This is a genomic window from Acidaminobacter sp. QWL-03 (assembly GCF_058683855.1).
The window spans coordinates 1,960,831-2,017,721 of sequence record NZ_CM178752.1; the positions used below are offsets into that span (position 1 = coordinate 1,960,831).

General features: G+C 44.1%; 64 protein-coding genes and 1 pseudogene (2 of these 65 only partly in view). 22 read left to right on the forward strand and 43 right to left on the reverse strand.

Going from position 1 to position 56,891, the window contains the following annotated elements:
* Window positions 1-3,098, reverse strand: partial view of a hypothetical protein gene (locus AC4PHM_RS09070; RefSeq protein WP_492017496.1) — the 5' portion only. Its footprint begins 643 nt before the window's first position; only the first 3,098 of its 3,741 coding nucleotides appear in the window; its start codon is at window positions 3,096-3,098; its stop codon lies beyond the left edge, outside the window.
* 392 nt (window positions 3,099-3,490) lie between these two features.
* Between AC4PHM_RS09070 and AC4PHM_RS09075 the strand changes: the two genes are divergently transcribed.
* From AC4PHM_RS09075 to AC4PHM_RS09085, 3 genes are all read left to right on the forward strand, one after another.
* A complete protein-coding gene (locus tag AC4PHM_RS09075; RefSeq protein WP_492017497.1) occupies window positions 3,491-3,634 on the forward strand; it encodes a hypothetical protein in 144 nt (47 codons plus the stop codon).
* Window positions 3,635-3,820: 186 nt separating this feature from the next.
* Window positions 3,821-3,982 (forward strand): ParA family protein, encoded by a 162-nt coding sequence (locus AC4PHM_RS09080; RefSeq protein WP_492017498.1) that lies wholly within the window; start codon window positions 3,821-3,823, stop codon window positions 3,980-3,982.
* 42 nt (window positions 3,983-4,024) lie between these two features.
* Window positions 4,025-4,189 (forward strand): hypothetical protein, encoded by a 165-nt coding sequence (locus AC4PHM_RS09085; RefSeq protein ID WP_492017499.1) that lies wholly within the window; start codon window positions 4,025-4,027, stop codon window positions 4,187-4,189.
* Here the strand turns inward: AC4PHM_RS09085 and AC4PHM_RS09090 are convergent.
* Together AC4PHM_RS09090 and AC4PHM_RS09095 are read right to left on the reverse strand one after the other, a co-directional pair.
* Window positions 4,181-5,242 (reverse strand): IS3 family transposase, encoded by a 1,062-nt coding sequence (locus AC4PHM_RS09090; protein ID WP_492017500.1) that lies wholly within the window; start codon window positions 5,240-5,242, stop codon window positions 4,181-4,183. The two genes, AC4PHM_RS09085 and AC4PHM_RS09090, sit on opposite strands and share 9 nt — an antisense overlap.
* Window positions 5,239-5,736: a hypothetical protein gene (locus AC4PHM_RS09095; protein WP_492017501.1), complete on the reverse strand. Its 498-nt coding sequence runs from the start codon at window positions 5,734-5,736 to the stop codon at window positions 5,239-5,241. The genes AC4PHM_RS09090 and AC4PHM_RS09095 overlap by 4 nt, the downstream gene beginning before the upstream one ends.
* A 78-nt stretch (window positions 5,737-5,814) precedes the next feature.
* On the opposite strand from AC4PHM_RS09095, the gene AC4PHM_RS09100 reads away from it, so the two are divergent.
* The 4 genes from AC4PHM_RS09100 (at window position 5,815) to AC4PHM_RS09115 (ending at window position 8,782) form a co-directional block, all read left to right on the forward strand.
* Window positions 5,815-6,285: a ParA family protein gene (locus AC4PHM_RS09100; RefSeq protein WP_492020491.1), complete on the forward strand. Its 471-nt coding sequence runs from the start codon at window positions 5,815-5,817 to the stop codon at window positions 6,283-6,285.
* Window positions 6,242-7,177 carry a ParB/RepB/Spo0J family partition protein gene (locus AC4PHM_RS09105; RefSeq protein ID WP_492017502.1) on the forward strand — a complete coding sequence of 312 codons (936 nt, stop codon included), beginning with the start codon at window positions 6,242-6,244 and terminating at the stop codon, window positions 7,175-7,177. Before AC4PHM_RS09100 ends, AC4PHM_RS09105 begins: the two co-directional genes overlap by 44 nt.
* Window positions 7,178-7,239: 62 nt before the next feature.
* Window positions 7,240-8,124, forward strand: coding sequence for a DUF6017 domain-containing protein (locus tag AC4PHM_RS09110; RefSeq protein WP_492017503.1), 885 nt, complete (start codon window positions 7,240-7,242; stop codon window positions 8,122-8,124).
* A gap of 118 nt (window positions 8,125-8,242) precedes the next feature.
* On the forward strand, window positions 8,243-8,782 hold the full coding sequence (locus AC4PHM_RS09115; protein WP_492017504.1) for a hypothetical protein: 540 nt from the start codon (window positions 8,243-8,245) through the stop codon (window positions 8,780-8,782).
* A gap of 246 nt (window positions 8,783-9,028) precedes the next feature.
* Here the strand turns inward: AC4PHM_RS09115 and AC4PHM_RS09120 are convergent, their stop codons facing one another.
* Window positions 9,029-10,057, reverse strand: coding sequence for a virulence RhuM family protein (locus AC4PHM_RS09120; protein ID WP_492017505.1), 1,029 nt, complete (start codon window positions 10,055-10,057; stop codon window positions 9,029-9,031).
* A gap of 413 nt (window positions 10,058-10,470) precedes the next feature.
* On the opposite strand from AC4PHM_RS09120, the gene AC4PHM_RS09125 reads away from it, so the two are divergent.
* The 10 genes and pseudogenes from AC4PHM_RS09125 to AC4PHM_RS09170 all read left to right on the forward strand — a co-directional run bounded on the left by AC4PHM_RS09125 (window position 10,471) and on the right by AC4PHM_RS09170 (window position 19,959).
* Window positions 10,471-11,103 (forward strand): YfjL-like protein, encoded by a 633-nt coding sequence (locus AC4PHM_RS09125; RefSeq protein ID WP_492017506.1) that lies wholly within the window; start codon window positions 10,471-10,473, stop codon window positions 11,101-11,103.
* 17 nt (window positions 11,104-11,120) lie between these two features.
* Window positions 11,121-12,065 carry a hypothetical protein gene (locus AC4PHM_RS09130; protein WP_492017507.1) on the forward strand — a complete coding sequence of 315 codons (945 nt, stop codon included), beginning with the start codon at window positions 11,121-11,123 and terminating at the stop codon, window positions 12,063-12,065.
* Window positions 12,066-12,421: 356 nt separating this feature from the next.
* Window positions 12,422-13,192, forward strand: a complete 771-nt coding sequence (locus AC4PHM_RS09135; RefSeq protein WP_492017508.1) for a type IV toxin-antitoxin system AbiEi family antitoxin domain-containing protein — start codon at window positions 12,422-12,424, stop codon at window positions 13,190-13,192.
* A complete protein-coding gene (locus AC4PHM_RS09140; RefSeq protein WP_492017509.1) occupies window positions 13,185-14,132 on the forward strand; it encodes a nucleotidyl transferase AbiEii/AbiGii toxin family protein in 948 nt (315 codons plus the stop codon). The genes AC4PHM_RS09135 and AC4PHM_RS09140 overlap by 8 nt, the downstream gene beginning before the upstream one ends.
* 85 nt (window positions 14,133-14,217) lie before the next feature.
* Window positions 14,218-14,622 carry a DUF3846 domain-containing protein gene (locus AC4PHM_RS09145; protein ID WP_492017510.1) on the forward strand — a complete coding sequence of 135 codons (405 nt, stop codon included), beginning with the start codon at window positions 14,218-14,220 and terminating at the stop codon, window positions 14,620-14,622.
* Between the two features lie 150 nt (window positions 14,623-14,772).
* Complete coding sequence (locus AC4PHM_RS09150) at window positions 14,773-16,443, forward strand: IS1634 family transposase (protein ID WP_492017511.1); 1,671 nt, start codon at window positions 14,773-14,775, stop codon at window positions 16,441-16,443.
* A gap of 121 nt (window positions 16,444-16,564) precedes the next feature.
* Entirely contained in the window at window positions 16,565-17,044 is a 480-nt protein-coding gene (locus AC4PHM_RS09155) for a PcfB family protein (protein ID WP_492017512.1), read from the forward strand.
* Between the two features lie 164 nt (window positions 17,045-17,208).
* Window positions 17,209-18,816: pseudogene (locus AC4PHM_RS09160) on the forward strand (VirD4-like conjugal transfer protein, CD1115 family); the annotation flags it as partial.
* A 43-nt stretch (window positions 18,817-18,859) separates the two neighbouring features.
* The gene (locus AC4PHM_RS09165) at window positions 18,860-19,075 is read left to right on the forward strand and encodes a Maff2 family mobile element protein (protein ID WP_084234496.1); all 216 of its coding nucleotides are present in this window, start codon (window positions 18,860-18,862) and stop codon (window positions 19,073-19,075) included.
* A gap of 14 nt (window positions 19,076-19,089) precedes the next feature.
* Window positions 19,090-19,959, forward strand: a complete 870-nt coding sequence (locus AC4PHM_RS09170) for a VirB6/TrbL-like conjugal transfer protein, CD1112 family (RefSeq protein ID WP_492017513.1) — start codon at window positions 19,090-19,092, stop codon at window positions 19,957-19,959.
* Window positions 19,960-20,079: 120 nt separating this feature from the next.
* Here AC4PHM_RS09170 and AC4PHM_RS09175 read toward each other — a convergent pair whose 3' ends face one another.
* A complete protein-coding gene (locus AC4PHM_RS09175; protein ID WP_492017514.1) occupies window positions 20,080-20,391 on the reverse strand; it encodes a hypothetical protein in 312 nt (103 codons plus the stop codon).
* 190 nt (window positions 20,392-20,581) lie between these two features.
* Here AC4PHM_RS09175 and AC4PHM_RS09180 point away from each other — a divergent pair, with 190 nt between their 5' ends.
* The 4 genes from AC4PHM_RS09180 to AC4PHM_RS09195 all read left to right on the forward strand — a co-directional run bounded on the left by AC4PHM_RS09180 (window position 20,582) and on the right by AC4PHM_RS09195 (window position 25,048).
* Window positions 20,582-20,992 carry a PrgI family protein gene (locus AC4PHM_RS09180; RefSeq protein WP_492017515.1) on the forward strand — a complete coding sequence of 137 codons (411 nt, stop codon included), beginning with the start codon at window positions 20,582-20,584 and terminating at the stop codon, window positions 20,990-20,992.
* Window positions 20,934-23,030, forward strand: coding sequence for a VirB4-like conjugal transfer ATPase, CD1110 family (locus tag AC4PHM_RS09185; protein WP_492017516.1), 2,097 nt, complete (start codon window positions 20,934-20,936; stop codon window positions 23,028-23,030). Before AC4PHM_RS09180 ends, AC4PHM_RS09185 begins: the two co-directional genes overlap by 59 nt.
* 130 nt (window positions 23,031-23,160) lie before the next feature.
* Window positions 23,161-23,328 (forward strand): hypothetical protein, encoded by a 168-nt coding sequence (locus AC4PHM_RS09190; RefSeq protein WP_492017517.1) that lies wholly within the window; start codon window positions 23,161-23,163, stop codon window positions 23,326-23,328.
* Between the two features lie 52 nt (window positions 23,329-23,380).
* On the forward strand, window positions 23,381-25,048 hold the full coding sequence (locus tag AC4PHM_RS09195; RefSeq protein WP_492017518.1) for a recombinase family protein: 1,668 nt from the start codon (window positions 23,381-23,383) through the stop codon (window positions 25,046-25,048).
* Window positions 25,049-25,192: 144 nt separating this feature from the next.
* On the opposite strand, the gene AC4PHM_RS09200 is transcribed toward AC4PHM_RS09195, so the two are convergent.
* From AC4PHM_RS09200 to AC4PHM_RS09360, 33 genes are all read right to left on the reverse strand, one after another.
* Window positions 25,193-26,071 (reverse strand): AraC family transcriptional regulator, encoded by an 879-nt coding sequence (locus AC4PHM_RS09200; protein ID WP_492017519.1) that lies wholly within the window; start codon window positions 26,069-26,071, stop codon window positions 25,193-25,195.
* Between the two features lie 143 nt (window positions 26,072-26,214).
* Complete coding sequence (locus AC4PHM_RS09205; RefSeq protein WP_492017520.1) at window positions 26,215-26,472, reverse strand: hypothetical protein; 258 nt, start codon at window positions 26,470-26,472, stop codon at window positions 26,215-26,217.
* 62 nt (window positions 26,473-26,534) lie between these two features.
* Complete coding sequence (locus AC4PHM_RS09210) at window positions 26,535-27,029, reverse strand: nucleotidyltransferase domain-containing protein (RefSeq protein WP_492017521.1); 495 nt, start codon at window positions 27,027-27,029, stop codon at window positions 26,535-26,537.
* A 198-nt stretch (window positions 27,030-27,227) separates the two neighbouring features.
* Window positions 27,228-27,866, reverse strand: coding sequence for a Vat family streptogramin A O-acetyltransferase (locus AC4PHM_RS09215; protein WP_492017522.1), 639 nt, complete (start codon window positions 27,864-27,866; stop codon window positions 27,228-27,230).
* A gap of 34 nt (window positions 27,867-27,900) precedes the next feature.
* Window positions 27,901-28,434 (reverse strand): GrpB family protein, encoded by a 534-nt coding sequence (locus tag AC4PHM_RS09220; RefSeq protein WP_492017523.1) that lies wholly within the window; start codon window positions 28,432-28,434, stop codon window positions 27,901-27,903.
* A 111-nt stretch (window positions 28,435-28,545) separates the two neighbouring features.
* Window positions 28,546-30,009, reverse strand: coding sequence for an ABC-F type ribosomal protection protein Msr(D) (msr(D), locus tag AC4PHM_RS09225; RefSeq protein WP_492017524.1), 1,464 nt, complete (start codon window positions 30,007-30,009; stop codon window positions 28,546-28,548).
* 120 nt (window positions 30,010-30,129) lie between these two features.
* On the reverse strand, window positions 30,130-31,347 hold the full coding sequence (gene mef(A), locus AC4PHM_RS09230) for a macrolide efflux MFS transporter Mef(A) (RefSeq protein WP_144742848.1): 1,218 nt from the start codon (window positions 31,345-31,347) through the stop codon (window positions 30,130-30,132).
* 425 nt (window positions 31,348-31,772) lie between these two features.
* Window positions 31,773-33,353, reverse strand: a complete 1,581-nt coding sequence (locus tag AC4PHM_RS09235; RefSeq protein ID WP_492017525.1) for a recombinase family protein — start codon at window positions 33,351-33,353, stop codon at window positions 31,773-31,775.
* Window positions 33,350-33,766, reverse strand: coding sequence for a recombinase (locus AC4PHM_RS09240; RefSeq protein WP_492017526.1), 417 nt, complete (start codon window positions 33,764-33,766; stop codon window positions 33,350-33,352). The genes AC4PHM_RS09235 and AC4PHM_RS09240 overlap by 4 nt, the downstream gene beginning before the upstream one ends.
* A gap of 4 nt (window positions 33,767-33,770) precedes the next feature.
* Window positions 33,771-35,330: a recombinase family protein gene (locus AC4PHM_RS09245; RefSeq protein WP_492017527.1), complete on the reverse strand. Its 1,560-nt coding sequence runs from the start codon at window positions 35,328-35,330 to the stop codon at window positions 33,771-33,773.
* Window positions 35,331-35,392: 62 nt separating this feature from the next.
* Window positions 35,393-35,608 (reverse strand): SHOCT domain-containing protein, encoded by a 216-nt coding sequence (locus AC4PHM_RS09250; protein WP_492017528.1) that lies wholly within the window; start codon window positions 35,606-35,608, stop codon window positions 35,393-35,395.
* Window positions 35,609-35,748: 140 nt separating this feature from the next.
* Entirely contained in the window at window positions 35,749-36,453 is a 705-nt protein-coding gene (locus tag AC4PHM_RS09255; RefSeq protein ID WP_492017529.1) for an N-acetylmuramoyl-L-alanine amidase, read from the reverse strand.
* Window positions 36,454-36,867, reverse strand: a complete 414-nt coding sequence (locus tag AC4PHM_RS09260; protein WP_492017530.1) for a phage holin family protein — start codon at window positions 36,865-36,867, stop codon at window positions 36,454-36,456.
* 112 nt (window positions 36,868-36,979) lie between these two features.
* Window positions 36,980-38,341 (reverse strand): hypothetical protein, encoded by a 1,362-nt coding sequence (locus AC4PHM_RS09265; protein WP_492017531.1) that lies wholly within the window; start codon window positions 38,339-38,341, stop codon window positions 36,980-36,982.
* A 26-nt stretch (window positions 38,342-38,367) separates the two neighbouring features.
* Complete coding sequence (locus AC4PHM_RS09270; RefSeq protein ID WP_492017532.1) at window positions 38,368-38,559, reverse strand: zinc finger domain-containing protein; 192 nt, start codon at window positions 38,557-38,559, stop codon at window positions 38,368-38,370.
* A gap of 1 nt (window position 38,560) precedes the next feature.
* Window positions 38,561-39,334, reverse strand: coding sequence for a hypothetical protein (locus tag AC4PHM_RS09275; protein WP_492017533.1), 774 nt, complete (start codon window positions 39,332-39,334; stop codon window positions 38,561-38,563).
* Entirely contained in the window at window positions 39,331-41,358 is a 2,028-nt protein-coding gene (locus tag AC4PHM_RS09280) for a hypothetical protein (protein ID WP_492017534.1), read from the reverse strand. Before AC4PHM_RS09280 ends, AC4PHM_RS09275 begins: the two co-directional genes overlap by 4 nt.
* Before the next feature lie 15 nt (window positions 41,359-41,373).
* Window positions 41,374-42,753 (reverse strand): hypothetical protein, encoded by a 1,380-nt coding sequence (locus AC4PHM_RS09285; protein ID WP_492017535.1) that lies wholly within the window; start codon window positions 42,751-42,753, stop codon window positions 41,374-41,376.
* Entirely contained in the window at window positions 42,750-43,118 is a 369-nt protein-coding gene (locus AC4PHM_RS09290) for a hypothetical protein (protein WP_492017536.1), read from the reverse strand. Before AC4PHM_RS09290 ends, AC4PHM_RS09285 begins: the two co-directional genes overlap by 4 nt.
* Window positions 43,118-45,397 (reverse strand): phage tail protein, encoded by a 2,280-nt coding sequence (locus AC4PHM_RS09295; RefSeq protein WP_492017537.1) that lies wholly within the window; start codon window positions 45,395-45,397, stop codon window positions 43,118-43,120. Before AC4PHM_RS09295 ends, AC4PHM_RS09290 begins: the two co-directional genes overlap by 1 nt.
* A gap of 203 nt (window positions 45,398-45,600) precedes the next feature.
* On the reverse strand, window positions 45,601-45,987 hold the full coding sequence (locus AC4PHM_RS09300) for a hypothetical protein (protein ID WP_492017538.1): 387 nt from the start codon (window positions 45,985-45,987) through the stop codon (window positions 45,601-45,603).
* 14 nt (window positions 45,988-46,001) lie between these two features.
* Window positions 46,002-46,592 (reverse strand): major tail protein, encoded by a 591-nt coding sequence (locus AC4PHM_RS09305; protein ID WP_492017539.1) that lies wholly within the window; start codon window positions 46,590-46,592, stop codon window positions 46,002-46,004.
* 3 nt (window positions 46,593-46,595) lie between these two features.
* Window positions 46,596-46,934: a hypothetical protein gene (locus tag AC4PHM_RS09310; protein ID WP_492017540.1), complete on the reverse strand. Its 339-nt coding sequence runs from the start codon at window positions 46,932-46,934 to the stop codon at window positions 46,596-46,598.
* Window positions 46,931-47,362: an HK97-gp10 family putative phage morphogenesis protein gene (locus AC4PHM_RS09315; protein WP_492017541.1), complete on the reverse strand. Its 432-nt coding sequence runs from the start codon at window positions 47,360-47,362 to the stop codon at window positions 46,931-46,933. Before AC4PHM_RS09315 ends, AC4PHM_RS09310 begins: the two co-directional genes overlap by 4 nt.
* Window positions 47,355-47,687 carry a head-tail adaptor protein gene (locus AC4PHM_RS09320; RefSeq protein WP_492017542.1) on the reverse strand — a complete coding sequence of 111 codons (333 nt, stop codon included), beginning with the start codon at window positions 47,685-47,687 and terminating at the stop codon, window positions 47,355-47,357. Before AC4PHM_RS09320 ends, AC4PHM_RS09315 begins: the two co-directional genes overlap by 8 nt.
* A 2-nt stretch (window positions 47,688-47,689) precedes the next feature.
* On the reverse strand, window positions 47,690-47,998 hold the full coding sequence (locus AC4PHM_RS09325; protein WP_492017543.1) for a head-tail connector protein: 309 nt from the start codon (window positions 47,996-47,998) through the stop codon (window positions 47,690-47,692).
* A gap of 24 nt (window positions 47,999-48,022) precedes the next feature.
* Entirely contained in the window at window positions 48,023-48,250 is a 228-nt protein-coding gene (locus AC4PHM_RS09330) for a Head fiber protein (protein ID WP_492017544.1), read from the reverse strand.
* Window positions 48,251-48,262: 12 nt separating this feature from the next.
* Window positions 48,263-49,471, reverse strand: coding sequence for a phage major capsid protein (locus tag AC4PHM_RS09335; protein WP_492017545.1), 1,209 nt, complete (start codon window positions 49,469-49,471; stop codon window positions 48,263-48,265).
* 19 nt (window positions 49,472-49,490) lie between these two features.
* Window positions 49,491-50,189, reverse strand: a complete 699-nt coding sequence (locus tag AC4PHM_RS09340; RefSeq protein ID WP_492017546.1) for a head maturation protease, ClpP-related — start codon at window positions 50,187-50,189, stop codon at window positions 49,491-49,493.
* A complete protein-coding gene (locus AC4PHM_RS09345; protein ID WP_492017547.1) occupies window positions 50,186-51,442 on the reverse strand; it encodes a phage portal protein in 1,257 nt (418 codons plus the stop codon). The genes AC4PHM_RS09340 and AC4PHM_RS09345 overlap by 4 nt, the downstream gene beginning before the upstream one ends.
* Window positions 51,443-51,516: 74 nt before the next feature.
* Entirely contained in the window at window positions 51,517-51,735 is a 219-nt protein-coding gene (locus AC4PHM_RS09350) for a hypothetical protein (RefSeq protein WP_492017548.1), read from the reverse strand.
* 3 nt (window positions 51,736-51,738) lie between these two features.
* Entirely contained in the window at window positions 51,739-52,095 is a 357-nt protein-coding gene (locus AC4PHM_RS09355) for a DUF1413 domain-containing protein (RefSeq protein ID WP_492017549.1), read from the reverse strand.
* Window positions 52,096-52,165: 70 nt separating this feature from the next.
* A complete protein-coding gene (locus AC4PHM_RS09360) occupies window positions 52,166-53,767 on the reverse strand; it encodes a terminase large subunit (RefSeq protein WP_492017550.1) in 1,602 nt (533 codons plus the stop codon).
* Between the two features lie 138 nt (window positions 53,768-53,905).
* Here AC4PHM_RS09360 and AC4PHM_RS09365 point away from each other — a divergent pair, with 138 nt between their 5' ends.
* Window positions 53,906-54,154 (forward strand): AbrB/MazE/SpoVT family DNA-binding domain-containing protein, encoded by a 249-nt coding sequence (locus AC4PHM_RS09365; protein WP_464313865.1) that lies wholly within the window; start codon window positions 53,906-53,908, stop codon window positions 54,152-54,154.
* Window positions 54,155-54,201: 47 nt separating this feature from the next.
* Here the strand turns inward: AC4PHM_RS09365 and AC4PHM_RS09370 are convergent, their stop codons facing one another.
* The 5 genes from AC4PHM_RS09370 to metK form a co-directional block, all read right to left on the reverse strand.
* Window positions 54,202-54,381 (reverse strand): DUF5049 domain-containing protein, encoded by a 180-nt coding sequence (locus AC4PHM_RS09370; RefSeq protein WP_492017551.1) that lies wholly within the window; start codon window positions 54,379-54,381, stop codon window positions 54,202-54,204.
* On the reverse strand, window positions 54,371-54,601 hold the full coding sequence (locus tag AC4PHM_RS09375) for a DUF4314 domain-containing protein (RefSeq protein ID WP_492017552.1): 231 nt from the start codon (window positions 54,599-54,601) through the stop codon (window positions 54,371-54,373). The genes AC4PHM_RS09370 and AC4PHM_RS09375 overlap by 11 nt, the downstream gene beginning before the upstream one ends.
* Window positions 54,585-55,328: a virulence protein gene (locus AC4PHM_RS09380; protein ID WP_492017553.1), complete on the reverse strand. Its 744-nt coding sequence runs from the start codon at window positions 55,326-55,328 to the stop codon at window positions 54,585-54,587. Before AC4PHM_RS09380 ends, AC4PHM_RS09375 begins: the two co-directional genes overlap by 17 nt.
* Window positions 55,329-55,460: 132 nt before the next feature.
* Window positions 55,461-56,705 (reverse strand): site-specific DNA-methyltransferase, encoded by a 1,245-nt coding sequence (locus AC4PHM_RS09385; protein WP_492017554.1) that lies wholly within the window; start codon window positions 56,703-56,705, stop codon window positions 55,461-55,463.
* Window positions 56,699-56,891, reverse strand: partial view of a methionine adenosyltransferase gene (gene metK / locus AC4PHM_RS09390; protein WP_492017555.1) — the end only. 968 nt of this gene lie beyond the right edge of the window; only the last 193 of its 1,161 coding nucleotides appear in the window; its start codon lies beyond the right edge, outside the window; its stop codon occupies window positions 56,699-56,701. The genes AC4PHM_RS09385 and metK overlap by 7 nt, the downstream gene beginning before the upstream one ends.

Below are 56,891 nucleotides of genomic sequence, written 5' to 3' on the forward strand. Positions count from 1 at the left end.
GATATTTCTAATTTTGGAAAGGTGTCTTTATATATATTTTCAAAAATTCTTTCAATGTGGTAAGAAGTCATTTGGTTAGGACTAATTCGACTTTCTTTACAAATTTCAAGCACTTCAATAAGTTTATTAGTTGAAAAACTATATAGATTAGCTAATTCAACTAACGTTTTGGCGTTTCTGTATTTTATATAATTTTCGAGGGCATAGTCTTTAAAATCCTTTTTTATTCTATATGCACCATTATCAATACTCCAAAAAATATCTTTGTGTTCATCACTAAGTTTTTCCAAATATTCTATTGTATTTTTGTCTAAATTTATCCTACTAAACATTAGCTCAAGATACTGCTTTTCATTCAACTTAATGCTACTAATAAACGAATTTACTATATCCAAGCCAAAAGTTGAATACAGCGAGCCATAATATGCAACTAAGATTGAAACTTTATCATTAACTAAAGCTTGACTTATTTCTTCAATAAAAGCGATATCATATTTCACATCCGCCAAATAAATACCAATTGAATTTGATGAGTCTTTTGAAAATCTTCTAAGAAACTCACTCCAATTTATATTAAGCGCCGCTAGCTTTCTTATTGAAATTCTTTTTAGCTCATCCTCGAGTTTCTGATTTTCGCTAATTGAGTTTTGGGCATCTTCATACTCATAAACAACTGGATTAAGCAAAATATCATCATACGATTCAAAAATATGCTGGTATCTGTATGATTCATCCTGAAATTCGATTTTATAAAGTATTTCATTTTCGAGCTTTTTAATATTATCCTCTGAATGAGCCCATTCTGCAGTTCGAAAGTGTCGATTCCTTGAAATCAAGCTGTATATTTTTCTAAATAAAATGTATTTTTCTTCATCATTAAACTTATTAATCAATTCTAAGGTTGTAGCTTTTAAAGTTTCAAAAATTCCAAAATTAAAAAAAACTGAATCATCAAAAAAAACACATACATTATCAACATTTCCATTAATATTATTCAAAGCAATCTGATAATATTCATAGTAAGTATCAAATATTTGCTTCTTCAATTTCAATTCATCGCTTAGTAAATAAGGCATATATTTAGGCTTATTTAAGCTTGAAATCGTCTCAGTTCTATTTGAAGGTAAGAGTTTTTTAAGTAATTGCCAACCTTGTTCTCTATTTTCAACGATGTATTTTACGAATTCTATTTTTTCATCAATCGAATAAATATACTCATGATTCCAAGCAACTAAAGCATTATATAAGGTATTTAATGGTGAATTTGATATTTTATACTCGATATTAATATCCATTAATTTTGACAAAATTCTAATTGCTCTAAAAACATATTTTTTTGAATAAAGGGCTTTCTCTAATGTCCAAATAACATATGTATAGTAATTTCTACCTGTAAAGAAATCGTCAGATTTTTCAGTGAAAAGGTTTATCAACCCAGTATCAATTCTATCTAATTCTACTTCAAACTTGCTCAATACCGCATCGGGATTTATTTCAAAAATTGAAGGTAAAAATTCTGAAATAGAAAACCACTCTTTCTTAGTGTTAACCGCATCAAATATATCTTTAATCTTTTGTTTTATACTATAGCTAATAATTGATTCATCTCTAGATAGATAAATTAATGTCTCGATAAAACCATTTTTGAGTGTATTTGAAGATTGGGGGATATATCCTAATATATTTGCATAATAATGTTGTTCAATTGGCAATTCAAATTTTGGATCTATTTCACCAATAATTAAATCAATCATCGGCTCCAATTTAACAAATAATGAATCATCAATTAAACCACCAAAATAATCCCAAACATCTTCTGGATCTGATATCAAATACTTATTGTCATCGTACCAAGTTTTATGCACAACAAAAAAAGGATCTCGATTATCGTTTATTATATCAAGTTCTCTAATGTATTCGTCGTATCTCTTTCCATTATCAAGCAATAATTCGAAAAATACAGCATCCTTATCCTTCCATTGATTGATTATAATAGCTGGCAATAAAGTCTTATACATTTCGAGATTCGCCCATATAGGTATCTTCTGCTTCCCTAAAAAAAGTTTTCTCATTAGAACTGTATAGTTATTTCTTGAAGCTCTTGAAATATCATACGCTTCCTGATAATCAAAACCACATTGTTTAACCTTATCAATCAGATTTCTAAAAAACCTTTTATCCAATTCAATAAACTCTTTGGATTTAGAGTAATCATTTTTTCCATAAATAAATACACATTTGTTTTTTTCGATTATTTCCAAATTGTCATTGTTAATGAATCGATTTACAAATATATAATTAGAAAAATCGAACTTTCTTAACTTGTTCCAAGATTCTTCATCCTCAATAATTCTAAGTCTATCTTTATACTCATAAAATCTCTCATCATTTAAAAATAAATACGCGATATATGCTACAGTTTCAAAAACGTTTTCTCCCTTAATATTTACCGTGCTTTTACCTATTTGACTAAGAAATTCATTGGCGAATTCTCTGTTCTCATGGTTGAACAACTCTAATGTGCATTGATTTATAGTATTTGCAATGTACCATGCATTTAACTCTTCACATGTTATAGTATTTAGTCCGAACGTCTTAATTTCATCAATGTTTTTAATTATTTTCAATTCAGCTTGGTTAACAGATTCATCAATAATTGATACCATGGCTTTATATTTTGTACTTAATAATGATTCTCTAATCTCAATTAGCACTTCAAACAAATCTGAAAAATAATCTTCAAAGTCAATTGTTCTTTTTATAAGTGGATGTTTAAATTTATTTTTTTTCAAATTAACAAAATCAATAGCATCTTTAGCTATGCCTTTAGATAATGATTCATAATCATCATTTGTTGTTTTGTATGCATGAAATACTCGATCAATTATGGAATTGACAACATCGAGTTGTTGAAGGAATTCAACAAAGTAATTGCTGTCAACTTCCGTATCATCAAACTTTTTATTAAAAGTTGAAATTTTTCCCTCAATTTCATGAATTAGTTTCGCTTCCTCAAGATCACTTAGGCCTTTTGAAATCAAATAACCTGCGTAACTAGGAGCTATTATAGACCCTGATATAAAACCTAAAATACTCATTTGGTACCCCCTTTTGATAAACGCATTTAATTGTTGGCATATACTTTCATTATACTCCTAATTTGTCTACACTATCGTTCATCACAAAGTATTTAAATATTTCGTTTTAGCTGAATCAAAAATTATTCTCGTAAATATGTCTCTGCCACAATACCAAATGCTATCAAAATATTCAGTGGCTATATCCATTAATAATGCTAATTTTATCGTCTTTCGAGTTTTGAGTTTAACAATCACTTCATTTTCATATCAAATAATTCGATAAATGTTTAATTTATCCTGTATTGTATTTTGTCAAATAATATCGAATTCATTTATTTTGATTCCCTGTTCTAACCCTGCCTTCAAAACAGCAAGGCAGGGTTTTAAATTTCTCAAAAAGGAGGCCCCTCATGTATAATTCATTCAATGAAAGCCAGCTCAGACTGCCTGCCATCGCTGAACAAGAAGCCATATTAATCATCAGCATCATCACGGAATCATTTGCAGAAAAAAAAAAAAGAACTTCAACACTTTCTGAAATACCTATTCTATAATCACTCCATCCTGGATCACCATCAATGCGCCATCTATCTTAAGCTCATGAATGAATACATCGGTTTAGACCCGCCAGTCGACATTGGTTATTACATAATCACAGATCAGCATTCTGGTGCCTATTTTAACAGCTTCTTGACCAGCCTACTGACTGCAATTGAAGAAAAATCACGAGGTGATCATCCATGCAAGGTCATGTAATTGCCATAGCCAATCAAAAAGGCGGCGTTGGAAAGACAACGACGTGTGCAAATCTGGGCATTGGCATGGCAAATGAGGGTAAGAAGGTCTTGCTCGTAGATTGCGATCCCCAGGGTAGCCTGACTATCAGCCTTGGAACACACTAGCCAGATCAGTTGCCTGTGACACTATCAACGCTTCTTGGGAAGATGATTAATGATGTTGAGCTGACCCCCAAAGAAGGCATTCATCACCACCATGAGGGAGTGGATCTGCTTTCTGCAAATATTGAGTTGTCAGGTTTCGAGGTTTCCCTGGTCAATGCCATGAACCGTGAGAAGATCCTTAAGCAGTACCGGAGTTTGTCAAGGTAGTTGTCGCAAATCATCTTTAGAAATATTGACCGGATTAAGCCATACCTCACCGGGCAATGTCCAATCTCGGGTCTTACCTGACCATCTCTGTGGTGCCTTTGCTTTTGCTAGCTCATAAACCTTGCGGCGTGCTTCAAGAACGCTATCTGCTTTGCCGGAGTGCACTTGATTGGGTGTTAGAAATTTGATGCCACTATGGTGATGTTCGTGTCGATACCAGTGTACGAACTGGAGACACCATTTTCTGGAAGCTTCAAGTGACACGAATCCCTTTGTTGGATATTTGGGACAATATTTGCATGTTTTAAAAATTGATTCTGAATAAGGATTATCATTGCTTACGCGAGGTCTGCTCCTGGAGGGCGTGACACCCAATTCATATAGTGTTGCCAGCATCGTGGAACCTTTCATAGGACTGCCATTATCAGAATGTAGTATGAGGGGCGTTTGGTGGGCTCGTATGCCTTGAGACATTACCGCTTTACGAATCAGGTGGCTTGCGTGTTCTGCTGACTCGTCTTCCCATACCTCCCAGCCTACAATATCCCTGCTAAAAATGTCGATGATGAGATAAAGAAAGTAATACAGTCCTTTGATTGGTCCGGGCAGGTATGTGATATCCCAAGACCAAACCTGATTGGGCTTTGTAGCGCAGTGGCTTGCCTTAGGCTTGCCAGAAGGGCGCTCTGCACGTCCTCGATAGTGTTGCTCACCCGCACGGCGCATTACCCGGTAGAAACTTGATTCCGAAGCAATATACTCTCCGCGGTCAGCTAAAGCCGGCACAATTTGACTGGGTGGCTTGCTGGCGAACTCAGGCTTGTTGATCGTTTTGAGGATAAGGGCAACCTCGTCCGCCTTCAGTTTACGATCAGATTCATATTTGGTTCTCAAAGGGCGTTGATCTTCTTGATGTGCATGTGGATTTTTCCATCTTTGAAGCGTTCTTGTTGTTATGCCTAAACACTCGCAGGCTTTGAACTGGCTTGCTCCGGATTGTACTGCTTCGTCTACCAGCTGGATTATCATAGCGCGATCTGAGGGGCTGGTCATTCGTCCTCGTCTGATGTTCCCCAAATCGCTTCGGCTTTTTTTCTTAAGATCAGCAGCGCGGCGGCTTCCGCTAATGCGGATTCCTTACGCTGCAGTTCCTTACGTACTTGGCGCAACTCCTTCTGGAGTGCCTTGTCTTGTTGAACCAACTCAGCGACTTGGCTTGGTATGTTGCCATTGGCGCTCATACAGTTTTCCTGCCATTGCTTCACCTGTTCAGGATAAAGTCCCTTTTTCCGACAGTACTCCGATAACTCAACCTCATTAAGGTTCATCGTTTCCACTACGATTAGAAACTTGTCCTGGCTGCTCCACTGATCAGCCGGTTCTTCGTTGGCAGGAGCAGCATATCCGTTTGCTCTTAGTTCATTTCTCCATTTCTTGAGTGTAGCAGGTGCGACGCCAAGTGTTTCACTAATCTTGCTCAGTGCTACGTTCTCAGGCGGCAACATCATACGAATTGCTGTTTCCTTTACTCTTCTTGTGTAGGCCATTAGTAATCCCCCAATCGATTCTATTATAGGATACTTTTTTTAATGGTCTACGACAACTATTGTGACGCATAGGGGTACATTGACAGCGTCAAAGCTGATTATGATTTCATCCTGATTGACTGCACGCCATCCCTTGGTATGTTGACGATCAATACCCTGGCAGCAGCAGACAGCGTTCTCATTCCTGTACAGGCTCAGTATCTGTCCGCTAAAGGCTTGGAACAACTCCTCCAGACCATCGGCAAAGTCAAAAAACAGATTAATCCCAAGCTGAAGATTGATGGCATACTGCTGACCATGGTGGACAACAGGACGAACGATGCCAAAGAAATCAGTGCATTGATCCGGGAGACCTATGGAGCAAAGCTCAAAGTATTTGAAACCTCAATCCCCCACTCTGTTCGTGCAGTAGAGACTGCATCCTACGGGAAAAGTATCTTTGCCCATGACCCCAAGGGGAAAGTCGCTGACGCCTATAAGAATCTGACAAAGGAGGTGCTGAAGCTTGAAACCCAGCGGCAGAAATCTAAATCTGACCTCCTACGATGATCTCTTTCAAACGGATGAATCACGTCTGGCAGCACATCAGGAAAAGATTGTTGATATTCCTCTTTCAGAGCTTCATCCCTTCAAGAATCACCCTTTTAAGATCAAAGATGATGACGCCATGCTGGAAACTGCGGAAAGCATAAAACAACATGGTATTTTAGTTCCTGCCATTGTACGCCCTCGCGAAGAAGGCGGTTATGAGCTGATTTCCGGTCACCGGCGAAAGCGGGCCAGTGAGCTTGCAGGTAAGGAAACCCTGCCGGTAATCGTCCGAAATCTGGATGACGATGCTGCAACCATCATCATGGTTGACAGCAATATTCAAAGGGAAAATATCCTGCCAAGTGAGCGTGCTTTTGCCTATAAACTCAAGCTGGAAGCCCTTAAACATCAGGGACAACGTAATGATTTAACTTCGTCCCAAGTTGGGACGAAGTTAGCTGGGAAAAGAGCTGATCAAATACTCGCTGAACATGCTGGCGATAGTAGAAACCAAATCCAACGCTTCATCCGCCTCACCGAACTCATCCCAGACCTTCTGGATATGGTCGACGCGAAGAAGATCGCCTTCAATCCCGCTGTAGAGCTTTCCTACCTCAAGCCCCAAGAGCAGATCCAGCTGATCGAAGCCATGGACATGGAGCAGGCCACCCCATCGCTGTCGCAGGCCCAGCGCCTGAAGAAATTCAGTCAGGAAGGCAAGCTGACCTTTGACGTTATGACCGCCATCATGTCTGAAGAGAAAAAGGGTGATCTGGACAAGGTTACGCTTTCCGGCGACAAGCTTAAGAAATACTTCCCCAAATCCTATACCCCCCAGCAAATGGAAGCAACCATCATCAAGCTCCTGGAAAGCTGGGCGCATAAGCGTCATCAGTCACAGGAACGCTAATCCCCCGGAGTGCTTCACAGGAAGCGCTTTTTTTATTCCACCACTTGAAAGGAGTGCTGCCGATGGCTGTCTTTCGCGTCGAAAAAACCAAAGATTACACGGTTATGGCGAATCACCACCTGAAAAACAAAGGCCTGTCTCTAAAGTCCAAAGGTCTTCTGTCCCAGATGCTGTCACTCCCGGAAAACTGGGATTACACTCTCAAGGGACTTTCCATGATCAACAAAGAGAGCATTGATGCGATCCGGGAAGCTGTACGGGAACTGGAACGGGCTGGTTATATCATCCGGACCAGAGAACGCAATGCGCTTGGTCACCTCAAGGGGACGGACTACACAATCTTTGAAAAGCCTCAATGGACATCACTGGTTTCAGAGAATGATATGCCAAAATCGGACTTAACCACACTGGAAAAGCCTGCATTGGATAATCCCATCTTGGAAAAACCTACGCGGGAGAATCCAACGCAATTAAATACTAAGAAAACAAATATAGATCCATTAAGGACTTATGGATTAAGTAATGATCTATCTATCCCTGAAGTCTATTGGGAAGTTTTCGGGGTGATGGATGAGAATAATTTTGATATTCATTCAATAAAACAGGCCATCAAAAGGCGTATAGACTATGTATTTCTCGTTGAGCGCTACCCTAAGGTCCGACTGGATGAAATCGTTGACCTGATGGCAGAGACCTTTTGCTCTACGCGAGAGCTCCTCTCTGTTGCGGGTGATGAATACCCGGCTTCACTGGTTAAGGAACGACTTCTGCGAATCGACAGCACTCATATTGAATATATCTTTGAGTGCCTTGACAGTAGCTCTACTGCCATACGTAACATCAAGAAATATCTCCTGACGGCTTTGTTTAATGCACCGTCGACTATCGGCAGCTACTACAGAGCCTTGGCACATCATGATATATGCAAAACCGGTTCCCGCTTTTAAAATAGGGGGGCTTTTTTTATCAAGGCGGGGGACTGGACATGAAGAATCACGAATCACCAGGGAATCACCAGGGACGGTTCCTTTTGATTTGCGGAGGAATCACCAGGGACGGTTCCCTTTGATTCATGCCATCCATCAGTGGCAGGAACGAAGGGAGATCATTAAGTTTTTTGAAAGCCGTTACAATGAAGACTTTTCCGTAGTTCGAACTAATTATGGTTATAAGCGCAAAGAGTTTGAATTTACGCTGATCTCCAATACGCATTCTGAATTGGAATTCAGATCGACTTTGAATGAAACCACTCGTGTCAACAAATACGCGGAACGGCGGAGCAAGGATTTTCTTTATGCGACCATCGGCAAAGCACTGGGCTCTGATTATGATCCTCTCGTCTACCATGTGAATGTCTATGAGGATCTCTTTTCGCCAGGTCTGCTTGAGCCTGATCTTAACAAACGGTTGAGTCAAAACGAGTATACGATTGATTTTTCCTGGGACGCAGCCGCTATTGATGAGGAGAATGTGGACCAGATTCTTGAAGAAATCGCGCAAAAAATTGCCCACAGGCTGACAGCGCCTGTGGGAAGTATGAAACTCAGAGTGAGTATTTATGATGGGACGAATTATTATTTTTCAGAGGTGGTTTTGAACGAGTAGGACTCAAGTGATGGCTTTGTTGGGAAATCCGGGGCTTTAACCGCAGTGCCGAAACGCAGCACTGCCTAGGTTTATCCTATTCAGGACTCGAGGATGATCCAAAATCCGTACCCGGTACACTCAGTGAAATTGATGAAGTTGTTTTAGATAAGAGTTCTCCATTCTCCGTTGCAAGGCTTGTAAAAATGAAATCGCGAAGACCTATTGGTTCCTTAGCGGATACAACTTTTTTCACTCAAATATTTTCTATTCGTCTTTGCCAAACTCAAAGGCAGAAAATCTATCAAAATCACTTTCATAGAGCCTATCCTGAACAATACGATATTTTTCAAATTCTGTTTCTGCATGTAGTTTTGCTTCTTCAGTGCTGATTTTACCAGCTCCAACCAACAACTCATTACCATTAAACTCTAAAAAACCATCCACACGCTTCGCCCAATCCTCCATACTCATTGGGATTCTTCGCTCTACCTGTAATTCTGCATAATCAAGGTATAGTGTAACAATTCTCTCCAAGTAGGATATTTCCTTATCATTCAGATAATTCTTTGCGATTGCAACATCTGCTTTAACAATTTTTCCTTCCGGTGCAGACCCCCAAGTCGTCAGGCCCATGTGTTCTTTTTCAGCGTTTGCTTGTTCTACAATCAGTTCGGCTGCAGTATGCCTGTGAACCGCCCAATGCATTTTGTTTTGTACTGTTTGGAAAAACTGCCTTGTAGTCTTTGAATTCTTATCATAGTCAAAAGACGTCGCATAAAGATCAGTAATTTTTTGATAAAATTTGCGTTCAGAGAGTCGGATTTCTCGTATGTTTTGTAGTTGACGCTCAAAATACTCATCTGTAAACATATGACCTTTTTTCAACCGATCATTATCCATAGTCCATCCTTGAATTGTATAATCCTTGACAATTTGACCTGCCCATTTCCGGAAGCGAACCGCGCGGTCGTTGTTTATTTTAAAACCTACGGCAATAATTGCCTGCAGATTATAGTGTTTTGTATTATACTGTTTTCCATCTGCAGCAGTTATTAAGTATTTCTTAATAACTGAATTCTCATCAAGCTCTAAGTCATTGAAAATTGTTTTCAAATGCTGATTAATCGCCGGCACTGAAACGTCATATAATGCTGACATCATCTTTTGTGTCAGCCAAATATTCTCTTCTTCATAACGCATTTCCAAGCTTTCATTGCTATCTCCAACCGCTGCAATATAGGTTAAATATTCTGCAGCTGATGAATGTATCGTTACTTCATTCTTTTTTATCATTGACTTATCCTCTCTTCTTTTTTGATTATTTTACGAAACCTTTGATTAATTATTGAAATTTCCATCCCATTGATTTTCTTTTAGTATATCTCATCCACTATTAAAGAACAAGCGTTCGAGTCTTGTTGTATGATCTCTTAATATACAAAAGCCACCGAATGTCATCTAAACACTCAGCGGCTTCTAATCATTGATTTTACTTATTTCTAACGTCTTTCCAGCTTCACGACGCACTCAAGGGTGGTACTGGACATGAAATGATCACTTGTCAAAATCAGCGATGCATGGGGGGTAGTGATCTGGCAGAAAACGCTATGAATGCTACAAAATAATGCCGCAAGGCTTTCAAAGCTGGGTATAATCTCATCTGTATAGTCTTACTGTTTCGTACAATTCCAGGCAAGGAGGCCGCCATGAAAAAACGAGGTAAAACCATAGTTCTGGGGATTCTGGGGCTACTTGCTCTTGCGCTTCTTTCATTTGTGATCAATTTTTATATCGCGCTTTCAGGCAATCCCATCCATCAGTGGCAGGAACGAAGGGAGATCATTAAGTTTTTTGAAAGCCGGCACGATCAAGACTTTTCGGTAGTTCGTTCTGATTATGACTATAAGCGCCGCGAGTTTGAATTTACGCTGATCTCCAAGGCGAATCCTGATTTGGAATTCAGAACGACGTTGAATGAAACCAATCGTGTTGACAAATACGCGGAACGGCGGAGCGAGGATTTTCTTTATGCGACCATCGGCAAAGCACTGGGCTCTGATTATGATCATCTCGCCTACCATGTGAATGTCTATGAGGATCTCTTTTCGACTGGTCTGCTTGAGCCTGATCTTAACAAACGGTTGAGTCAGAACGACTACACGATTGATTTCTCCTGGGACGCTACAGCCATTGATGAGGGTCAAGTGGATCAGATTCTTGAAGAAATTGCGCAAAAAATTGCCCACAAGCTGACAACACCTGTGGGAAGTATGAAAATCAGAGTGAGTGTTTATGATGGGACGGATTATTATTTTTCAGAGGTGGTTCTGAATAAATAAAGTTGAGGAGCGATTTTATGGGGATTTTCGGGAAGAAGAAAAGTATAGTACCTGAGTGGGCGTCCTTTTTCAGTGACAAAGAATATGATGCTTTTGTGAAAGCCATTGATTTGTATTTCAGGGAGAAGCTGAAGCTGTCCTATGAACTGCGGGAGGGTGCCATTCTCGTCCCGGAAAACGAATATGGATTTCAGAAACTCGGGCTCGGCAATCTGGCTCAAATCTGCAGACAGAATAACGTTAATGAGTATCCTGTTATTGTGAATGCCCACTTTGACAGCACGGTTGAGTCACAACGCTTCCAAAATGAATTCAGCAAAATTGAAAAGGATTATGATCAGATTGAGCCATATCTCGCCGTGCGACTGTATGACGCCGAGTATCTCTCCGCCATTGGCACTGACGGGGTTGTTGGCAAACCGTTTTCCGGCGAGCTTCATGCAGTGCTGGTCTTTGGCTTTCCACATTCGGTCATCAACGTTCAGCCGGAACAGATTCTCCACTGGGGAAAGACCAAGGAAGCACTGATGGAAACCGGGCTTTCAAATGTACGTAAGAACTATGAGATTCACGTGGAAGCCGTTGAGCTTGGGCCTGAAAAGGACCGAATTTATCTTTGCGAATCCAATCATTTCTTTGCAGGCAATATCCTATTCGATCTTGACTCGAGGGATGGCTTTGTTGGAAAGTATGGGGCTTTAACCGCAGTGCCGAACCGCAGTACAGCCCTGGTTTATCCAATTGAGGATTCGAGGATGATCCAGGTTTTAAATCAGCTCTTTGGCGTCGTGCTGGGTATTTACAACGACCACCCTGGTTCGCTGTCCCGTGAGATTTACTGGTATCGTAACCAGCAGTTTATGCCGCTTCCCTACAGCATAGAGAACAGAAAGGTTCAGTTTTATCCTCCGGATGCATTTATTGAGTTGCTGAATACACTTGCTGGCACTGACAATAGTTGATGCACGCTGATTTTTAACAGCAATGTTTTTGATGACTGCCTTCTTTTCAGGGGGCAGTTTAATTGGCGAAACGTCCTTGTTGTCCGCGGTTCCCGAATTCATGAAGCCGTGAAAAACGACATTGCCATTGCTGAGTGCTATCGCATCCCGTCAACCACATTAAGTGGTATTCTGACTGTTAAAAACCACGGTCAGAAAAGCCCTACCAGATAACAGAAAAATCCATTCCTGATTTTGCGCATAACATTGGGAAAAAGGAATGTTACGTGCATATTTAAAAATAGACGTTTCTGAAATTGCACAAAACATTGGAAAAAAGGAATGTTTTGTGCAATAATAGAAACGGAGGTGCTGTGATGAAATATCTAGACAAGCTAATTGAGTTAGGTTGTTTTTCGCGACAAGATGTTGTTGAACTAATTGGAACCGAAAAAGCAGCACACTCAATACTAAATGATTATGTCAAAAAAGGATATATTGATCGTATTCGAAGAGATCTATATACAGCAATAAGCCTTGAAACGAAGCAACCTGTCGCAAATCGATTTTTGATAGCAACTCATATTGCTGAGGATGCTTATATTTCGCATCACAGTGCATTTGAATACTATGGTTATGCTAATCAAGTTTTTCATGAGTTATTTGTATCGACAACGAGCAGGTTCACTGACTTTTCTTATGATGGCATTACATTTACCAGGGTTTCTCCGAAAATTGATTCTGGAGTAATTACAACCAATACAGGCATTAGAATCACAGATCTTGAAAGGACTGTCATCGATAGTATCTATTCTTTTGAGAAAATTGGTGGTTTGGAAGAACTACTTCGTTGTCTGTTGCTGGTTCCTGCGCTACGAGCTGACAAGCTGATAACCTATCTTGATGAATATGGGCAGGCGAATTTGCATCAAAAATCCGGCTTCTTACTCACGGAATTTTCAGAACAGTTAGGTATTGCAAGCTCATTTTTTGATTACTGCAGAAGCAAAATCCCCAAATCAAAAAGTTATCTGTATTCCGAAAAAGATGCCCTTTCAAAGCACTTTGTCTTACATGAGGACTGGATGATTTTTGCCCCTGAGAATATTAGATCAATCCTCAGTAAGGGGGTTGATCTCAATGCCTGAGTGGAACAAGTTATTGTTGGGGAAACAAGCTAAAGAACTTGGTTTTGTCCGAGATACATATGAGAAAGTTTGCAGATTGACTGAAATACTGAAGTTTTTCGAAAATGACGCTTTGCTTGGAAACTCTTTGGCTCTAAAGGGCGGAACGGCCATAAACCTAACAATTTTCAATTTGCCAAGGTTGTCTGTCGATATTGATCTGGATTTCTCAGAAAATGTCACTCGAGATGAAATGATGACGACAAGATCAATCATCAATGACCGAATCGAAAAATTTATGAAAGCCAACGGCTATTTGTTGAGCCCCAAATCGAAGCAATATCATGCGCTTGATTCTTTTGTTTATGAATACTCAAATTCAGGAGGCATGAAGGATAATATTAAGGTTGAAATCAACTATATGCTTCGCTGTCATGTTCTTAAAATTGAGCAAAGACATTTTGAATCATCTTGGGAACCGACCGGAGTTTCTGTTCTTAGAGTGGCCCCTATCGAAATATTTGCAAGCAAAATCGTTGCTTTGATCAATCGAACGGCACCCCGAGACCTTTATGATATTTATAACCTGGTGAAACTTGGGTTGATTGATGAATCAGAGGAGCCCCTGCTCAGGAAGTGTGTTGTTTTTTACAGCGCGATAGGCGCGGAATCTCCGCCTTTTGAGTTCCAATTTAACACGATCGATCAAGTTACTCAGAATCGTATCAAGACAGACCTTTATCCTGTTTTACGGAACAAGGACAAATTTGATCTTAAGACTGCCCAGTTGCAAGTCAAAACCTGGCTTGAATCGCTTCTAAAGCTAGAGGACAACGAACAGGAATTCCTAAATGCCTTTAGGAATAAAATATATCAGCCGGAGCTGCTTTTTGAATCAACCGAAATAGTAGAACGTATTCGAAACCACCCTATGGCACTCTGGAAGTGCTCACAAAAATAAATACTGACTCAGGAATTCAAATATTGAAGCATCTTCATTCGGAAGGTGCTTTTTTAATGCAAATCAGTATAAGGAGATGAACTCAATGGACGTATTGATTGTTGAACCCGAAAAAGCGCCGCGCATGGCTAACATTACTGGCGATCTGAACTCCCTGCAGCAAGTGGTCGGTGGCTATATCGAAGCTGTCTATCCCTACGATGATCCGGTTGCCATTGTCTGCAATGAAGAAGGCAAACTCATTGGTCTTCCCCTTAACCGGAAGCTTGAGGACTATTACATCATCGCTGGAACCTTTGTGGTGTGTGGTCTCAGTGAGGATGATTTTGATTCCCTGACACCAGAACTGGCAGATAAGTATCGGGAGAAATTTGCCGATCCGGAGATCTTCATGAAGATGGGCAGCCATATTGTCGCCATTCCCATCAAGCTCAAGGATGAGCTACATGTGGCCAAGCCGAAGCAGAAATCCACCGAGCCTGAGCTCTAAATATTAAAACTCTTTTCGAGTTTACTTATTTCGCATAGTCCGCCTAACTAATATTACCAAATAAAAAGTTTATAATTTCCAAATTATTCAAAAAGGAATTTTGTGATTTGTGTCGAAATATAGCTATATCAAATATTTCGAGGTGAATCCATGAGTCTTTCATTTGAACAAATTATTCCTTACTACAGCGGCAAAGCCGGTTTAATTATTGGGATTTGTGAGCAGATCGGATTAGGCAAGATTTTCGATGAACACTTGACCTCGCATAACGGAAGGCCTACTGACATTCAATACGGACACCTCGCTCAGATGATGCTGGTGACGATGGCTGATGAGCATCACCCACTGTATCGGATTCGCGACTACTTTGAAAGAATTGATCTGGATTCCCTTTTTAATTGCTCTATAGATCGCAACAAACTCAACGATGACCGATTCGGCGGATTCTTGGACCTGATGCAGCAAGCAGGCGGTGCAAATCTCCTCTCAGCCATTGCAGTTCAAGCATTTAAACATTATGGCATACGGCTGGGCAGCGTCAACTTTGATACCACGTCTAAGGTGATGTGGGGCCAGTATGAAACTGAAGAAGGAACAGTTGGAGCGGTTGACATTACCTTCGGTTATTCAAAACAACATCGTCCTGACAAAAAACAAATCATGTATGGAATGGGCGTCACTCAAGGGATTTGCATTGATGGCCAGGTTTTTTCAGGCAATCTCAGCGACAAAACCTACAACGTAGACAACCTTGAACGTGCTGCACATTTGAGAGATCAGTTCGAAAGTGACGGGACACCATTTTTCTACATCGCGGACAGCGCAGCTTTTACGCGTGAATTCCTTGAAAAGGCCAAACGTCTTCAGATTGAGATCATCACACGTATGCCTGACAATGTCCTTGAGTGCAGGCGTGCGGTTGAAAAAGCGCTGGATCAGTTGGACACTTTGCCAGTTTACAAGTATGAAACCGCCACAGAGCCTTCCATCTACCGCATAATGTCGGAGTCATGCGTCTATCATGATGTTCCGATGAAGATGGCTGTGTGCTATTCCGAAAAGCTTGAGGCTTCAAAGCGTAAAACTGTCGAAAAGCGTATTACTAAAGAGCGCGAATCCTTGGAAACATTGGTGAAACGTTTAGGTAAACGAACTTTTGCCTGCCGGGAAGATGCACAGATTGAGATTGAGACGTTGATGAAGTCTGAGATCAGTAAAATCAAGTATCATGACATTGGTCTTGAAATCACGGAGGAAATCATCAAGCGTCCTGGGCGGCCCAGCAAGAATCCTGATGCAAATCCAACGCGAAGCATCTTCTCCGTCATTGTTTCGATTCGAGAGGATAAACAGAAGATCCAGCGGTGCATCAACAAGGAATGTATCTTTGTGGTGGTTTCTACAGACCAAAGCCTGTCAGGAGAAGCGATTCTTCGAGAATACAAGACGCAGGGCGGCGTCGAACGAAAGTTTCAATTCTTGAAGTCGCCACAGTTTGTCAATGCACTTTACGTGGACTCCCCAAGACGCGTTGAAGCCCTTGGGTACTTGATGCTGATCCTGATGCTTGTACTGAGTATTGCTGAACATGTTGTTCGAAGAGAAATGAAGAAAGAATCAGCAACCATTATGGGACCTGGAGATAAGAAGCTTACAAGGCCTTCCTTGATGGCTATTTTCCGTATCTTTTTTTCTGTTAAAACATCAGCGATACGAGTCAATGGAACCCTTCATCGTGGTTTCAACGAGCCGCTGCGCCCAAATGTCAAAGCCGTCATGAGGTATCTTGGAATACCAGAGGATATTTTTATCCGCGGTTAAAAATGGATAATATTAACTATAGAAAAACGTTAAACTATTCAGCGGACTATGCGTTATTTCATGTGCAAGATACGTATTTTTGTAAATCGAACTCACCTAACCATGAAAGGAGGAATTTTTCATGCAGGAAGAAGTCGAAAACAGGACCGTCGCCCTGGCCATCAGTACCACCCGAATGACCGGACGTGTTTTGAAGGCTGCCCTCATAAAGCTTTTGGCTGAAATGAAAAAGAGTCGGGACAGCCCGCCGAAGATTCCTCACGGCAAGCAAACAGTGAAGCAGCTCATCGGTCAGAATGCCGGGGTCTCCAACATTGAGATCACGGATAAGAACATCAAATCCTTCGAACAGGTCGCCAGAAAGTATGGCGTGGACTATGCCCTGAGGAAAGATACCACCGGTGAGAAGCCCAAATACCTGGTCTTTTTCAAAGCTCGAGACGCCGATGCCCTCACCGCCGCCTTCACGGAATACACCGCCAAGGTCCTTAAGAAGGACAAGCAGTCTTCCATCCTGGAGCAGCTTGCCAAGTTCAAGGCTCTGGTTCAGGCCAAGGTCACGGATCGGGTGAAAAACAAAGACAAGGAGTTGACGCGATGACAGGAAAAATCAAGCGACTGCTCCTTTTGAATATTCCCTGTGTTCTCATAGCGCTAGGAGCTACCAAGATTGGTGAAGCCTGGCGCTTTTCTTACGAAGTAGATCTTTCTCAGAAGATATTGCACCTGATGGATGGTTTTACTCTGGCATTTCAATCCCCTTGGCCAAGTCTCCGACTGGAAGATTTGATTCTCGGTGCTGCCATTGCTGTTGGCATCAAGCTCACCGTCTATGTGAAAGGCCGAAATGCCAAGAAGCACCGTAAAAACATTGAATACGGCTCAGCCCGCTGGGGCAGACCTGAGGACATCAAGCCCTTTATCGATCCCAACTTTCGCAACAACGTCATCCTCACGGAGACGGAGCGGCTGACTATGAACAACAGGCCCAAGGACCCACGACTGGCACGCAACAAAAATGTCCTGGTGGTGGGCGGTTCCGGATCTGGTAAGACGCGGTTCTGGCTTAAGCCGAACCTCATGCAGTGCCATTCCAGCTATGTGATCACCGATCCCAAGGGCAGCGTCGTGGTGGAATGCGGACAGCTTCTCCTGCGGGAAGGCTACAAGATCAAGATCCTCAACACCATCAACTTCAGTAAATCCATGCACTATAATCCCTTTGCCTACATCAAAAGCGAAAAGGATATCCTCAAGCTGGTGACGGCCCTCATTGCCAATACCAAGGGTGAAGGCAAAGCCGGGGATGATTTCTGGGTCAAGGCGGAAACCCTGCTCTATACCGCCCTCATGGGCTACATCCACTATGAAGCGCCGGAAAGCGAGCGGAACTTTACGACCCTCATCGAGCTCATCAATGCCTCAGAGGTCCGCGAGGACGACGAGGACTTCCAGAACCCGGTGGATCTCATGTTCGCCGCTCTGGAGGAACGAGACTCGGAGCATTTTGCAGTCCGGCAGTACAAGAAATACAAGCTGGCTGCCGGCAAGACCGCCAAATCCATCCTCATCAGCTGTGGGGCCCGTCTGGCGCCCTTTGATATCAAGGAGCTCAGTGACCTGACGGCCTACGACGAAATGGAACTGGATGCCCTGGGTGACCGGAAAACGGCGCTGTTCATTATCATCAGCGATACCGACGACACCTTCAACTTCCTGGTTTCCATGGCCTACACGCAGCTCTTCAATCTGCTGTGCGACAAGGCAGATGACGTCTATGGCGGACGTCTGCCTGTGCATGTGCGCTGTCTCATTGATGAGGCAGCGAATATCGGTCAAATTCCCAAGCTGGAGAAGCTCGTAGCCACCATCCGAAGCCGGGAGATCTCGGCCTGTCTGGTGCTGCAGGCTCAATCCCAGCTGAAGGCTCTCTACAAGGATCACTGCGACACCATCATCGGCAATATGGACAGCACGATCTTTCTGGGCGGAAAGGAGCGCACCACATTAAAGGAGCTTTCAGAAACTCTTGGGAAGGAGACCATCGACACCTTCAATACCGGGGAGAGCCGAGGCCGTGAGGTTTCCCACAGTCTAAACTACCAGAAACTCGGAAAGGAGCTGATGAGCATCGACGAACTGGCCGTTCTGGATGGCGGAAAATGCATTTTGCAGCTGCGCGGGGTACGGCCTTTTCTCTCAAGCAAGTACGACATCACCAAACACCCCAACTACAAGTACCTTTCCGATGCGGACCCGCGAAACGCCTTCAACATTGAGAAGTACCTGTCCACCCGTCTCAAGCCCAAGCTGGATGACATCTATGAGGTCTACCACATGGATCTGTCCACCGAACCCGAAGCCGCCGAATGAGCGGCTTTTTCATCTCAAAATTTAAAATAATGGAGGTCATTCAATGGAATTCTTTAACAGCGCAGTAGATGTACTTCAAACTCTCGTCGTCGCTCTCGGTGCGGGCCTTGCCATCTGGGGCGTCATCAACCTTCTCGAAGGCTACGGTAACGACAACCCCGGTGCCAAGTCCCAGGGCATGAAGCAGCTCATGGCAGGCGGCGGTGTCGCCCTCATCGGCATCGTGCTGGTGCCGCTGCTTTCCGGTCTGTTCGGTTAATCGGGTAGAAAGCGATGGATAGCATACTCGACAAAATCACCGAATGGCTGAAGACGATGCTTGTAGAAGGCATCATCACAAATTTGTCGGGGATGTTTGATAACGTCAACCAGCAGGTTGGCGAAATCGCAGGTGAAGTGGGACTGACGCCGGCGGCATGGAATGCCGGCGTCTTTTCCATGATTCGCAGCCTCTCCGAAAGTGTCATCATCCCCATCGCGGGTGTGATCCTTGCCTTTGTGATGACCTATGAGCTCATCCAAATGGTCATCGACCGGAATAATCTCCATGACATCGATACCTGGATCTTTTTCAAATGGATCTTTAAAACCTTTGTAGCTGTGCTGCTGGTCACCCATACCTTTGATATCGTCATGGGCATCTTCGACATGGGGCAGGCTGTGGTCAACAGCGCTTCCGGCGTCATCTCAGCGGACGCCTCGGTGGATCTGGCCACCACAGTAGCAGACCTTCAGACGCGGCTGACCGCCATGGAACTGGGGCCGCTCTTTGGCCTCTGGTTTCAAAGCCTGTTCATTGGCTTTACCATGCAAGCCCTGAGTATCTGTATATTCCTGGTCATCTATGGCCGTATGATCGAGATCTATCTGGTCACGTCTGTGGGGCCAATCCCCATGGCCACCATGGTCAACCGGGAATGGGGCGGTATGGGGCAGAACTATCTTCGTTCCCTCCTGGCCCTGGCCTTCCAGGCTTTTCTCATCATGGTCTGCGTCGGCATCTATGCTGTTCTGGTGCAGAACATTGCCACGGAAACCGACATCATCAAGGCAGTATGGACCACCCTGGGCTATACCGTTCTGCTCTGTTTCACCCTGTTCAAAACCGGAAGTCTTGCCAAATCCATCTTCAATGCCCATTAAGCGAAAAGACGAATGCTGATAATTCCAACTGAAAATACGCACATGAAAAAACGGCCAATGTACTTTGGCCGCAATGCTTGTGTAGTTTCGTTTGGACGCTTGGACAAAATCTTGTGGGATTTACTCATTGAGAACGTAGAAAAAACCTTCCCAGTCCCAAAAGGCATAGATGTACTTGTCCTCTGTATCGCCCTTTACAGAATAGAGACGAACTGTTGATCCATAGAACTTTGCCTTGCCTAAATACTTACCCTTATCAGCAATTGTAAAGTCAAGGCCATTGATCTGCCGATATTCTGTTTCTCCGATTGTGAGGACATCCCACTCTGCGCCAGTAATTTCACCGATGACCCGACGCTCTCGAGAAATATAAATAGCTGAAATTAAAACCAAGATCGCTAAACCAACTACAAAAGCAGTCTTTTTTCTCAACAGTACACCTCCCAACTATATTTTTAAATATCAGGATAAAAATCCTGGAAAAATTCATTGATATCAAATCAATTATATCATCAGCGCATTGCCCATCGTGAGCCATTTTTATCGAATTCAAATCACTCGACAGAAGTATATTCTCACCAAATCCATCTTCAACGCCCATTAAGCAAAAGGAGGAAAGCCTGTGGCCTATGTCCCTGTACCGAAGGATCTGACCAAGATCAAGACCAAGGTGATGCTTAATCTCACCAAGCGTCAACTGATCAGTTTTGGCAGCGGTGCGCTTTTAGGAGTCCCGCTGTTTTTTCTTGCCAAGCCCCATATGAGCGTCAGCACGGCAGCACTGCTCATGGTGCTGTCCATGCTGCCCTTTTTCCTACTGGCCATGTATGAACGAAATGGTCAGCCCCTGGAAAAGATCCTCCAGCAAGTCATTCAGACCAAATTTATCCGGCCTAAGAAACGGCTTTATAAGACCAATAACTTCTATGCCGCCGTAGAACGGCAAACCAAACTGGATAAGGAGGTAAAAGCGATTGTCCACGAAGAAAACCATACAACGAAAACTCAGCCGCGAGGAAAGAAATCGCATTGAAAGCGCCATCGCCAGAGCCAAGCGTGACAGCAAGGTTCCAGCAACCGCCCAGCAGACGATCCCTTACCTACGCATGCATCCAGACGGCATCTGTCAGGTAGTAGATGCCTTGTACACAAAGACTATCCAGTTTCAGGATATCAACTACCAGCTGGCTCAGAACGACGACAAAACAGCCATCTTTGACGGCTGGTGTGATTTCCTCAACTACTTTGACAGCGCTATCCACTTTCAGTTTTCCTTCCTGAATCTGAGCGCCAGCATCGAGGCGTTTGAGCAATCCATCCTGATCCCGGATCAAAATGATGATTTCGACGACATCCGTGAAGAGTACGCCAATATGCTCAGGGGTCAGCTGGCCAAGGGCAACAATGGCCTGTCCAAGACCAAGTTCATCACCTTTGGCATTGAAGCGGAGAATCTTCGCACGGCCAAGCCCAGACTGGAGCGCATCGAGAATGATCTCCTGAACAGCTTCAAGCGTCTTGGCGTCGCCGCCGAATCTTTGAGCGGCAAAGACCGCCTGATGCTGCTTCACAGCATCTACCATCTGGATGGACAGGAGCGCTTTCTCTTTGACTGGGACTGGCTGCCGTTATCTGGCCTGTCCACGAAGGATTATATTGCGCCTTCATCGTTTGATTTCTCAGAAACCCGAACCTTCCGCATGGGCAGGAAGCACAGCGCCGTATCCTTCCTGCAGATCCTGGCTCCGGAGCTCAATGACCGGATGCTGGCGGATTTTCTGTCCATGGACAACAGCCTGGTGGTGACGCTCCATATCCAGTCCATTGATCAGACCTCGGCCATCAAGACCATCAAACGCAAGATCACCGATCTGGACCGGATGAAGATCGAAGAACAGAAGAAGGCCGTCCGGTCCGGCTACGACATGGACATTATCCCGTCAGACCTTGCCACCTACGGCGGTGAAGCCAAAAAGCTGCTGCAGGATCTGCAGAGCCACAATGAGCGCATGTTCCTTGTGACCTTTCTGATCATGAATACTGCAGACGGCAAACAGACGCTGGACAACAACATCTTTCAGGCTCAGGGCATTGCCCAGAAATACAACTGTCAGCTGGTCCGGCTGGACTTTCAGCAGGAATCCGGTCTCAACTCATCCTTACCCCTTGGCCACAATCAGATCGAGATCCAGCGGGGCCTGACCACCTCCAGCACCGCCATCTTCGTGCCTTTCACCACCCAGGAACTGTTCCAGCGCGAAGGTGAGCCTCTCTATTACGGGCTCAATGCACTGTCCAATAACCTGATCATGGTGGACCGCAAGGCACTGAAGAATCCCAACGGCCTGATCCTGGGCACACCGGGCAGCGGTAAGTCTTTCTCAGCCAAGCGCGAGATTGCCAATGCCTTTCTCATCACCAAGGATGACATCACCATCTGTGATCCTGAGGGCGAGTATTACCCCCTGGTGGAGCGCTTAAATGGTCAGGTCATCAAGATCTCACCCACCAGCGGACATTACATCAATCCCATGGACATCAATCTGAACTACTCTGAGGACGAAAGTCCGCTGTCCCTGAAATCCGACTTTATCCTGTCCCTGTGTGAGCTCATCGTTGGTGGCAGAGAAGGCCTCCAGCCTATTGAAAAGACGGTCATCGACCGCTGCGTGCGCATAGTGTATCAGGCCTATCTCAATGAGCCAAGGCCGGAGAATGTCCCCATTCTGGGTGACCTGCACCGAATCCTTCTGGAGCAACCGGAAAAGGAAGCCCGGCTGATTGCGACGGCATTGGAGATTTACGTCAGCGGCTCACACAACGTCTTCAACCACAGGACTAATGTGAATATCCAGAACCGCCTGGTCTGCTTTGACATCAAGGAACTGGGCAAGCAGCTGAAGAAGCTGGGCATGCTCATCGTACAAGACCAGGTCTGGGGCCGCGTGACCGCCAACCGGGCTGAAGGCCGAAGCACCCGTTACTACATCGATGAATTCCATCTGCTGCTCAAGGAGGAGCAGACCGCCGAAAACTCTGTTTTTCGACGGCCTGGTATCTTCAGGATCTGATCCTGAGATTAAACTGTGTTTCTACATTATCCAACCGCTGGTTTGCCCAATTTGACACATCGACAAACTTCACACACCAAAAAAGCGTGCTTATAATCATTATAAGCACCTCACTCGGAGGTGATTGTACATGGAAAATATCAAGAGTTTATCCCAAAATACAGTCGAAGCGGCTCAGCCTCACAGCACAAACGCGCCATCGAAAACAAAATCCTATCAGGATTTCATCAACGTGCTCTCGAAAATTATCGAAAAGCATGGCGCCGAAGTGTTGAATGAACTAAACCGTGCTGAGTAAATGACTGTATTCATGTCATTGATGTTTTCCAATATTTATTGGAGGTTTGACCATGAATAGGAGTGGGAAAAAATGTGTGCTTTATCCCCGGGTTAGTACTGAAATGCAAGTGGATGGCTACAGCCTGGATGGACAGAAGAACAGCTTAAGGCGTTTTGCAGATAGAGAAGAAATGGAGATCGTCAATATTTATGAAGATGCCGGAAAATCCGGCAAATCCATTGACGGCAGACCTGCCTTTAAGCAAATGCTGGCTGATATTGAAAACGGTTTAGAGATTGAATATATCCTGGTGTACAAGCTGTCTCGCTTTGGCAGAAATGCCGCAGATATTTTAACTTCGTTGGAGCACGTTCAAGCTTTTGGCGTCAATTTGATCTGCATCGAGGAAGGTATAGATTCCTCACAAGCAAGTGGAAAACTTTTGATTTCTGTACTCTCTGCCGTTGCTGAAATTGAACGCGAAAATATCATTGAGCAGACCATGAACGGTCGAAAAGAAAAAGCGCGTCAAGGCGGCTGGAACGGCGGTTTTGCCCCTTATGGCTACTTTCTCAAAGATAAGCAGCTTTTTATCAAAGAGGATGAAGCTGAAGCTGTCCGCATGATCTTTGATAAGTTTCTAAATGAGAAGATGGGCTTTACCAAAATTGCCAGATATCTAAACTTGCAAGGGATTCAGAAAATACAGCGAAACAACGGTACGCTCTCCCTGTGGAGTACGCATTTTGTCAAAGCGATTATTGATAACCCAGTCTATTGCGGCAAAATCTCTTATGGCAGACGTGTCCGCGAAAAGGTAAAAGGAAGCAAGAACACCTACAAGCAGATCCCACAGGAAAATTACATCCTGGCAGAAGGTCAACATGAGGCCATTGTCAGCGAAGCGCTATGGAATGCAGCACATGAGAAGAGAGAACTGACAGGTGTTAAGTCCCAGTCTAAAATAGGTAGGGACAGAATCCACTTGCTAAGTGGCATTTTGAAGTGTCCGAATTGCGGCGGCCCAATGTATACCAGCAAACGCGCCTGGACCAATAAAGATGGGACCTCGAAAGAAATTTATTATTATATTTGCAGCAGAAGGCGGGCAGCAAGAGGGAAAACCTGTGACTATAACGCCCAGATCAGAAAGACAGACATTGAGCCTCTTGTTATTGAAGCGATCCGCGAAATGATCACGAATCAGGATTTTGCAGGAGAAGTCAAATCGAGAATTGGAAAAGAGATAGACATCTCTACCTTAAACAGAGAACTGAAAAACTATGAATCCAAGCTGAGGGAAGTGGAAATGAATAAATCCCGGCTTGAAAATGAAATAGACACCCTGCCTGAGGACACGCGTTTCAGGGAACGTAAACTCCATGACATGACCCTCAGACTTGATGGGCTCTATGACACCATAGTCGAGCTTGAAGATCAAATTGAAGATGTAAATCTGCGTAGAAAAGCCGTTGAGCAAGAGGCGATCACTTTAGAAAACATCTATACCCTGCTGTCGAACTTCGACAAAGTATACGATAAAATCAGCGATGAAGAGAAAAAATCTCTGATTTCTTCTCTCATCAAAGAAATAGAGATTTTTCCAAATAATACGGCTGAACAGCCTCTTAAGTCTATAAAGTTCAATTTTCCCGTCTATAAAGAACCTGATGATTTTTGTGATACAACTCGCGACAAAAGGACGCACGTCTCTACATGGCTCGAGAGGACAGAATGAATGTCATTTGAAGTTGCCCGTTCTCGGAAACATATCCACTACGTTTTTGGCACTGTCAGTAGACGGGAACATATCCACCAATCGTACCATTTACGAAAAGGGCACTCTTACTAGGAGCGCCCTCAATCATAAACATTGATGTCATTAATAGTCTTTTTTCTTTACTGGAATCCAGATTTCGCTTCGATACTTTGGATTTCCAGTGTCTGGACTCTCATTCCATAAAATTTCAGGACCTTCAACCGCCTCGTATCCTGAGGATGGAAACCACTCTGAGTATATCCTACCCCACACATTTTGAAGTGTTTCCGGAAATGGTCCAATCGATTCAAATATTGCCCAGGTACAAGCATCTATTTTCAATACATCAAATTCCGCTGTCTCATCACTTGATGTTGCCACCCCGATGTAATGATCCAGCTCACCCTTTTCTTCCATTCTTCCTTCCGAGAAATTAATAGATCCACTAATAATCCCTGTTGGTTCTACATTTGAAAGTGCTTTTAATTCTTTAATAACCTCAGGGGTTAAAAGTTCAGTCATTTTTGCAATATCTGGATTGACACCTTCAAACATAATTGGAACTCTCTTCTTAAATCCTACTAACTTAAAAGGTCCTTTCTCAACAATACGATAGTTCATTTCGCATCCTCCTTTAATTGATAATTGAAAGGTCATTCGAGGATAAGCTTTTAATTGTGTATTCTCACTCCTTGCCTCAGAAGGGAGAATGCCATGCAGGGAATGAAAAGCACGGGAAAATGAATCAGCCGAATTATAGCCATATTTGACGGCTACATCAATTATTCTCAAATCCCTATCTTTCAAATCAAGTGCAGCCAACGTCAGTCTTCTTCTCCGAATATATTCTGATAAACTTATGCCTGCTAAAAAAGAAAACATCCGCTTGAAATGATACTCTGAACAATAAGCGATTTTGGATACTTCAATATAATCAATTTCCTCTGTTAAGTGCTCTTCAATATATGTCAATGCATTATTCATACTTCTTAAAGAATCCATTGAACAACCTCCTTTCATCATCAATATTATCAAAGGGTGCGTTTACTCATCCGACATTCTGTGCACAGTTTAGTCGATTCTCTTTCATGTAATTAGTATCGTTAAACTGAATTTAACTTTGGGATGTTTACCACAGGAATCCTTTACTTTTCTTCAGTGTATCTTTCTTGCTGCAAAAATTCCTTTACCTCGCTAAGGCGTAAATCCCAATATTTTTGCAAAAGGTAAATGATTTTCTCATCTTCAACTTTGGCTTCCTTCAGAGCCGCAGTTGCCTTTTCAATCCCAATGACTCTTTCTTCAAAGGCAGCTTCATCTAGCCATGCATTGCTATCTTCTCTTATTCGTTCCAACAGTTCACTTCCAAATCCCGAAAGGGAATCTCTAATTGAACGTGCCATATCTATTCCTCCTCTAAATTCTAATTTATTGCACTATTGATAGACAAATTGGAATTTGTCAGTTACTTGTATTCACTCGGAACAGGAATATTAAATCTCTCGCACAATAGTTTTACATCATGCATATCATTTTCATCATACTCATAGCCCAGATGAAATAATACTTGATTTTCAGCATCAATACATCTAACCATTTTATCGCCTATTTTCCCAATGCCACTAAACACTTTTGGTGGATATGCTTCTCCTTCAAAAACAATGTATCCTTTTTCGTTGAAATTAAATATATGAAGATCAATTACCCTACCTTTAGTATCCTTCCAAACCGTGTGAGATGTGGTGGTATATGCTTCTGTAACTTCCGCAAAGCCTTTTTCTTTTATTATTTCAATAAACTTTTTACTATTACTTTCTTCCACAAATAAATCAATATCATTGTGTGCTCTTGTTTCTTCTTCTAATAGTGCATCTACTCCCCAACCGCCATCAATCCATAGGTTAATTCCATTTTCTTCAGCGTATGTTATTATCTCAATGGCATCAGTTTTACTTACCATGTAATCCCTCCGTTCAAATTAAATCTATAAGTGATAAATCTCAAAGCTATTTCTCCTAATAATATAATGTCTATTGTTCCAATCAAAGCTAAAGATGAAGCTTGCCTTCTTTAGCTCGCAATAATTAGAGCTAAATCGAGGTTCCAGCACCCCCTAGATTTAAGTTCCCTTTTGTGCCGTGGTAGAAAGGCCCCAAGTCTAGGAATTTTTCATGAATTGCTCTAACCCTGCTTTGGATGTTAACATTTCAAGATTATTAAATATTTCCTCTTCGCTCCAGTTCCACCATTGTAGCTTTAGCAAGAATTCAATCTTTTCGTCACTAAAGCGTTTTTTGATAAACTTAGCTGGATTCCCACCATATATTGTATATGGCTCAACACTTTTCACTACTGTTGAATTAGCGGCAATAATCGCACCATCACCAATTTTAGTACCCGGCATAATGGTAACATTTTGACCTATCCATACATCATTGCCAATCACTGTATCTCCCTTAAAAGGAAGTTGTTCAATTGTAGGAGTCACCTTTTCCCATCCATGGCCAAAGATATTAAAGGGATAGGTTGTAATTCCATCCATTCTATGATTTGCACCATTCATAATAAACTTAACACCCTCTGCAATTGCACAGAACTTTCCTATTATAAGTTTATCCCCTAGAAATTCGTAATGGTGCTCTATATTATCATAAAATTTCTCCGGTGTTTTTTTATTATCGCTATAATAGGTATATTCCCCAATCTCCACATTGGGTCTTTTAGGTAGATTGCTTATAAAACAAACCGTCTTTATATTTTCATTTGGATAAAGTTTTTTCTTATCTGGTCCTATCATAGGATATACCTCTCTTTCATACTTTTATATATTTCTATTGTGTTTTGTATGATTTATTATTTTGATACCACAGCAAAGCATCCTTTTCTAGTTGCTTTACAAATGCATCCTTACCAGCGCAGTAGCCTTCAATATTCTCCGGGAACCGATTAGCCAGTTTCATCTTTAATTCACCATACTCTAAAGCGATGTCAGGATGTGTACGCAGAAAGTTCCTTACTGCTATGTGCCTAGTAATATCTTTGTGATTGTTTTGCTCAAAAATATGAATTTGGTGTGTCCTGTTATCGCCGCCTTTACGGAAATATCTCCGCCCTTTAATACCAAACTCACCCATACACTCATATCCAATGGCTACAAATTCTTCGTTATGCTTATCAACCAAACTAATATTTGTCACTACGGACATTATATCTATGATTGGTTTAGCATGTAACCCTTTAACTGCTGTACTGCCAATATGGTAAATCTCCACCAATATGTCCTTCAAAATACTACTTATTTTCTGTGCTTCATTTTCATACGCCGCTTCCCAAAAAGAGTCGTATGGAACTACCTGTATAAACATTTCTAAACCCTCCAATCAGATATTCATATCTTATTTCAATACATTAGAAACTAGCTTTATAATGAAGCCGCTAGCCAGAACAGACTATACTGACCAGCGACTACCTTAAATTTAATGTTTCAGATTTATTTTCTTATCACTAATTTCATAAACCACATCAGCTACATTATCGAGTAGCCGTTTGTCATGGGTGATAAACACTATAGTCCCAGCATACTCCTTCATTAGTATTTCCAAAGCCTCTAAGCTTGGTATGTCAAGGAAGTTGCTTGGTTCATCCATTAGTAGGATGTTATATCTACCCATAAGCATTTTAGCTAACAATAATTTCATAATTTCACCGCCACTTAAAACAGCTAAGCTTTTTCCTATATCGTTTTGTTTAATTCCCATTGATGCTAGCACTGAGCGAATTTCTGAAACATTGTAATCACAATCCTCCTGCATAAACTCCAGGACTTTCTGATTACTGTTGTACTTATAACCATTTTGTGCAAAGTATCCTATTTTTGCCTTAGGTGAAATAGAAATGCCCTCTTCATAGTTTAAGATCATTTGGATTAAAGTTGTTTTTCCTGTTCCATTACCACCAGTTAGAGCCACTTTTGATCCTAGCGGAATTTGAAAAGATGCATTTTCAAACAGTACCTTATCCCCAAATATTTTAGTAATTTCCGTACCGACAATAGGATATGGATTGTGGAGCTCCAATGCTTTACTTTGTCTGAAACGAATCCTGCGAATGTCTTCTGGAGCTTCTACATTTCCTAAGGCCGCAATCCTATGTTCTATGGATTTAGCGGCATTATGCATCTTTTTTTCCTTACTTCCTATTGATTTTTGATGAGCTAAACGCCCTCCGCCTTCAGTACCTTTTTTCTTTGAAGCACCTTTTGCCTTCTGTTCTATTTTACAGGCCTGTTTTCGCTTTTCCTCCGCGGCTTTTTCCAATCGGGCACGTTCCGCAATAAATTGTTCGTATTCTGCAGCTTGGCTCTTACGTTCTTCCTCTTTCTGACGAAGATAATCAGAATAGTTCCCCCAATACTCAGTGATTTTGCCATCTTTCAGTTCCCATATTTTATCTACTATTTCATCAAGAAAATAGCGGTCATGGCTAATAACTAACAGTGCACCTGTAAAATATTTTAGCTGTCCAATTAGAAAATCAATTCCTTCACGGTCTAAATGACTGGTAGGTTCATCTGCTAAAATACCATGAACTTGTGCTGATAAAGCCTGTGCTATTTTAAGTCTTGTTTCTTCACCACCGCTCATGGTCTGTATATCTAATTGCTCAACACCCAGCTTGCCTACAAGTGCAAAATCTTTTTCCTCCCGCAAACTTACTTCATCCAACTGAGGGATATAGGAAAGTTCACCCAGACGATTAATTTTACATCCTTCTGGAGTTAATTCCCCTAAAAGCACCTTGAGTAAAGTGCTTTTCCCTGCACCATTTGCTCCTACTAAACCAATACGGTCATAATCATATACTTCTAATTCATCTATATCCAAAACATCTCGCCCTGTGAATTCCACACGAATGTCTTTTACTTTTAATATCAATTCCATCTTATTTCCTCCTGTCTATAATCGCATGCTTTCATTTGCTTGTACGCAGGGAAAACCCTGCGATTTTAGCAGGAAGAATTACATGAAAATAAGATACATAAATATCCCTCCAATATTATTTTATTTTAAATCTAATTTTCTAACCTCTGTTATCATGGGGCACACTATAGCAATGCCAATAATTAAAATACCTGATAGTAAAAACCAATGATTTACACCAATTCTATCAGCAAAGAATCCAGAAAGAATTAATCCAATTGGCATAGCAAATGACATAATACTTCCGGTCAAAGAAAATACACGTCCTAAATATTCAGGCTTAATCTTCTCCTGAAAAAGAGCTGTTTGCACACCGCTATAAAATGGCACCGAAAGCCCCATTACTGCACAGCAAGCTACAAATATAACAAATCCACTTGGAGGAAGTAATCCTGAAACGGCTAAACTGGCTCCCATTATAAAGAATGAACCTGTTATTAGTAATACACGCTTTTCAAAGTTCCCCAACCTTCCTAATAGTAGACCGCCTACTAGCATTCCAGATGCAAAAGCGATTTCGGTAATGGAAATATGCACAGGTGTTCCATTAAAGTATTCCATGCTAATTAAAGGAAATAGTGCATTAATTGGCATATACACAAACGTATATAGCGTTCCTAAGAGTAATAAGGCAAATAAGCCTTTGTTTTGTCTCAATGCGACAATTCCTTCTTTCATTTCTCTTAAGAAATTTGGTTTCAAACTTTGCACTTGATCGCCCAGCTTAGGAATACTTACAATTGCTACCGTAATAGATGCAATCACAGCGCCCAATACATCGATAGCAATAATTGCATTTAATTTCCAAACGGAGTATAACAATGCTGCAGCCGCCGGACTAATAATATAGCTTATCGACTGCACAGACTGACTATAACCTGCACATTTCGTAAGCTGTTCTTCTGGTACTAAAAGCGGCGTAACCGCATTGAGAGCCGGAGAATGAAAAGCCGTTCCAATGCTGCGGATAAACAATACTACCATAACCATCCATACAGATAACTCCGTATACAATGCAACAATAGCGAGCACTGCTCCAGCTGCTGCTATAATTAAATCAGCACCAATCATTATCTTCTTCCTATCATGACGATCCACTAATACACCAATGGCTGGTCCAAAGACCGCATAGGGTAAAAACCCTACTAGTGAAGCCATAGACAAGACCATCGCAGATCCTGTTTTTTCTGTAAGGTAGAAAATTATCGCCATTTGCAGGATGGCACTAGTGATTAAAGATACCGCCTGCCCTGCCCATATAGTATAAAACTTAAGTTTCCAATTTATATATTTTTCCATTTCTATTATCTCCTGCATATTATTTTTGCTTAAATTTCTATTTTAAATAGTATTCTAGGCAATAAAAAATGCAGGCCAAAATCCACAATGTGGCTTTGGTCTGCATAACATACAACATGGAAACATTCTTTAAAATGACATAGTTAAATAAAACTATAGTAAAATAGTTTAAACCTCACCTTAACTAATGAATGCTCAATATCGTATAAATAAGCACAACAAAAAAGCCTATCATCGGGATAGATTCTGCCTTTTTTATTGCCAGCTTATCTTAAACGTATTGATGCTGTCATAGTTTCGGTTCCTCCTAAACTCTTATTTGTGTCAGCGATTATTATAACATAACGAATTGATATAATCAATATTTAAAAGTGGAAAAACCGCCAAAGGGTGTTGGTTCCCTCTATTGGCGGCGGCTCAATATTCTATATCTCTTTGTCTATTTGTATTTCAATTCCGGACTTAAATTCAACTATAATGTGGTCGTCGTAAACCGTTATCTTTTCCAGGAGAGTCCTCACATAATCTTCTTCATAATCAATCAGCTCACAAGGCAGGTCGTTAAGAAAACGCATCAACTCATCAATTCGCTTTTTCAGATCCTGTCGGGATGCCTGCTCATTTTGAAGGGCCTGCTTCTCATCGCGCAGCCTCCTAATCTCCAGACCAAGCTCATCCCCGGTATTCTTTGAATTAACAGTTGCCATTAGTTCCTGCTGCATTGACTTCATTTGTTCATCAATCGCTGTAATCTGATTTGAGGTGACTTCCTCAAGGCTATTCTCGATATTCTCTCGCAAAAGCGGCAGGATTGCTTCCTTTTCACGGAACGCTTCGTTTATGGCCTTTATAACTACATCATGGAGCAGTCCCTCGTGAACAGTTCTTGCCGGGCAATCAGGACCATCTTTTTCAACCCTACTGACGCAGCGCCAAACTGTGGATTTACACCCACGATTGTTCCATTTAATTCTGCGGAAGATGTCGCCGCAGTGCGCGCAGAATACTATTCCAGATAAAGCGTAACGGCCACTATAGATTCGTTTGCGCTTTGTGGTGCCTTTAGTAAGATTTGCGCGTCTTGCGATTTCCTCCTGTACCTTTAGGAAGATATCCTTTGGAATAATAGCTTCATGGCTGTCCTCTACATAATACTTAGGAACCTGACCTTTATTAGCTTCACGCTTCTTTTCAAGGATATCCACCGTATAAGTTTTCTGAAGTAAAGCGTCTCCAATGTACTTCTCGTTTGTAAGTATCTGCTTTATATTACTTTCATGCCATTTTTCATTACCCGCACCGTTTAGAATACCTTCGGCCTCAAGAGACCTTTTTATCTGTAAGAAGCTCTTACCGGAAAGGTACTCTCTATAAATGCGCTTCACGACTTCGGCTTGCTCTGGATCAATGATGAGGTGACCGTCTGCATCTTTGGTATATCCCAAGAACCAGTTGTGATTGACCTGAACTTTTCCTTGTTGGTATCGGAACTGCAAGCCCAGACGAACGTTGGCCGACAATGACTCACTTTCTTGCTGTGCAAGAGAAGCCATAATTGTCATGAGCACTTCACCCTTAGTATCGAGCGTATTAATATTTTCTTTCTCGAAATAGACGCCAATGTTCTTATTCTTAAGGGCTCTGGTGTAATTCAGGCAATCCACCGTATTCCTTGCAAACCGGCTGATGGACTTGGTAATAACCATATCTATCTTGCCGTCATTGCAGTCGTTAATCATGCGCTGGAACTCATCACGCTTCTTCGTATTCATTCCAGAGATGCCATCATCGGCATAAATTCCGGCTAGTACCCAATCCGGATGACTTTCAATGTATGAGGTGTAATGCTGGATCTGGGCTTCATAGCTGGTTTCTTGCTCATCGCTGTCAGTACTGACACGACAGTATGCTGCGACTCTGGTTTTCTGCTTTTTGTCGGTTGCTTTCTGTGTCCCGATGGTTTTCTTTGCTGGAATAACCGTTACATTACTCGCTAAGGAGATCATACCTCCACCTCACTTTCTATCAAGCTGTAGATGTACTCCGCCTGCTTAAATGGGTCAATGAATATCTTTCCTGCCTTCGGCATAGTAAATTTTGTCGCTGGCTTGCATTCCTCTACCGGCTTATCCGCAAATACTCTACCAAGCCTACTTTGACGTTTGATTCGTTCTGCTTCAGCTCTATCAAAAGTCTCCTGATCGATGATCGCAGGATAGTATTTATCACCAAGGTAGCGTTTATTTTGTAGCATTTTCTTTACACCTGGATGTAGAAGCGTAAGCCCAGCGGCCTCTGCAGCAGCAACGTAGGCGAGGCCGGAAAGATAACCTTTGTAAATCATCCTAACCTGCTCGGCTTGAGCTTCATCTATAACAGCTTTGCCTTTCTCAATTTTGTACCCATATGGAATTGGCATAATCTCACAACCTTTCTCTCAGCGTTAATCCACACTTTAATACGAAACCTATTTCATATCTTTTGAAAACGATAATGTAATCAACATGCTCCTCAAATGCATCAACATCAAATTCAGAAAAAATCCTTGAGCTGTTGACGTACTTGATGAGTTTATTCAAAGCTTCAACATGCTCGTACTCATGATTCACCGAAGCATATAGGGCTTCTTTTTCATCACTTAAATTTTTAGCCTCAGCAAGAAGACCTGAATTCTGATCGTTGAAAACAGCTGGTTCTAAATATTCCTTTGCAAATAAATTCATAAGCTGCTGCCTTTTGTTGAAATTGGCCTCAAGAGCCGCTTCCAACTTATTAATTCGGGCGATTGCTGCTTCCTGGTTAATGGCTTTAAGACTTGCAAGTAGCGGCTGCAACAACACCTTCTTAGTAAATGCCAACTTATTGATCATATTCAAAAAAGCCACTTCAAAACTCTTTTCGCGTATAAACTGCATGCTACATTGGTCTTTTTTCTTAAGATGTGTGTTGCAAGCATAAGCGTAATATTTTATTTTCGATTCGCTATGAGTTCTCCTTTTCCATGTAGCACCACATTCGCCGCAAACAATTTTTCCAGAAAAGGGATAGCGGTTTTGATACTTTGCATCGCCTTGCTTGATTTTCATGTCTTTGGAGCGCTGGTCAATCATGGCCTGCGCCGCTTCAAAATCCTCAACACTGATTATCGCTTCGTGATGCTCAGTAACGTAGTACTGCGCCTTCTCACCATTATTGATATGCCTAACGAAAGTCTCATCGGTAAATGTTTTTTGAAAAAGCACATCACCTTTGTACTTTTCATTTCGAAGGATCGCATTTACTGTGCCCGGGGTCCATTCTCTTTTTCGCCTGGTTGGGATTCCTTTATCATTAAGATCTCTAGCAATAACATGACCGCCTTTACCCGCTAAGCATTCTGCAAAAATATACCTGACGACATCAACCTCGTCTTCATTGATTACCATCAAGCCATCTTCATTTTTGTATCCATATGGCGGATAAGCCACAATGTAGGTTCCGTTTTTGAATCTCTTTTCAATGGACCATTTTTCATTCTCCGAAATGGATATGGACTCGCTTTCCGCTAAACTGCTAAAAATTGTGAGCAGCAGCTCATTTTCCATATCGCCGGTGTTGATATTTTCTTTCTCGAAGTAAATGAACACTTTCAGCTTTATAAGCCTTCTAACCGCTTCAAGGCACTCTGTGGTGTTTCTGGCAAATCGGCTTATCGATTTGATAATGATGAAATCTATCTTACCCGCTTCGCAGTCATCAAGCATTTTGAGAAGCCCGTCGCGCTTGGCCATGCTTGTACCTGAGATGCCCTCATCGTAGTAAAGTCCAACATACTCCCAGTTGGGATTGCTTTTTATACAGGTTTCATAATGGCATCTTTGAGCATCCAAACTGACGAGTTGTTCGCGGCTATCTGTTGAAACACGAGCATAGGCAGCAACACGCAGTTTTTTAGGTGCTTTCTGCAGTTTCTCGTTTGCTTCAATTTTTGTTATCCGTTTCATTGTCTCAACCTCCTTTCTTGCAGTACTATACATCACTCAAAAAGCCTTATTTATCAAGTCTTTTATGTCAGTATCTCGGCTAAAAGCGGAGGAAAGGTTTTGCGGTTTTTGACCATAATCTTGTCGTATTCGTCTTGAGAAATAAGGCCCTTTTCTAAGAGTTTTTTTGTAAGCCTATCTGCTATCAAATAATCATGCTCATTCTGAAGCGCTGCTTCTGTGGGCTTCTCAGCCTTATATTGAATGGAATCAACATCATCCAATTTTGTTATTTTCATTTTATTGGCCTCCTTCCGAAATCATCACTACCTTCGAAGTAAGCCAGGAGCTGTAATGAAATCGGACGGTTTGGTCAACAAAAAAAGCCCATAGAACGGAGCTCTTGGCTTCGTTCTATGGGCTTAATACAAAATCCTGGTCAGTTATATTTGATGTAGCCGTCAAAACCAGCTAACTTGAGTTTATCGAGAGTTGCTTCAGCGTTACTCTTTACGGAATATGCACCGACTTGGACGCGATAGTACTTCTTTTTTGTTTCATTAGTATCAACTGAAGGTGTGGTTGACGCAAGCAGTTTCCCAACATCCGCACGAAATGTATCCATCGACTTGCCATGCCTCGGAAACCAGTGCATGACGTCGCCGTGGTTACTGGCAACGCCAAGTTTATAGCCTTCTGAGTGGCAGATGATATCCTTTTCGGTGAGCCCATATTGCTTGCAGAGATAGACGCAAAGCTCCACAGCTTCCATATAAACGGCATTAAAATACGAGGCATCAATCAGACCATCCTCGCAGATTTCAAATCCTATATGTGAATCGTTTGCTGCGCCTCCGGCATGCCAGCCTCTATGATTCCAAGGTAGTGTCTGATAGGTGGCAATGCTTCCATCAGCCAGTTTGCCGATGAAACCGTGAACGCAGACCTGTCTGCCATCGGGCTTGTCCTGATTCCAGTGGTTGTTGTATTGATTCTTTCCCAGGAGTCCGTCGTCTGGTCCAATATAGCGTTTTAGAAAGGGATTGTTTGCACCTGTAGAATGCACCATGATGCCCTTCGGCGATATAGTTCTGCCCGCCTTGAAACAGGCATTGTTTATCAGAATTAGCTTTCGAAGAATCATTTAGGAGTCCTCCTTGTTGCTTCGGTTATGAAATTGTTCCAGGATATCCTTTAGCTTTTGTGGCACTGGCAAGCCAATGTGTGCCGCATTCTCAAGAATGGAGACACCCTCGTTTGATAGGTAGAAAAAGATGACAGCCGTTCTAATAACTGAGCCGTCACCAATAACACTTTGGTCGACGATATTCCCAATGGCCACAAGCGAGAAGATAAGCACCTTCTTGAAAATGCCTCGAAATCCGACCTCGCTGGACAAATTCTTATCTAGCACTGCACACATCAGGCCAGTGACATAGTCGATGATTACGAAGGCTAAAAGAGCATACAAGAAGCCGTCCCATCCTCCGAGGAAATACCCAAGACCTCCGCCTGCAGCAGCAATTGCCGCCTGTGTCCAATTCCATAATTCTTTCATAGTAGTCCTCCTTTAGTTTTGCGTACAAAAAAGACGACCGTAATTTGCGGACGCCTCTAAAGCTGTTCAGAGATTGTTGATATATAAAGCCCGGATACCTCAGGGCACTATTTTATTCATAAACGCGGCTGCTGCTGGTCCGGTCTTTTGTGATCCTGCCGATGTAGTCGCTGAGTCTGCCCTTGCCGAGTTTGCCGCCACTGTCCACAGTAAAGTCGGTATAAAACCCGTCTTTCCCGAAACGGTGCGTAATCTCCGTGATCAGTCCAAGGCTGATGGAGCCTTCGCTGTTGACGATGACCGCCTCGTCGCCCAAGAGGAGCTGCGGCCTGAAAGGACCTGTAAAGCTTTCGATTTTTCCAACATACTGCAGGCTGTCGGCAATCTGGGTGGCGTAGCTCTCGGCATCCGTGAGTGTTGTTCCTTCCGGTACGTTGATGTAAAGAGTCTTGTTCGCTTGAAGATTCCATCCGGTATAGGTCTGGACATTCCGGTATACTTTGATGCTAAAATCCCGGTTGTGAACGCAGACCCGTCGGTAGGCTTCCTGATCGTCCCGGACGATGTTTCTGGTAAAGATGTCCTTGTCACGCTGAAAGACATAGCTTGAGTTACTTGCAAATCCAGCATAGGTTGAAGCGCCAATTACCACGGTTCCATCAACAAGTTCTTTGATTTGCCAGTTATCAAACGCTTTTAGAACTTCCATGACGCCATCAAGAAAGCTCATATTGGGGTCGAACATATAGCCAGCTGACAGAGAAGTGTTTTGCACCAACATTTCATCAGTGCTGATATTAGCCTTATCAAGGATATCCCTGATTGTCTGATGCAGAAGCTGGTAGGTGTAGGAGTTGTCTTCATCGAAGCTCTGATCGCCCAGTGCTTTACCGATAATGTTCCGGCCATCCACGCTGATACTTTCGCCGAGTAGTTCAAAATTGCTCCGGTCCACATAAAAGCTCCCCATTGGATAAGGCTCACTGTCACCAATGATGAACTCAAATACCACTTTACTGCCAGGAGAGAGAAGACTGGATTCTTCTGAAATGGCAACGTTGCCTTCGTATTCAGGGTTTTCGTTAATCGGGTTTTCAAGACTCAGCGTAAAGGATGTGATTGGGGTGTCCATTGAACATTTGATGCTACCCGAATCCAGATATCGGTCCATCTCGAACATGTACTCGTGGATGAGCAACTTCTGCGCATATGGAGTCCGAAAGCAGCCTACTATACCAAACCCAGAGAGTGATTTCAGTTCCAGATTGCTAAGGCCAGTATCATTTTGGGGACTGATGTACACCGTGTCCTGCCAAATCGGAGCTGAAAAATCACCATTTAAGCGATTGCTTGGTTTCCCGTAGAGTAGACCGTTATTGATGAAAAACAGCTGGCCTTCTGTTTTAGGGAATTGAATAAAATCAGGATAAGTGCCGTTCCCGACAATAGCATCATTTTCGAATGTCAGCTGCATGCTTTCACCTCCACTAACTCAGTCTTTCATTGCGTTGATTCTTCTTCCGGGACCACTTCTGCAGATTTCTTCGTGTCCGCTATTTCAACAATCGGAAGCTCTGACAGATCAATCGGTGCATCACACAAATAACAGTTGATGCTGTCCGATATAGACTTGATGGTTAAGACGGTGCCGCAACCGCTGCAGACGACCGTTCCTACGTGCCACATACTCATATCATTCATCTCCCTTCGTTTTTAGGATCACGTCCCGGATGTATGGACCGATTTCACTTTCAATATGGTCCTGTCTGCCCTGCAGCTTGAAGTGGGAGATGCCCACTTCGTATAATGCTTCAATCTGATCCATACCAAGACGCATCTTGAACCGGCCACCAGATTGGTTTTTACAGATGCAGACGTCCTCGTAGGATTTATCGAAGCGCTTCATTTGAAGTGATAACTGTCTGTAGTGCTGTCCACGCTCTGCACAGTTTTGGTAGCAGTTTTCGTTCACTAATATCTGCAGCTTGCGAAAACCAAGCCCTGCCAAGTCCTCCAGATGAGAATTGAAATCCGGGCTCACCGCATAAAAGTCGCAACCTTCTATCTTTGGCACCACTGCGGTAATCGATGAGGTGACCGCGAGCCCAGGATAATATTTCTTAATGTGGTCAAAGAGCTTTTGTTCTGAGAGAATTACGCCGTTCAAAGGGCTGACCGCTAATTTATCAAGCACTGCATTGCACTCGTAATCCATCAATTCATGATCTTCAACGATTCCAGAAAAGGTCGCATCTACACCGATCTCATTCGCATTGAAAAGCTTGATAACCCTGATAAAATCTTCAAATCCAGTGTCACGGTTAAAGGGTATCCGGCCACCGTTCCATAGCGACGTGAATGCCGCATCATAGACCTGCACTCGATACCCATTCTCCATCAAGAGCAGCGAATACTTCAGCAGTTCCTCCGGGTAAGACACTGCGCCGCCTAAATGCCAAGTAATCATACGCCCTCCGCATAACTGACCGAAAAGGTCACATCCAACACGAATTGGTCTGTCTTGTGGATACCTTCAGTTTTATAGGATGCTGTAACTGCCTCCGCGTCTGTTGGGGGTGTGGCTAGCACCACGAATACCTCCGAATCATCCACATAGAAGGTCCTGGCAGATCGGTCAATCCCGCAGTAGAATATTGGGCTGCCATCAGTGATGATGTTGTTTACACTCGTCACTGAATGCGAAATAGGTGACTGTGGCGCGTAGTACTCCACTCCATCCGGAAGTAGCTTGATGAATTTTGCGTTGGCGATGTTGGAATCGCTGATCAGGCAAAGACCCTCGCCAACCAGACCTCCGCCGTAAAGCGACATGGTATTGCCATATGTGCCTGAATAGGCCAAAGTGAATACGCCGCTTACCAGCTCGTAGATTTTGTAGTTGCCCGCAGCAAAGGTATATATTTTCCCGTTATACTCGCAGACTGCGATTTGATAAGTAGCGTCATTGATCTCCTGGGTAATCGTTTCGTTCACTGTGTCGATTGAGACTATGACCAAACCGTTGTAGCCTGAAAGAACTGCATGGTTGCCATCAGCTGTGATGAAATTATTTTGAAAGTTATTTCTACCAGAACCTCCAGCTTGCGATGTTCCCGCGCGGTAATACTTCCCATCGACTGCTTTCTTTGCAAGTCTGACATAACCAGCGCTGTTATCAGAGTAGATCAAAAACAAGTCGTCAGTTGTCATTACACCTGTAGAGGGTGTAATATCTCCAAATCTTGAGAGAGTTGATTTTGCAAGATCAGTTGAATAGTCAATCCATACATTTGCCGGAAGTACGCATACCTGTTCGGTGTTAAGGAAAATGGGCTGGCAAGATGATTTTGAACTGTACCACGGTTTGTCTGGAATTGATCCAACAGATGGGCTGAATGAGCCGTACTGTCTTAGAAAACCCCGGTGAACCTTGCCATATTGAATTTTGTACTCGCCATTACCAATCCACTTATTTCCCCAAGGTGTCGGATACACCACGCTGGGATAGGAACTAAATCCTGAACCACCGTTACCGTGATTGGTACCGCATGAAAGTGCCACCCTTGGCTTTTTCTCAAGGGTATGTGCGGTAGTGATTGAATTGACCTTCACATCGACCATCGGAGTTTCAACGTATGGACTTGGAATCAGGAACTTTGTTTTCACATTATTCCCTGTCCCGAGAGGAACGTTTTCATAGAGGACTTTCCCAATAATGGCGCTCTCCGGTACAATGATAGACGCTGTCTCTGCCACCTGAATTTCCTTGATGAATAGATTAGCATCAGCGATTTCAAAGCGGACCTTGTAGGATTCTGTGGCTGCTGTTACATCATAAGCAATCCGATTGGACGATTTCGAGGCTGCACTGGCATCACTGATCCCTGCCGCATTGATAGAGTCTGCATCGAGTGGTAGTGGATTTCGCCCTACCTTGATCGTCGATGTGATGTATCCATAATTCAAAATGTAATACGCCGCTCCATAGGACACCTGTGATTGGCTGAAGCCCAGCGGTGAAGTAACCGAAATCTTGCAGTAAAGGGTCGCGTAAATGGTGACGACGTCTGTATCGGTTTTCGTAAAACTGATTGGATTGCCTTCAGCATCCTTAAGTAGAGCGTGGGTCACCAGCCGGCTATACCCTCTGATGCCAACTTCAGTTATAGTCTCCCCAACAGCCGTGCTGGGTGAAAGCTCAATCTTCTCCTTAATGTAACCCGAGTCACTTGAATAGACTTCTTCCACACGGGTAGAGCTTACCTGGGCAATCTGAGAAAAGAGCGATGTTCTGGTTGGAGAAAGTTCTCCAGTTCCACGGCCGTAGCAGATATAGTCAAACGGACTTCTCCTGTCCGAGATGATCTGGGTCCACATTGCGCTGAGCACCATGTTATAGGCAGTGCCGATCAGGCGCTCTTTGCCCGTTTGCATGTCTTTGACATACACTTCAAATTTATTGTGAAGCTTGACGCTTGCGTTAAAATTCATAGTATCCCTCCTGAACTAAAGTGGATTTGTCCCGACCTTGATCAGATTAACCGAGGCGATGCTCAGGACGGCTGACACTTTCTCGTTTCCATAAAGACTTGAAAAAGTACACTGGATGAAGCTAATGCTTGTCAGACTCAAGGTCGGCTCGATGGTTTCTGAGACAGAAGGTGGTTCACCAGTTGCGAGTACAGAAAAGCTTCCAAACTCAGGCTTACAGCATTCAGAGTGGTAAGAGTTGATGCCACCAAGGCCGTTATAGGTAACCGTCCAGCTGCCAACACTGACCAGTGTATTTGCTGTCGTCAGCTGAAGTATTCTGCTCCCTGACTTAGCCACAGCCACAATCGTGTTGTTTGTGATGGTAAAACATTCAGGACAGTTTGGGACTTCATAAAGATCCGTGTCGTATTCAATTTCAATCAAATTGTCATCCATGCGTTTTGCGCGGACGATTGTAGGCACAAAACCGATGATCACATCAAACGGACAGAAGTTAACCTTGCCAAAGGTGATGCTCGAATCAACACGCTCTGTCTGTTTCAGATCGGTGTATATGATCGGGATCAGCTTTACTTCGTTCAGAGATAACGCTGCATGAACGTTCTCTGGGATGATGGCCATTCCCGACCAATTTCGCTGGGTGATGATCCATTGAATGTCCTTATTTGTCTTTTCAATGCTAAACCCGAGCCGGTAGTCATTGGTCAAAAACAGGTTTAAGTGTACTGCACCTGAAACAGAGGGAAGCACTCTGGCGATTTCCCAGATGACTGTGCCGTCAGCTTGTCTGCAGTAGTTGCGGTACCAGACAGTACCATCGGCCTTGATGTAACCGACGACAATTCCCTGATCAAGCTCGGAAGAATACTGATTTCGCCATGCCCGAATTGCCCGGACATAACTGACGCCAGTATCGAGCTGAGAGAGGGTAGATGAATCGTCCCAAAGCTGTCGCCACAAAATGCCGGAGGAGTCCACCCAAAATATCCACGGCTTTTCATCAGTCACCAAGCGCCATACTCCGCGATACCGCTGCCAGTTACCGTCAAAGGCAAGTGCTACAGATGAGCCACTGCCCAAGATGAACTGATCCTTCCAGCCCTCCTTGAAGGTGTCCGGATACTCCCGGATTGATGTTCCAACCACACCGTTATCAACATGAATTTCATAGATTCTATTGGGACGACCATAAGGTTTATATCGTCTGGGAGAAACGCTGACATCCCCAAGTCCAGTCTTTTGGCGGATGGTTTCAACGGTCCAATAATCCGAGTCCATGATAGTAGATCTGGCCCGGCTTACTTGGATGCTCATTTGTGGTGCAGCTTTATTGGCCGGTGTCTGCTGATCGCTTTTTAGCTTTTCTTCCATCAAGGAGTTAACGCTTCTCACAGCGCCACCTCCTCTTTAAGGATCATCCTGAGCTTGCCTTCAAGAAGGCTTTTATCCTTGTTTCCGTGGGCAAAGTTAATGCGTTTCCAGGCAATTTTATCCTCAATGTACACAAGATACTTCTTATCAAGAAAGATCAGCACCAGCGGTGTTCCCTGATCAATCAAGCTGTTTAGTTTTTCAGCCTGACTGAAGGTGGACACAATGGTGCCTTCCATGCTTTTAAGAGCGCTGCCGACAATTTGAACGTGATAGCTCCCGTCTAAAAGTCGGTTTACTTGCCTGTTTGAGGAGTGTTCAATCGGCGAGATTTCCTTAAGAATCCTCGACAAGATTTCGCCTGTATATGTTTCCAGTCGTATCATCAGATTCTCGCCTCCCTCCTGAACTGATCCATAATGATTTCAACAACGCCAGTGAGTTCTTTTTTGCTGTTTATTCCACGGACTTCAATGACACCGGTATGCTCGACAATTGATTTTGTAGCACTGGCTAGGCTGGACCCGCTACCTTTTATGTTGAAGTTTGTGTCCACGTTAAAGTCGGTTGGGATAGATGTTTGCATATCCTTTGAGACCTTGGTCATAATCTGGTCAAAGCCAACACCGATACCCGCCCCCATATTCTCGCCAATCCCTGCAAATACTGTGGAAGGTGAATGAATGCCGAGCAGGTCTTTTGCCCCATCAACGATGCCGGAAAAGAAGCCGCTGACTTTATCACTAATCCAAGTACCCATAGATTTGATGCCATCCCATAGGCCGGTAACGATGTTCTTGCCGATTTCAAATACAGCACCTACAGCTTTGCCCAGCCCAAGAACTAGAGCAGAGATGATTTGCGGTAATGACGCTACAAGCTGGGGTATGGCCTTGATTAAACCGGCCGCGAGCTGAACGGTTAGCTGTATACCCATGGAAATGATGGCAGGCAGGTTGTTGGTGATGAAATTGATGATGCTCGTAATAATTTGAGGCAGTGCAGCAATCAGCTCTGGCAGTGCGTTCAGTAATCCCTCTGCCAAGCCCTTGATAATTGCAAAGGCTGCCTCGAGGATTTTATCCATGTTGTCCAGCAGCACCTGAACGATCAGGAGAATTGCCTCAACGATGGAAGGAATTAGTTCTGGTAGAGCTTCTGCAATACCCAAAGCCAGAGTGACGATCATCTGAATCGCGGCTTCAATGATAGCAGGCAGATTATCGATGATGCCTTGCACCAGCGTAAGGACAAGCTGCAGAGCGCCTTCCGTGATGGCGGGCAGCGCCTCGATTAAACCTTGAAGTAGCGTCATGACGATAGAAGAAGCACAATCAACGATTGTTGGTAAGTTACTGGCGATTGAGCTTACGATGGCCATGACAATGTCCATACCAACCTGAATGATTCTTGGGAGGTTCTCCATAATCATGTCCACCAGACCGCCTACCGTATTTCCAATAACCTCGCTGATTTTATCGAAGTCATCGCCAGCTTCAACCAGTCCGGAGGTGAAGTTTCCGAGTAATGATACTCCGTCATCGGCGAGGGTTTGCAGCTGTGGCAGAAGTACAGTTCCCATCACTCGCTGTGCGGCTTCCGAACCCTGCTTCAGTCTCTGGACAGAATCATCAAAGGCACCGAGCTTTTCGATGCTTTCTTCGCTTAAGACAGCACCCATACGCTTTGCTTCCTCGGTTAGTGCGGCGATGCCAGCACTACCTTGAGCAATCAGAGGATTTAGCTCTTGCGCACTCTTACCAAAAATCTGCATAGCAAGAGCGTCTCGTTCGGTCTCGTTTGAGATTTTCCCAAGGGCATCGATGGTTTCCCAATATACCGTCTCGCTGTCCCTGAGTTGACCATTACTGTCTGCCACGGAGATGCCCAGCTTCGCATATGCATCAGCGAATTTCGCCGAGCCATCTCTGGCATTCGACATTGATTTTACCTGCTTAGCCATAGACCCGGTTAAGGTCTCCATGGAAACATCAACAAGGTCTGCGGCGTAGTTGTAGGCTTGCAGACTTTCTACGGACATACCGGTGACGGTGGATTGTGTCAGCATTTCGTCTGCATAAGCGGCCGCTTCTACCGTCATGTCGACGAGTGCTTTGCCCGCCCCAATGGCAGCTGTGCCGATAGCAGCGAAGGCCACACCCATAGCTGCCCCGACACCTTTGACTGCAGAGCCCAGCTTTTCAAATTTACCTCCGGCTGAGTCGGCATCTTTTCCTGTTTTATCAAGCTCATCGCCGAACTGGTCCGCTTGTTTTTCAGCTGCGTTAAACTCGTCGGCGACGCCATCCAGGGCTTTTTCATTGCCCTTTAGCTCACGCTCCATACCATTGAGTTCAGCTTGGGCATTATTGAGTTGGACTGCCCAGGCTTGAGTTCGGCGATCGTTTTCACCAAATGAGTCAGAGGCGTTCTGCAGAGCTTTACGCAAGGTTTCGATTTTGTCCTTCTGAGCATCGATCTGCTTGGTGAGCACCTCATTCTTGGAGGTGAGGGACTTGACGCTATTTTCGTTTTTGCCGAACTCAGACTCGACCAGTTTCATTTCAGAGCCGAGTACCTTGAAAGACTGATTGATATCAGTAAGAGCCCTTTTGAACTCTTTTTCACCCTCAACGCCTATTTTTAGGCCAAAGTTATCCGCCATGTTCCCATCACCTCCTTAGATGTCATTTGGTATGATTTCATCGATGTAATACTCACGGGCTGCCTTTGCGAGTCCGTTGAACTGCTTGTATACCTCCCACTGGTCGAGTAAATGTCCGATCGGCATCAGCAAAACTTCCTGCTCAGACCGATGAAGGAGGGATACACCATAAAAAATCAGTCGGGCAAACAACTCATCGTCGCTTACCCGACCTTTGCGTTTTTTGAGGGTTCATCCTCACTTTCAACATGGCGCTTCGTTCCTTTGTACATGGCGTCCATGATGGCGTTTTTGTACTCCGCGAGCTCGAAGGGAGAGGTGAGAAGTTCAACGATATCCTCAGTAAGCAGATCCCGTTTCTTCGATGGATTCTGCAAATTGTGAACCAGCACCGATTGATTGGCCAGCAGAGTGATAAGCCAAACCACCTCATCCAGCGCCATCTCAAAGTTCTCCGTTTTCATGAGCTTTTCACCCAAATTAGAAAGACCGCCATATCTCTTGGCGATCTCCTTAGTTGCTTTGGTCGTCAGGAGCATTTCATATTCCTGGCCGCCGATTGATATTCCTGAACTTCTTTCATTATCCATTTGCTATCCCTCCGTTAAGGCGTGACGGTGAAAACAGGCTCATAAACCTGCGTGTACCAGCCGGTGATAACGGAAGCTGGAACGCTCGTATCGTCCTCATTAACCTCTGATTTCCACGGATGCTTGCCGTTGCCATCAAGCTTATTTCTTCGCACCACAGTTCCTTCGATAGTCGGAGTTGAGAAGGTTATGCTGTCGCCCTTGGTGACGAGGTTGGTTGCCGGGATACCGAATACCACACGGTAAAGCCAGAAGTAACGATATTTGCCGTTTGACTTCTTAGCCCTGAAGCCAACAGCCACAGGAGAGCCACCATCTTCACTTCCAGACACGACGACGTTGTTATCATCAAGCGTTGCTCCGGTCAGATCCTCAGCAGCTGTCACGCCAATATCATCAATACCGAGGGAAAGGGTCCCGCTCTTAAATTCTTTCACGATTTCAGCAGGCCCATCATCGGCATACAGAGTCGCTTCAGCAAGCTCTACGGACAAATCCGCCTTCATCGCTTTTGCAAGCTGTATGGGGGTGCCATAGGTTTCATTGCCGCTCAAGTCCTCTGTGATTTTGGCATAGTACAATTTATCTAATCCGATTGTCGCCATTTGTTAATCCTCCAATTCGTAGTTTTTCGCCACATCAATGGCGTAATGGTGATAGCCGGTATCATCCTCATGTCCGATGTACCGGCGGTCGGTTATAATAAAATCCGCATCCAATAGAATGCGGACAATTTGGTTTTTGAGAGCCGTATAGCTTCCCTTGTCAAACAGGGATATCCGTGCCTCCTGGATTTCATGCCGGGGTTTATCGTCGGTGTATAGCTCGAACGTATCAACCATTGGCGTGATCACAGCATATCTATCTGGTGCGGGCTCTGAAAACACGCCCGTTTCCAGAGGAACGAGCGGTGAGATAAGGGTGTTCAATTCAGAAAGGAGGCTCATATTTTATCAACCTCCTCCTCAAACGTCCTGATCATCGCGTCCACACAGGCCTTTTTACCTGCCATTTTCGCAGGCTTCAGAAAAGGTTTAGGTGGCTGTCCATGTTTACCATACTCCAAAACCCCTGCAACCATAGCATTGCTTTTGCCATCCCTGCGTGGTTCGCTAAAGCCGACTTTGACGTTGAAGTTTCCGTCCCTGTCTTGTCTGACAGACGAGACTCCAAGAGCTGAAACGAGCTCGCCAGTGGATCTACTATCTTCCTTCGTCTCCTTGCCAATGACGCTTTGTAGGTTGCTTCTCACCTTTTCTTCAACGACCTCACCACCTGCCTTTAAAACAACAGGGATAATTTCATCTGTTTTCTCACCAAGTTTTGAGAGCTTCATCAGGAAGTCTTCTGGCATTTTAAATGTTGCTTTAGCCACTAGGTTTCACCTCCTTAGCAAGAACCTCAATGTACATGCCTCGACCCTTGACATCTTCCACCGAGGTGATTTCAAAGCGACCCTCTTTGTTCACCACAATCATCGCAGTCGTAATGGTCGCACCGGGTATGCGGCGAAAACGGAAAAGGTCGGTGGCTTCAGAGAAGCTGGCTCTGTTTGCCCATTTCTCATTGCCGTGCCGACCCTCCCGATACGCTTTGACAGAGGCGACGATGTTGTCGACCTCTGTCCTAAAACCCTCCGCATCTTTCGTTGTCACTTTTACCACGATGTCGATGAAGGTGTTCATCTTTCCATAGCTCATAATCACACCTTCCAATCTCGGTCCAGCCGGAGTAAAAGGTTGACCGTATTCCACACTTGCTGTCCAGCCTGGACATTATCCGCAAAAAAGCCGCCCGTGCTGCCGTCCCTTGATTCGTAGAAATGGGACGAAAGCATTATAACGGCTTGCTCTGTAGTGGGTGGCATTGCTTTTTCGGTATAGTTGTTTTCGGGCAGATGCTGATAGCTCTCGGCATAGCTGACGGCAGCGGTGATGTACAACTGCAAAAGCTCATCATCATTAGGGTGCTCAAGTATAAGGTTTGCCTTAACTTTTTCAAGCAGTGTCATACCGTCACCATCCTTTCATTGTTCTTAACTATCAGCTGCCATCAGGCCAGCAGTTTTTAGCTTTGCAAGCAGCGCATTAAAATCAACAACAAGTCCAGCTATAGTTGTAGCGGTTGAGTCTGACTGATTTTCAGCCAATGTAAACTGAGAAGGAAGCCCCGTTACAGAGGCTCCTTCCTTGATTTCAAGTGTTCCACCAATGACGGTTTTTTCACCGCCTTGCTCGGTATAGTTCTTTGCGTTATAGCTCATAGTGCACCTCCATTAAGCCTTCTGTTGAAGTACTTTGATGGCTTCTGGCAGAATCAGTTTTCCATCAACACGCTGAGTTGCGACAAAGCCTACCTGACCAGTAGCTGCATAGAGCTCATTGAGTCTTTTGAAAACACGTCCCTGACGATCAGCAACCCAGTAGTAACCGAAATCACCGAAGATGATAGACTTAGCTGATGCAGCGATGTTAGGGATATATGCTGAGGTGTAAACAGGTCTGTTCAGGATGGTATCCGGTGTACCTGCCTGCAGTGAAGGCTGCCAGATGTATTGTCCCTGACCGTCCTTCAGTTTGCGGATCGCCTTAACCGTGGCATCGTTCATGACGAACACCGCTTTATTTCTGTATGGTGCCTTAAGGGAATAGAACAGATCAAGCACCTCGTCGATGGTAATGGCCGTAGCACTTGCAGCAGTTACACCAATTTGTGCACCACCAGTAGCAGCAAGGAGACCCGTAGGCTTTCCAGAGCCGTCGCCGGTGAAGAAAGCATCCTCTTCCTTGTTCCCGATACGTCTGGCGAACTCTTTAGCGATGTAATTTTCAAGGTTGAATACGCTGTCGTTAAGCAGCTCCTCAGATACCTTGATCATGGTACCGAGTTTGTAAGCGCCAATGGAAACCTGACCGAAGCTGTCATCGCTTTCAGGAATTGCGCCTTCCTCGTCGATCCAAGAAGCGGTGCCTTTGGAGGCTACGACAGGGATTTTGCGATCACCAGAAGAGGTGGAGATGACGTTGGCCAGCTTTCTAAAGATATTTTCTTCATCCAGAGCTTCAATAAGAGTACGTTCGAATTCATCTGGTACAAGGTAGCCGCCTTCAGTGTCGGTTCCAATCTGAAGGGCATTTCTGATAACCGGATCGAGTCCTTCACCAGAACGTGTGCGCATGGCATTCCAGAACGCTTTTCTATAATCGTCGGAAGCTCTACCGCCTTTGGGCTCCATACTTAGAATATTAGGTCTACCGGTAAGTGGTGTGTTTAGTGGCTTTGAAAGCTCGCGGTCAAGAGCTTCCTGTTTTTCGAGACGATCAATTTCGTTGCCAAGGGCGACCACATCCGCTTCCATCTTGTCGTAAACGGCGGTATCCTCAGCTGAAACGATGCCATCCGCACCACGTTTGGTATCTAAAAATGCCTTAGCTGTTTCCCACGCCTTTGCGCGTTTCTCACGCAGTTCAAGAATTTTGTTCATAGTATTTTCCTCCTCAAAATTAGTGTTGAATTAAAGAGAGCCGCTTCTCCAGCGACTCAATCGGTGTACCCGTTTGTTGTTTAGGCAGTTTGGGCTTTACCTTGTCCAGCAGAGAGTTGGTAACGGCTCTGCGGCTGAAGGCATAGGTGAAATCCTCGGTCTGTGATCGCTTCTTTTCGTCCTCCAAGATGCCATCTGCAAAACCAAGCTCAATGGCCTTCTTAGCATTGAGCCAGGTTTCCGCATCCATCAGGTGTGATAGCTTTGCCCGTGACTGTCCTGTTTTGATCTCGTAGGCGTTAATGATACTTTCCTTAACCTCCGAGAGCATTGAGATGGCCTTTTGCATTTCCTCACTGTCACCAATGGCAACAGTCAGAGGGTTATGCACCATCATCAGTGCAGTCGGTGCCATCAACACGGTTGTTCCGGCCATTGCGATTACGGATGCAGCAGAGGCTGCAATACCATCGATCTTCACGGTAACCTTGCCTTTGTAATCCATGAGCATGGTGTAGATCTGACTTGCTGCAATGCAGTCGCCGCCGGGAGAGTTGAGCCAAATAACAAGGTCGCCCTCACCTGCCGTAAGTTCTGATTTAAATACCTTGGGGGTGACATCATCGTCAAACCATGACTCTTCGGCAATCACGCCGTCGAGGTAGAGTGTTCGGACACCGGAATTATCATCCCGTGCCCAGTTCCAGAATTTCTTCATTCGGTTTCCTCCGTTTCTTTTATATTTGCGAACGCACCCGCGTCCTGCAGTTTGGTCATTGCGCCGTTTATAAGGTAGAGGTCGCCACCAAGTTCTGCTGGGATGCGGTCCAGATTCTCAAGCTCCCGGATATCGTTGGCACTCATCCAGCCGTTCTGACGTGCGGTGGCGTAACCACTCATTCGACTCAAATAGTCGCCGCGTAGCAGTCCATCCACATTGAACTTAATGAATAGCTTCGGCTTTTCACTCTCCATGAGTAGGGCGCGACACATGGACTGCTCCCAGCGCACTACCCAAGGGTCAAGTGTGTATTTCACGAACTCAAGTGATTGCTGTTCGATGTTGGAGAAGGACGATTTTTCAAGGTCGGCCAGCATGTGAGGTGGCACCCTGAAGATTCGGGCGATCTCATTGATCTGGAACTTTCTTGTCTCCAGAAACTGCGCCTGTTCTGGTGAGATCCCGATGGGCTGATACTTCATGCCTTCTTCAAGAACGGCTACCCGGTGTGAATTTCCGCTGCCTTGATAGGCTGCATTCCAGGACTCTTTAATCTTCAGTGGGTCCTTGATGGTGCCGGGGTGTTCTAGCACGCCGCCTGGAGCCGCTCCGTTGGCGAAGAATTTCGCACCGTATTCCTCAGTGGCAATGGCCAGTCCCACGGCATTCTTCGCCATCGCAATGGGAGAGTAGCCAACCAGACCATCAAAGCCCAGTCCCGGAATATGAAGCACGTCCGAAGGAGACAGATATACCTGACTGTCCTTGCCAAGAGAGGGAGTGTCCTCGTTGCCGCGCTGGTACAAATAGAAAAGCCGACCGTTTGAATCACGATCGACTGTCATTTTGTTTGGCATCAGCGGATAAAGCGCAACGACCTCGCCACGGGCGTTTCTAATGATCTGCGCGTAGGCGTTTCCCCATAATAAAAGATGACTCATCAGCGTTTCTCTAAACGCAAAGGAAGTCATCTCAGGATTTGGTTCATCATGAAGCAGTTTATATAGTGGGTGTTTGAGGTGTTTTTCCTTGCCACCGGAAGCATTATATTGATATATGTGGAGCGGAAGCCCCGCCAGTGTTTCGGATAATATCCTCACGCAGCTGTACACTGCTGTCATTTGCATGGCCGTCTGCTCATTAACCGGTTTGCCCGCGCTGGTACTACCGAAAAAGAAGCTGTAGCGGCTACCACCGAGGGCATCTTTAGGCTTGTCGCGCGCCTTGAATATTCCTTGCAGTATTCCCATAGATATCACTCTCCTTAAAATGGGCATGAAAAAAGCACCTACCGGGAGATAGATGCCTTCAAATATTCTATTGATTAGATAACTTTATAACCTTCTCTTGATCGCTTATTTACAAGAGAAACATTGCCATAGATTCCAGATAAAACATCCTCGTAGAATTTTCGTGCAATTCTTGGAACAGAAGGCTCTGATCCGAAAAAATCTTTTATGAAATAAGTGCCTGGAGGCAATGTTTTCAATGCGACGATAAACTTGTTGTTATATTTTAGTTGTTCATTCGTATTTAATATCATTAATTATTCCTCCTCTCGTAAATAGAGCTGCACGTTTGAACTGTTTTTTCCAGCCGGTTTTACAGCTTTTACTTCGCCGTCGTTTCTTTTAACTAGATGGTAAAAATTACGTCCGAGTGATAGTTTTATACCGCGAGGGATATTATTCCAATCCGGAAACAGCGACATGACTGTAAACGGAATACCTAATGGTTGTTGCATGGCTTGATGTTTTAAATAATCGTAGCGTTCATCAAACTCGTCTCCCGCAATAGGGAATCTTTTAACATATTGTGCAACAGACAATCCTTTTTCTTCAGCTTTGATTTTAACATCTGTGTATTCTTTGTCTGTCAATGTAATTGATACAGTAACTGACATATTGATCACCACCTTTTCTGATTATATAATCTAATATTAGCACACATAATCAGACTAGGCAATAGTTTGTTTAAAAAACAAGTAGGCCACGATCGTCATAGACCGAAGCTCCACTTTCGTTGCCACAGCGAATCGCCCGGTCAAGGGCCATAATCGTGGCGACTGCGCCGTCGATCTTCTCGGTGGATTTCTCTTTGTCTGCTTTAATATTGCCTGCCGGGTCTGTGCGGATATAGATGTTGTCCATCATCCAGCGCAGGACCGGTTGACCGCCGTGAGCAAGCTTCTGTTCTAAGGTTAGCTTCATGAGCTCCTTGGTCGGCGGACTCATATCCTTGAAGCCCTGTCCGAAAGGAACGACTGTGAAGCCCATGCCCTCAAGGTTCTGGACCATCTGCACAGCACCCCAGCGGTCAAAAGCAATTTCCCTTATGTTGTATTTCGTGCCCAGCTCCTCAATAAAGCTCTCTATGAAGCCATAGTGGACCACATTGCCTTCGGTGGTTAACAGGTAGCCTTGCTTTTTCCAGACATCGTAATTCACATGGTCACGCCGCACACGCAAATCGATGTTGTCCTCCGGTATCCAGAAAAACGGGAGCACGACATATTTGTCATTCTCGTCCAGTGGCGGGAATACCAAAACAAAAGCAGTAATGTCGGTGGAGGAGGAAAGGTCAAGACCACCGTAGCAAACCCGGCCTCGTAAGGCTTCCGGGTCTACCGCAAAAGCGCAGGTATCCCATTTGTCCATCGGCATCCAGCGTACAGCTTGTTTGACCCATTGGTTCAAGCGGAGCTGCCTGAAGCTGTTCTCCTCGGCGGGATTCTGGCGGGCCGACTCAAAGGCTGCTTTGACTTTATCTAAGCCGACTGTAATACCGAGGGATGGATTGGCTTTTTTCCAAACCTTAGGATCAGTCCAGTCGTCCTCTTGTGCTGCACCATATATGACTGGATAGAAGGTCGAGTCGTTTTTTCTGCCGGCTATGATATCCAGTGCCTTCTGATGAACCTCCCAGCAGATGCTGTTCTGGTTGTCTCCTGCGGTTGTGATCAAAAAATAAAGCGGCTGCATTCTCGCATCACCGCTGCCTTTAGTCATAACGTCATAGAGCTTTCGGTTTGGTTGGGTATGAAGCTCGTCAAATACAACGCCATGTGTATTGAAACCGTGCTTGTTGCCGACGTCGGCAGATAGCACTTGATAAGTGCTCCCGGTTGGTAAATAAACAAGACGTTTCATGGAATCGAGAATTTTGACTCGTTTTGCTAGCGCTGGGCACATCCTGACCATATCCGCCGCAACGTTAAAGACGATTGATGCCTGATTGCGATCGGCAGCGCAGCCATAGACCTCGGCGCGTTCCTCATTGTCGCCACAGGTCAGTAGAAGCGCAACAGCAGCGGCGAGCTCTGATTTACCCATCTTCTTTGGGATTTCTACATACGCTGTGTTGAACTGCCGATAACCGTTTGGCTTGATGGTGCCAAAGATATCCCGAATAATTTGCTCCTGCCAGTCAATCAGCTCAAATCGTTTGCCAGCCCAAGTTCCTTTTGTATGTGAAAGGGATTCTATAAAGGCAACCGCATAGTCGGCCATATCCTTGTTATAGTGGGAATCCTTCGCCATATAAGCGGTAGGTTTATATTTTTTTAGTTTTCGCATCTATAATCAACTCCTAAAATGAGAAAAGCTTCTTTAAATTTGACATTTTGACTATAAAACCGCATACATAGTATGGATTTGATTGACTTTTTGAATACCATATATTACCATTTAATCATATATGTTTTGGAGGTCACCATGAAGTCTACGGGTATCGTTAGAAAACTCGATGAATTAGGTCGTGTTGTAATCCCAATTGAAGTCAGGAGAGTATTGAATATTGCAGAAAAAGATGGCTTAGAAATTTATACAGAAAATGAAACCATCATTCTAAAGAAGCACGCACCTCACTGTTCCATTTGTGGAGAAGCAAAAAACAACATCAAGTTTAAAGACAAGTTAATATGCATCGAGTGTATCAATGTAATAAAGGAAGCAGGCCGTTAATGAGAGCCTGCTTTTTTCATTCTATTTTAATTGATATCATTACTTGGTTATTTTTCGTTTCCGGCCAGGATAAAGTGTGCATATTCCTTGCGGTTTTCCTCGAGGTATACGACCAGCTCATAAAAACCCATGTCGTTTGCGATATGCTGCACCGTTACTACGTCAAACATATTCGTCAGGCCAGTATCGCAAATGGCCAAGATCTGTTTACGCACATTATCGGTCATCATCGCACCTCCGGCAAATGTCCTCGCCATAGACCACGTTTAGTCCGCTGCCATTGTCCCAGCTAACCATGATGCTTGCTGTGTCATCCACGCCGGTTACAGTGCCCTTGGTGCCGATGGGCGGAGCCTGCACATCATCCATGCGAAGAAGCTCCACGCGGCAACCAATCGGAAACTGGCGGCGAATACGCTCGACTATTTCTTTATTCGGAAATCTCATCGTTAGCCTCCTCCTTTTCACTTAGCAGGGCATTTACCGCTGGATCGTCAGTAGCTGCGTCCAAGTCCTCTGCACTAAAGCCTTTCTTGGCTCCCGTTCGAAATGCAGCGCTACCGTTCAGGTTCCGAAGAAGCGTCCGGCGCGTTTCCTTGAACTTATCGCCAATAAAACCGAGCCTTAAGAGGAAGCAGCGAAAGGTATATTTCTCATTGTCGGTTTCTTTTTCCTTGGCAGTCACACGCTTATGGTTCTTAGCTGCATCAAGTAAATGCCCAAGGAAATGAGAAGCTGCGCTGATGACCTCGGGCTCCGGAATGCGATCGAACCAAGGGAAGCGGATACGCTCCTCGGCGACCTCAATTTCCAAGCTGTCAGCACCGAGTGCCTTTTTAATAAGAGTTGCTTTGCTGTCCACCATTCTGCGCAGGTTGTCAATCGCTGCTTCGGTGGTGTCTTTCAGCGGGAGCTCGATGCAAAGCCCATCTGTGACTTCCTCGGTCTCAGCTTCAAAGCCCATTTCAGAGAGGCGCTCGATAAGCTGCTCACCCTCCCTGCGGTTGGTGTGGTCATCGAAGGAAAGAATGCAGTCTTTGCTGATAGTGAAGTTGTCCACCTGATAAGCACAGGTTGGAACACCGAGGTACTTGGCATCGCTTTCGAGAATTTGCGCGATGGCCTGTACCAGTCGCTTGCGGTCGGGTCCGGTTACGTTGTACTTGATTTCCATTTTCAAAACCTCCTATCGTTTTGGTATGTACATACATCACTCTAAAGGCACCATATAGCAAGTGTTTTTCGAGAAATATATGTGCCAAATCGAGTCAGAGGAAGATCTAGTTCATCATCAGCGGTGCTATCGTCAAGCCTTGCTATCTTCTATGGTTGTCACCTCTACATAGGAGTAGAGCAGACCATCGCGCTGGACAGAAACCTTGTCGATAGAGTCGACCTGTTCGATGTACCTTTTTACAATAACGTCGCAGAACTTCTCATCAAGCTCGATGGTATAGCAAGAGCGGTCAGACTGTTCACAGGCGATGAGCGTTGAACCGCTGCCACCAAAGGGATCAAGCACCAAGGTATTACTCATGCTGCTGTTCATAATTGGGTACGCCAAGAGCGGGACCGGCTTCATGGTCGGGTGATCGCCATTTTTCTTAGGCTTGTCGAACTCCCAGATAGTGGTTTCCTTCCGGCCGGTGTACCACTGATGCTTTCCGGTTTTCTTCCAACCGTAGAGCACAGGCTCATGCTGCCATTGGTATGGAGAGCGCCCCAGAACTAACGACTGCTTTTTCCAGATGCAGCAGCCGGACAAATAAAAACCGGCATCCACAAAGGCTCTCCTGAAATTCAGCCCTTCGGTGTCGGCGTGGAAAACATAGATGCTGGCGTCATCTGCCATGACTGCTTCGGTGTTTGTAAAGGCATCGAGCAGAAAGTGGTAGAAGGCGTCGTTACCCATGTTGTCGTTTTTGATTTTTCCGGCACTGCCTTCATAGTTGACGTTGTAAGGTGGGTCGGTGATCACGAGATTGGCTTTGGCTCCGGCCATCAGCAAATCAAAGGTGTCCTTCTTAGTGCTGTCACCACAGACCAGTCGGTGCCGACCAAGGTTCCAGAGGTCACCGAGCTTGGTGATTGGAGGTTCCTTTAGCTCTGCTTCTACATCAAAATCATCATCGTGGATGCCGTCTTTGATACTATCCTTAAACAGATCATCCAGTTCAGCAGGATCAAAGCCGGTGAGCGATACATCGAAGTCTGCACCCTGCAAATCTGCAATGAGCAGAGCCAACTTTTCTTTATCCCATTCGCCAGAAATCTTATTCAGTGCGATGTTGAGGGCTTTTTCCTTCTCGACATCCATTTCGACCACTACGCACTCGACTTCGGTGATGCCCATGTCGATGAGCACCTTTAAACGCTGATGCCCACCTACAACACAGCCGGTCACCTTATTCCAGATGACCGGCTCGACGTATCCGAACTGTTCAATTGATCGCTTCAGCTTATCATATTCTGAATCGCCGGGCCTTAAGTCCTTGCGGGGATTGTAGTCCGCAGGTAGAAGCTCGGCGGTTTTCTTTTTCTCAATCAGCATATTTTTTTTACCGCCTCTCGTAGTTCGTCATAACGGTCCAGCCATTCCCAACGAGAAAGCGTTCCGCTGAAATGGCCATAGGTTGCTGTATTTGCATAGATGGGATTTCTCAAACTCAGTGTTTCGATAATTGCCGCTGGACGGAGGTTAAAAACCTCAAGGACCGCTTTGCGAAGAATCTCATCA

Bases quoted from the DNA above. Each gene is read 5' to 3' on its own strand.
- AC4PHM_RS09075 (WP_492017497.1), top strand. From the start codon at position 3,491: ATGTATAATTCATTCAATGAAAGCCAGCTCAGACTGCCTGCCATCGCT.
- AC4PHM_RS09080 (WP_492017498.1), top strand. From the start codon at position 3,821: ATGCAAGGTCATGTAATTGCCATAGCCAATCAAAAAGGCGGCGTTGGA.
- AC4PHM_RS09085 (WP_492017499.1), top strand. From the start codon at position 4,025: ATGATTAATGATGTTGAGCTGACCCCCAAAGAAGGCATTCATCACCAC.
- AC4PHM_RS09090 (WP_492017500.1), bottom strand. From the start codon at position 5,242: ATGACCAGCCCCTCAGATCGCGCTATGATAATCCAGCTGGTAGACGAA.
- AC4PHM_RS09095 (WP_492017501.1), bottom strand. From the start codon at position 5,736: ATGGCCTACACAAGAAGAGTAAAGGAAACAGCAATTCGTATGATGTTG.
- AC4PHM_RS09110 (WP_492017503.1), top strand. From the start codon at position 7,240: ATGGCTGTCTTTCGCGTCGAAAAAACCAAAGATTACACGGTTATGGCG.
- AC4PHM_RS09120 (WP_492017505.1), bottom strand. From the start codon at position 10,057: ATGATAAAAAAGAATGAAGTAACGATACATTCATCAGCTGCAGAATAT.
- AC4PHM_RS09125 (WP_492017506.1), top strand. From the start codon at position 10,471: ATGAAAAAACGAGGTAAAACCATAGTTCTGGGGATTCTGGGGCTACTT.
- AC4PHM_RS09130 (WP_492017507.1), top strand. From the start codon at position 11,121: ATGGGGATTTTCGGGAAGAAGAAAAGTATAGTACCTGAGTGGGCGTCC.
- AC4PHM_RS09135 (WP_492017508.1), top strand. From the start codon at position 12,422: ATGAAATATCTAGACAAGCTAATTGAGTTAGGTTGTTTTTCGCGACAA.
- AC4PHM_RS09140 (WP_492017509.1), top strand. From the start codon at position 13,185: ATGCCTGAGTGGAACAAGTTATTGTTGGGGAAACAAGCTAAAGAACTT.
- AC4PHM_RS09145 (WP_492017510.1), top strand. From the start codon at position 14,218: ATGGACGTATTGATTGTTGAACCCGAAAAAGCGCCGCGCATGGCTAAC.
- AC4PHM_RS09150 (WP_492017511.1), top strand. From the start codon at position 14,773: ATGAGTCTTTCATTTGAACAAATTATTCCTTACTACAGCGGCAAAGCC.
- AC4PHM_RS09155 (WP_492017512.1), top strand. From the start codon at position 16,565: ATGCAGGAAGAAGTCGAAAACAGGACCGTCGCCCTGGCCATCAGTACC.
- AC4PHM_RS09165 (WP_084234496.1), top strand. From the start codon at position 18,860: ATGGAATTCTTTAACAGCGCAGTAGATGTACTTCAAACTCTCGTCGTC.
- AC4PHM_RS09170 (WP_492017513.1), top strand. From the start codon at position 19,090: ATGGATAGCATACTCGACAAAATCACCGAATGGCTGAAGACGATGCTT.
- AC4PHM_RS09190 (WP_492017517.1), top strand. From the start codon at position 23,161: ATGGAAAATATCAAGAGTTTATCCCAAAATACAGTCGAAGCGGCTCAG.
- AC4PHM_RS09195 (WP_492017518.1), top strand. From the start codon at position 23,381: ATGAATAGGAGTGGGAAAAAATGTGTGCTTTATCCCCGGGTTAGTACT.
- AC4PHM_RS09200 (WP_492017519.1), bottom strand. From the start codon at position 26,071: ATGGATTCTTTAAGAAGTATGAATAATGCATTGACATATATTGAAGAG.
- AC4PHM_RS09205 (WP_492017520.1), bottom strand. From the start codon at position 26,472: ATGGCACGTTCAATTAGAGATTCCCTTTCGGGATTTGGAAGTGAACTG.
- AC4PHM_RS09210 (WP_492017521.1), bottom strand. From the start codon at position 27,029: ATGGTAAGTAAAACTGATGCCATTGAGATAATAACATACGCTGAAGAA.
- AC4PHM_RS09215 (WP_492017522.1), bottom strand. From the start codon at position 27,866: ATGATAGGACCAGATAAGAAAAAACTTTATCCAAATGAAAATATAAAG.
- AC4PHM_RS09220 (WP_492017523.1), bottom strand. From the start codon at position 28,434: ATGTTTATACAGGTAGTTCCATACGACTCTTTTTGGGAAGCGGCGTAT.
- AC4PHM_RS09235 (WP_492017525.1), bottom strand. From the start codon at position 33,353: ATGATCTCCTTAGCGAGTAATGTAACGGTTATTCCAGCAAAGAAAACC.
- AC4PHM_RS09240 (WP_492017526.1), bottom strand. From the start codon at position 33,766: ATGCCAATTCCATATGGGTACAAAATTGAGAAAGGCAAAGCTGTTATA.
- AC4PHM_RS09245 (WP_492017527.1), bottom strand. From the start codon at position 35,330: ATGAAACGGATAACAAAAATTGAAGCAAACGAGAAACTGCAGAAAGCA.
- AC4PHM_RS09250 (WP_492017528.1), bottom strand. From the start codon at position 35,608: ATGAAAATAACAAAATTGGATGATGTTGATTCCATTCAATATAAGGCT.
- AC4PHM_RS09255 (WP_492017529.1), bottom strand. From the start codon at position 36,453: ATGATTCTTCGAAAGCTAATTCTGATAAACAATGCCTGTTTCAAGGCG.
- AC4PHM_RS09260 (WP_492017530.1), bottom strand. From the start codon at position 36,867: ATGAAAGAATTATGGAATTGGACACAGGCGGCAATTGCTGCTGCAGGC.
- AC4PHM_RS09265 (WP_492017531.1), bottom strand. From the start codon at position 38,341: ATGCAGCTGACATTCGAAAATGATGCTATTGTCGGGAACGGCACTTAT.
- AC4PHM_RS09270 (WP_492017532.1), bottom strand. From the start codon at position 38,559: ATGAGTATGTGGCACGTAGGAACGGTCGTCTGCAGCGGTTGCGGCACC.
- AC4PHM_RS09275 (WP_492017533.1), bottom strand. From the start codon at position 39,334: ATGATTACTTGGCATTTAGGCGGCGCAGTGTCTTACCCGGAGGAACTG.
- AC4PHM_RS09280 (WP_492017534.1), bottom strand. From the start codon at position 41,358: ATGAATTTTAACGCAAGCGTCAAGCTTCACAATAAATTTGAAGTGTAT.
- AC4PHM_RS09290 (WP_492017536.1), bottom strand. From the start codon at position 43,118: ATGATACGACTGGAAACATATACAGGCGAAATCTTGTCGAGGATTCTT.
- AC4PHM_RS09295 (WP_492017537.1), bottom strand. From the start codon at position 45,397: ATGGCGGATAACTTTGGCCTAAAAATAGGCGTTGAGGGTGAAAAAGAG.
- AC4PHM_RS09300 (WP_492017538.1), bottom strand. From the start codon at position 45,987: ATGGATAATGAAAGAAGTTCAGGAATATCAATCGGCGGCCAGGAATAT.
- AC4PHM_RS09305 (WP_492017539.1), bottom strand. From the start codon at position 46,592: ATGGCGACAATCGGATTAGATAAATTGTACTATGCCAAAATCACAGAG.
- AC4PHM_RS09310 (WP_492017540.1), bottom strand. From the start codon at position 46,934: ATGAGCCTCCTTTCTGAATTGAACACCCTTATCTCACCGCTCGTTCCT.
- AC4PHM_RS09320 (WP_492017542.1), bottom strand. From the start codon at position 47,687: ATGAGCTATGGAAAGATGAACACCTTCATCGACATCGTGGTAAAAGTG.
- AC4PHM_RS09325 (WP_492017543.1), bottom strand. From the start codon at position 47,998: ATGACACTGCTTGAAAAAGTTAAGGCAAACCTTATACTTGAGCACCCT.
- AC4PHM_RS09330 (WP_492017544.1), bottom strand. From the start codon at position 48,250: ATGAGCTATAACGCAAAGAACTATACCGAGCAAGGCGGTGAAAAAACC.
- AC4PHM_RS09335 (WP_492017545.1), bottom strand. From the start codon at position 49,471: ATGAACAAAATTCTTGAACTGCGTGAGAAACGCGCAAAGGCGTGGGAA.
- AC4PHM_RS09340 (WP_492017546.1), bottom strand. From the start codon at position 50,189: ATGAAGAAATTCTGGAACTGGGCACGGGATGATAATTCCGGTGTCCGA.
- AC4PHM_RS09345 (WP_492017547.1), bottom strand. From the start codon at position 51,442: ATGGGAATACTGCAAGGAATATTCAAGGCGCGCGACAAGCCTAAAGAT.
- AC4PHM_RS09350 (WP_492017548.1), bottom strand. From the start codon at position 51,735: ATGATATTAAATACGAATGAACAACTAAAATATAACAACAAGTTTATC.
- AC4PHM_RS09355 (WP_492017549.1), bottom strand. From the start codon at position 52,095: ATGTCAGTTACTGTATCAATTACATTGACAGACAAAGAATACACAGAT.
- AC4PHM_RS09360 (WP_492017550.1), bottom strand. From the start codon at position 53,767: ATGCGAAAACTAAAAAAATATAAACCTACCGCTTATATGGCGAAGGAT.
- AC4PHM_RS09365 (WP_464313865.1), top strand. From the start codon at position 53,906: ATGAAGTCTACGGGTATCGTTAGAAAACTCGATGAATTAGGTCGTGTT.
- AC4PHM_RS09370 (WP_492017551.1), bottom strand. From the start codon at position 54,381: ATGACCGATAATGTGCGTAAACAGATCTTGGCCATTTGCGATACTGGC.
- AC4PHM_RS09375 (WP_492017552.1), bottom strand. From the start codon at position 54,601: ATGAGATTTCCGAATAAAGAAATAGTCGAGCGTATTCGCCGCCAGTTT.
- AC4PHM_RS09380 (WP_492017553.1), bottom strand. From the start codon at position 55,328: ATGGAAATCAAGTACAACGTAACCGGACCCGACCGCAAGCGACTGGTA.
- AC4PHM_RS09385 (WP_492017554.1), bottom strand. From the start codon at position 56,705: ATGCTGATTGAGAAAAAGAAAACCGCCGAGCTTCTACCTGCGGACTAC.